Here is a 46879-nt window from a genome sequence, read left to right as displayed (position 1 = left end):
TGTACTTGTAGGCTTTTAACACTGTGCTTACCAAACTATATCTACTATGGTAAACTAAAGGCATACAAAAGTAAAGTCGCCCTAGAAGGGCGAGGTTTTAAACCCATTTTTCTGATAAAGTATAAAGGCTGAAAAATTCTATTCATCCTTCATTCACACTTCATTCTGAAAACGGCTTGTTTCAGGTTAACGTCTTGCGGGCGATAAATGCGATCGCATCTTCAAATTTGCCATACTAAAAGAAAAAGCGATCGCTCCAACAATGCTGGGTACTTTCCAAAAAAGTCAACTGCGAATAGAACTTGAAGCTTCAGCAACTGCAATTGGCGACAGTCTGCTGCGTCCTGCACAATTAGAAAAATGGCTACTTTCGGGTAGCCTTCCACCTGGAATGCCAGAACAGTTGCATCCAGGATTTCAATTTACTACCCGAACCGGGCCAGTCACTATTCATCATCAAGTAGATGTAGCAACTTCCAACAGCTTGCGCTTGATTCTCAGTCAAGGAATTGACGGCTTTCACGAATGGTACTGGGGAGAAGGTTGGGTACAGTCCCGTCTGGAAGGAGTGTCAATTTTGCCACTGGCTTTGGGGCAAAATTTGAATCTGCTAAGTTTGCGGCAATTTTTATTGAATAAGTCAGTGGTTAGTGGTTAGTGGATAGTGGTTAGTAGTTAGTGTTTAGTGTTTAGTGGTTAGTGTTTAGTGTTTAGTGGTTAATAGTAAACAACTACCTACTAACTACTAACTACTAACTACTAACTACTAACTACTACCTACTAACTACTACCTACTAACTACCTAGACGCATTTTGCAATTCAGCCGTGCGTACTGCTAGCTGCTGTGTCTGATTACCGCGCTGCACTTTTACTTGCAACGTCTGACCGATACGACTATCTTCGACGAGATTTTGCAACTGTTCGGCACTAGCGATCGGTTGACCATCAACTTGAGTAATTACATCTCCTCGACGAATACCCGCATTAGCCGCTGGTGAATTAGGTATAACTCGCATCACTAAAACCCCATTCACTTCTGGGATGAGAAACTGGGAATTGGGGTCGCTGTTGCTCTCTTTTGCTAGCTGGGGTGTTAAAGTTACCATCTGCACGCCTAAGTAAGGATGAGCGACTTTGCCACCACGTTGCAATTGGGCTGCTATTTGTTTGGCTTTATCAATAGGAATAGCAAACCCAATCCCCATCGCATCAGCACGAATAGCTGTGTTGATGCCAATCACTTCACCTCGTTCATTCAATAGCGGCCCGCCAGAGTTACCGGGGTTAATTGCAGCATCAGTTTGAATAAAGTCCAAGCGTTTATCGGGGATACCTACTTGGGCGCTGGAACGTCTGAGGGTACTGACAATACCTAAGGTGACAGTGCTATCGAATCCCAAGGGATTGCCTACTGCGATCGCCCAATCTCCCACCTGTACATTAGATGAAGTACCTAAGGGTGCAACGGGCAAATCGCCACCAGCGTTAATCTTGACGACAGCCAAGTCTGTTACCTCATCCACACCTTGAACTTTGCCCTCAAAAGAGCGGCCATCCTTGAGGCGGACTGTGACTTTATCAGCATTATCGACCACGTGGGCGTTAGTCAGAACTAAGCCACTTTTGTCAATAATGAAACCAGAGCCTAGACCGCGTAATTGCTCCGGAGGCAACTGTTGGGGAAAACTTTCACCAAAAAACCTCCGAAAGAACGGGTCATCATAGAATGGATCGGGGATACGACGGGTAACTGTACGTTCGGTATCAATCCGTACAACTGCCGCCCCCACGCGATTTACCGCTGCCGTCACAAAGCTGCTGCTACCAATAGCGGCTGCTGCTGGTGATTGCCGCTGGGCAATTAGTTGTGGTGTGTCTGTTGTGACAGGATCTGGTGCTGGTTCAGCTTGGGAAGGTGACACCTGTAGGGTGCCAACAGTTAGTACAACTCCTAAAATTACAGCTAATACGTGAGTAGTGAGTTGTCGAATAGACCGGGGTAGTTGGGAAAATAGCATAACCACAACCTAAATGTTTCAGTCTAGTAGTTAGGTAATTGCGACAATTATCTTTAAAGCTATTGTTGCAGATTTGATGAGAATCCCTGCGTATTGACGCTGGTTCTCATCTGCAAGTTTCGCGATTTCTCCTAATTTTTATACTTAGGGCGTTACGCGATTAGGTCTGTAATTAATAATTAAATTTATTTGAATTTAGAGGTGGAAAGCTATTCTAGACATTCACACTTGCAATGTTCGGGAATCAGGGTAGTTAGTCATTAGTCATTAGTCATTGGTCATTAGTCAAAAGTTAGTGGTTAGTAGTTAGTAGTTGGTGGTTAGTGGTTAGTAGTTAGTGGTTGTTAATTATGCCCAATGCCCAATGCCCACTTTCCCCATTGCCCCTTATCCCCACAAAGTGGGGGCCCCCCCTTCCCCATCTCCCCATCTCTCCCTCTCTCCCACTCCCCCACCTCGCACTCTTTCCACGCCTCTCTAGGCTAGGATCTTATGTACTACCAAAACTTCAACAGTAACCAATGAACGGATCGAAGCGATTAGCTAAATCATCCTTGCCCAATTTTGAGCAAGAGGAGGATATACTCCTGGAAGATACAGACCATGTACATGCAGATCAAACTCACAAGCATGGACAGTCGTCTCATCCTCACGTTCATAGTGAAGAGTCTTTGCGGCGATTGGTCAATCGGCTGTCGCGTATAGAAGGGCATATTCGTGGTATTAAGACTATGGTGCAGCAAAATAGCCCCTGTCCGGATGTGTTGTTGCAAATTGCCGCAGTGCGGGGTGCATTAGATCGGGTAGCACGAATTATTTTAGATGAACATTTAACAGAGTGTATTGCCAGAGCCGCAGAAGAAGGCAATATTGACGTAGAAATTGAACAACTCAAAGCTGCCTTAGACAGGTTTTTACAGTAAAGGGGATTGGGGATTGGGGATTGGGGAATGGGGAAAGTGGGCATTGGGCATTGGGCATAGTTAACAACCACTAACCACTAACTACTAACCACTAACCACTAACTACTAACCACTAACCACTAACAAACAACAACCAACCACCAACAAACAACTAACCACCAACCAATTACCCATCAATTTGCCGTACTACTGTTAGGGCTGAGTAACTCACACCAGCAGTACCTTCACCGGGATGGGTAGAGTCACCGACTAACCACAAATCTTTTATGGGTGTACGATTGGCGAAACCAAAAGGACCGAATGTAGGTATTCTTTGACCAATACCACCAACAATACCTCGATCGCGAACTGTAAAACGGGCAAAGGTACGCGGTGTGGCGGCTTCTATATGAAGAATAGTTTCTGGTTTTAAGTAAAAGTATTTTGCAAGGTGGGCGATCGCATCTTCTGTATACTTTTGCTTTAACCCTTCATAATTCTCTGTATCCCACCAAGGTTTTGGATCTACGAAGGAAGATGCAATAATCGTACCTTTTCCGACTGGGGCACGACCATCACCAGGATTACTAACAGATACAAATAGGGAATTATTCTCGCCAATCGGGCCATTTGCGTCGTACATAAACTGTAGGTGAGGCGGACATCCAGGCGGAATCGCACTTTCATCGACACCCAAATAGATTACAAACGCGCCCGATGCTGGCGGCAGTTTTTCTACACGCTTTTTATACCCACGCGGGGCTTTCTTACCAAGCAACTGTACTAGGTTTTGAACAGTAACATTAGCAACTACATGGTCGGCTGATTCAGTCCATACTTCCCCTGTTTTTTGGTTACGAATCACCACAGCCGTAGCTTTGCCATCCTTGACTTTGATGTTTTCAACAGTATGGCGCATTAATAATTTACCGCCATCTCTTTCCAAAGCTTGTACTAGGCGATCGCTAAGTACCTGCATGCTACCTTGAAGATGAAACAATCCTTGCGGTTCCTGCGAGACACTCAACGCCGTTGCTGCGTAAAGTAATGCTGTTTCTTCTGCATTCACCTGGGAATACAACTTCAGTTGCAAATCCAAAAAAGTCCGCAAACGATGATCATCTGCCAGTTTATAGGCACGCAAAGCATCCCCCACCGTAAACAAGGTATAAGGTACGGTAATTAATGTACCGGGACGCACTGCTTTTGTTAGCTGCAACAAATCCCAGATATCACGTGGCGGTAGTACGGGATCGCGTCCTTGAAATTCCCAACTCGCTTTGAATAGTGCTGCAATTAATTGCCAAAAGGGTTCGCTACCAGGGAACTGTCGCTGACGTTCTTCTTGCCATTTTTGGCGATCGCGCCAAACATTGATTGGTGTATCTTCCCCAGGTAAGTACACTGCACAAGCTGGATCGCATGGTGTCGCTGGTGGCAGATCTATTTCTAGTTCTGAAAAAATCCGGTGATGAATTCCTCCTGGTTCCAAACCTGCTACCTGGGTTGCACCTACATCAAAGGTGAAGCCTTTGCGTTTAAAGGTAGAAGCACAGCCTCCAGGAACTAGGGCTTGATCCAAGATTAAGACACTGTAACCTCTCTTGGCTAATAAAGCTCCAGCTGTGAGTCCGCCTATTCCCGCACCAATAACGATAACGCGGGGTTTGTTTTTGCCAACACGATGATTTGGTATTGACATTACTACATATTTTTTAACATTGTTAATTATATTTTACAAATATTTACTAGAAATTAATACTCTAAGTTGCAAGGAATAGCGGGCGGGCAAGATGCCCACCCCACAAGAGCTTCATTGAAATGATGGTGTACACACTAGAAGAAGTTCGCGCTCATTGTTTGCTAACGGTTGGACTGCAAAGCATCTAACACCATGTTTAGCTTCAAGACGTTGACTCCGGGTTCACCAAAAATACCCAAGAATCTGCCGGAGTTAATCCACCATTGCGCGATGCTCCAGAGGAGCCGCTACGCGATCGCACAAATCCTTGCCCTGTGGGATTTAGTGGTAGCCATCCTTGCGCCATCAAGATTAAGAAAACCAAAATCCCCATGATCAGATTGCTCTCAAAAATCTCATCTATAACCACAAATCCACTGACGCAACGAGAACAGGAAATTTTATCGCTAATAGCAAAAGGGAAAACTAATCAAGAGATAGCTGAAGTGCTATATATTACAACGGGCACAGTCAGAGTTCATGTGCATGCAATTTTACATAAGCTAGAAGTGCGCGATCGCTCTCAAGCCTTCATCGTCGCCATGCAGACAGGTTTGATTAAGTAGTTTGGTGCGAATAAACGTTGGTTGGTGGTTAGTGGTTAGTGGTTAGTTGTTGGTTGTCTCCCCACTCTCCCCATCTCCCCTTCGGGGAATTAAAAATGTAAAATTCAAAATTCAAAATTTTTAATTTTTAATTTTTAATTTTTAATTGACTACTCCCCACCTCCCCATTCCCTATAAGTATTATTTTCTTCACAAAAAGACATAATTCGATAAAATTAGGTAAAGCAATTTTGCAGTTGTGTCAAACAAAGGCGTCAGCGATCCCATGCAGCTGAAACTGAGTGCATCTCGGCTTTCCTTCACTCTCCTACTCTTAATCGCACCCTTTTTCCTGTGGGGTACGGCAATGGTGGCGATGAAAGGAGTGATATCTCACACCACCCCCTTATTTATGGCAGGAGTGCGTATAGTACCAGCTGGAATGCTGATTTTGATCGTAGCTGCTGCTATGGGTAGACCTCAGCCCAAGGGTTGGGCCGCATGGCTGTGGATTACTGTATTTGCCCTAGTAGATGGGGCTTTGTTTCAAGGCTTTTTGGCAGAGGGACTAGTCAGAACAGGTGCTGGCTTAGGATCGGTGATGATTGATTCTCAGCCCCTAGCTGTGGCTTTGATGTCTTGTTGGTTGTTTCAGGAAAGAATTGGCCTGTGGGGGTGGCTAGGACTTTTACTGGGAGTTACGGGCATTAGTTTAATTGGCTTACCTGACGAATTGATCGTAGATCTTGTGTCTAATCATATTCTCCCACTCTCAGACGCGCCATGGCGCGTCTCTACATCTGTTCCACTCTTCCACTCTTTGTTTGCTAGTGGCGAATGGTTAATGCTTTTGGCAGCACTCAGTATGGCAGTGGGAACGGTAACTATCCGGTTTGTTAGCCGTCATGCAGATCCTGTTACTGCCACTGGATGGCATATGATTTTAGGCGGTTTGCCTCTATGGGGTATTTCATCAGTTGTAGAATCCCAGCAATGGCAGAATTTAATACCATCTGACTGGATAGCTTTGGCATACGCTACGGTATTTGGTAGTGCGATCGCCTATGCATTGTTTTTCTATTTCGCCTCTAGTGGCAATCTCACCAGTCTTAGTGCTCTTACTTTCCTCACCCCCGTATTTGCCTTACTATTTGGCAATTTGCTGCTTCAGGAAGTCCTCAGTCCCTTGCAGTGGGGAGGAGTCGCTCTAACTTTAATCAGCATTTATTTAATTAACCAGCGCGATACTTTGGCTGGTGTAAACAAAGATGTGACTGTAACGGAACAAACAACTATTACACAGCAACAACCAGTTTTGGAAAGTTCCGGCAAGAAGATTAACCCCGTAACTGTACCCGTGAGAGAATCGGAACCTGAAATTTTACCTTAATAAACAATAGACAACCAACAAATGACTATTGACTACATTCGGGATGGCAACGAAATCTATCGCCAATCCTTCGCCATCATTCGTTCAGAGGCGAATTTATCTGTGCTAGCACCGGATGTGGCGAATGTTGCTGTGCGTCTTATTCATGCCTGTGGCATGATTGATATTGTTGATGACTTAGTAGCTTCACCGACGGTAGTTGTATCAGGACGGACAGCTTTAGCAGCGGGGGCAGCAATTTTGTGTGATGCTCGGATGGTCGCAGAAGGGATTATACGGCGGCGATTGCCTGCGGAAAATGCTGTGATTTGCACGCTGAATCATCCCAATGTGCCAGAAATTGCTCAGCGCCTTGGTACTACCCGCTCTGCTGCTGCCTTGGAATTATGGCGACCAAATTTAGAAGGAGCTGTGGTAGCAATTGGCAATGCACCTACAGCTTTGTTTCGGCTATTGGAAATGCTGGATGCTGGCGCACCAAAGCCAGCAGCGATCTTGGGTTTTCCAGTTGGGTTTGTGGGAGCAGCTGAGTCAAAAGCGACACTAGTAGCAGATAGTCGAGGTGTGCCATTTCTGACATTGCATGGCAGAAGGGGTGGGAGTGCGATCGCCGCTGCTGCTGTTAATGCCCTAGCAATGGAAGAAGAATAATGGCGACTTTCGTCATCAAAAAATTGTAAAGTTTACGTTCTGTGTGTCGGCTAATTCTGATAAATTAGTTAATTTGATATACTTGCAATCCTTTCCAAGCTTCTTTATCTGGCGCGGGCGTTGATAAAGCAAGCACGATTTATTTAGTTAAACTTATGGCGCTCATAGTTCAGAAATTCGGTGGTACATCTGTCGGTTCAGTCGAACGCATTCAAGCTGTTGCACAGCGCGTCTATAAAACTGCCAAAACAGGAAACTCTCTAGTGGTGGTGGTTTCCGCGATGGGCAAAACTACTGATGGACTCGTGAAACTAGCAACGGAAATCTCAAAAAATCCCTGCCGCCGGGAGATGGATATGTTGCTTTCCACCGGTGAACAAGTATCTATTGCCCTAGTGAGTATGGCATTGCAAGAACTAGGACAACCAGCAATTTCGCTGACTGGCGCTCAAGTAGGGATTGTAACTGAAGCCGAACATACCCGCGCTAGAATTTTACATATTGAAACAGAGCGGATATTCAAGCATCTCAAAGAAGGTAAAGTTGTTATTGTCGCTGGTTTCCAAGGAATTAGCCGCACTGAGGATTTAGAAATTACTACCTTGGGACGTGGTGGTTCAGATACTTCCGCCGTGGCGATCGCAGCGGCATTACGGGCAGATTTTTGTGAAATTTATACTGATGTGCCAGGGATTTTAACTACAGACCCGCGTCTAGTTCCCGAAGCACAGTTGATGAGTGAAATTACTTGTGATGAAATGCTGGAACTAGCCAGCTTGGGGGCGAAAGTGCTGCATCCCCGCGCTGTGGAAATTGCCCGTAACTACGGTGTACCCCTGGTTGTGCGCTCTAGCTGGACAGATGACCCCGGTACTTGGGTAACTTCACCCCAAGCAAAAGGGCGATCGCTCGTGAATTTGGAAATTGCTCGTTCGGTAGATGATATAGCATTTGATACTGAACAAGCAAGGGTAGCCTTGTTGCGCGTACCAGACAAACCAGGCGTTGCTGCAAGACTATTTGGAGAAATTGCCCGTCAGGATGTGGACGTAGATTTGATTATTCAGTCGATTCACGAAGGTAATACAAATGACATTGCCTTTACCGTGATGACACCGATTTTAAATAAAGCAGAAGCTGTGGCAGCTGCCATTGCTCCCGTTCTCCGCAGCCAAAAGAATCCCGAAGCAGGAGAAGCGGAGGTGATGGTACAGCACAATATCGCCAAAGTTAGTATCGCAGGTGCGGGCATGATTGGGCGTCCTGGTGTAGCAGCCAAGATGTTCGCCACCTTGGCAGAAGCAGGCGTGAACATCCAAATGATTTCCACCAGTGAAATTAAAGTTAGCTGCGTGATTGATGACCAAGAATGCGATCGCGCTGTCGCCGCCCTCCGCCAAGCATTTGAAATAGACACTCCCCAGACGCGCCATGGCGCGTCTCTACATCCCCATCCCCTCGTACGCGGTGTCGCCCTCGATATGAACCAGGCACGTCTTGCCATTCGCCAAGTACAAGATCGTCCGGGAACGGCGGCGAAACTGTTTGGACTGTTGGCGGATAAGAATATCAGTGTAGATATGATTATTCAGTCGCAGCGCTGTCATCTAGTTGGCGGTGTGCCGAAGCGGGATATTGCTTTTACTGTGGCGCGGATGGATGCAGAAGCAGCACAGGAAATGTTGCAACAAGCAGCAGTAGAATATGGTTGGGGTGAGGTGGTGTTAGATAAAGCGATCGCCAAGGTAAGTATCGTTGGTGCTGGCATGATCGGGCAACCAGGCGTAGCAGCAAAAATGTTTGAAGCGCTAGCGCAGCATCATATCAATATTCAAATGATTACCACCTCAGAAATCAAAATTAGCTGCGTAGTGTCACAAGAAGAAGGTGTGAAGGCGCTGCAAGCTATTCACACTGCATTTGGACTGGCAGGTAGTGAGACATTTGTAATACCAGCGTAAAACGTTGTCGGTATGTTTGATACAATTGACACTCTCCGGGCTAAAAGCCACGGAGATTCTAAGAAGTTGTTCCGAAGCGGGATAAATCCACGCTTCTCCACTTCTCCAGTTTAAGAAGATTAATCCTTCTTGGGGCGGTCAAAGACCCTCTAAACTCTCCGACTAAAAAGCCATTGAGCTTACTTTTCCTACCGATATTCAGCGAACCATTTAGATCCGCGTTTACCAAATGTCCATCTTTTGTCCTGTACAATCCGCGTTTTATTCGTTTACCAGAGAATTGGTATTCTTTCGGGTTGTCGGCATTGTAAACAGGTATCTTATCACCATCAATCGCACTTGCTTTAGAGGTGTAAGATTCTTCTTGTTCGATGTAGTTCAATCCGTACCTTACACACATTGCCTTCAGCTTAGAACGCAAACTGTGAAAAGGTATTTGGACAAAGTTTTGGTTATTACGCTTACCAATATTGATTTCTTGTTTGATGCCGGGATTGTACCCCACAATCAAATTAGCAATACTGTTTTGGATGCAGTGGTTCACAATAAATCGTGCTGTTTTGTTCAGGTAATCTCTGACTTGGTTATTGCGTTTTGCTGTAAGCTTCACTTGTTGGTTAGTGATACCTTTGATTCCTTGTTTATCTTTAATAGATTGCAGTTGGGCATTACGCGCGTTGAACCATTGGTTAATAGATTTAATTGGTTTACCATCCACGAGAAAGGATGCCCCATTGGTATCAACACAAGCTGCGAGATTATCTACCCCCAAATCAATACTAATGGCACTATCTTTTTTAACTTCTACTGGTTCTGGTTCAACTTCGCTAATAAATTCAACCTCAAAATATCTAGCGTTGTATTTTGGGTGAATCCTAACTTCCTTAACTTGATTGATGTTAAGTCTTTTTGGGAATGGAATCCAAATTTCTCCAAACTGCTTTCTAAAAGCATTGGACATTGGAACTCTAAATTTCCCATTCTTAACAACAATTCTCGGAATTATCAGCAAAAAATAACCATTTTTAGGCAGATAATTAGGAAGCTTCACTTTTTGTTGATAACTTCCATTCTTGATTGCACCAATCAATCCGTAGAAGCTTTTAAAAGTTCTGTCTACAACCTTCAATGTTTGCTGTGCAATATCTGTATTGAGAAATTTGTAGTTCTCATTGGTTTTGCACAGATGGTAGGCTCCCTCATAGCGCAAGTGCTTGCGTTCCTGAAAAAAGTATTGCCGCACAGTGTACAAACCTACGTTGTACAGGTTTTTACTCAGTCGGCACAACTCTCGCAGAGCAACAAACTCAGACTTATTCAGTTCTCTGATTTGGTTCTTTTGCGTCAGGTACATAAACAAGTTTTCGCTACAGTTGATATCGTACAGCGAAAATCTCATTTAATCAATACAGGGACACAGCAGACTAAAGTCTGCCGAGTCGCTTTTCCTCCCAGGGCTAAAGCCACTCTTGTTCCAAGCTCCCGTGAGGTTTTTTATGAAAGGCAGAAGGTCAAACTCTTGACGAATCTCCAACAGTGAACGGTCAAGTAAAGGTTCAAAATCAAGAAATGGGACAAAACGGTGACGATTGCGAGTTTTTAGCCACATGAAAATCAACTCTGGCAAGAGTCGCGGCAATTCAAAAAAGATTGAACTGTACAACCAAATCACACCATGACGTTTTAGCGGCATCATGCTTTATGCAATGGTATTCACACCTACTATTGAGCCAGTCCAAGCATACATCCGTCGTGCTATAGATTTTCTGCTTAAATAAAAATTAAATTATTGTACTTTTCAAGAATTACACAGTGCCATAAAGTGATAAGGTGAGAAAAATAGCATAATAATTATGAATTATGAATTATGAATTATGAATTATGGTTTTTAAATTATTTATCCGTGATGTAAGAATAATTTTAACTTTGAACCTCTTTTTTAACCTTAATTTAACCAATATATTCTATGTCTAGACGAACTTTATCTTCATCACCTGCCTTGGCGACGAAATCACTGGCTCTCTCATCTCTTCATCTCCGTCTAGAAGCGCTAGAAAAAGAACACCAATGGCTGCTAAAACAAATCAAGAAAAAACAAACTGAACTGAATAATTTTGTCGAGCAAATGCGCTCTTTAGCTACAGACATATTTCATAAAGGCACTCCTAGCTTTAAAAAACTGGCAGAACTTGATGAAGAAATTCATGCTCTATTCGATGAAATCTTGACCCAGAGAAAGTTTGGTAAACAAACTAAGAAAAATATTGAAGGAGTTTACCGCAATCTTCAGATGGCGGGAATCATCAGTCCAAAAGGCGATCGCGAAGAAGCAGATACAGAACTAGATGAACTATTTGAAACTGAAGAGCAAGAAAATGATGTCTCTGGTTCATCTCAAGAACGCCGCCATCAATATCAACAAGCACACCAAGAGTTAGAATTTGCTTCTGCGAACAAAGATGAATCGAGAAAGATTCGGCAGACTTTTCTGAGGTTAGCCGAAATATTTCACCCTGATAAGGTAAAAGATGACGAGACACAGATGCGCCACACAGAAATTATGAAGGAAATCAACAAAGCTTACCAAGAGGGCGATCTGGCTCGACTTTTGGAAATTGAGCGACGATATCAGGTAGGTGAAACTATCGATAGCAATAGCGAGGATGATTTAACTAGAAAATGCAATCGTCTAGAACAGGAAAAAGAATTCCTAAAAACCCAATATGAAACCTTAAAAAGAGAACTTCGCCTAGTGAAAAATACTCCTGAAGGAGTGATGGTTTCTGATTGTCGAAAAGCTTATCGGGAAGGAATTGATCCTATAGCTCAGATGTTAGAACAAGTGGAATCTGAGATTCAAGTCATTTCTGAGATTCGCGATTTTGTCAAAGACTTTCGAGAGCAGAAAATTACCATAAAAGAATTTCTCTCTGGGCCAATAATTTTACACCAGATGCACCAGGAAATTATGGAAGATTTGCTTGAGCAGATGTTAGGAGATTTTGGGGAAATAATTGTGTTTTAATACCAAGTTGCGTTCAGACATAGCAATAACAATTCGTGCCCTCTCCCCTTCCCCTGTTCCAAATTGGGAGAGGGGTGCCGACAGGCGGGGTGAGGGAAGTACTATCTTTGACTGCAACTTAGTATAAATTTATAAATCTGACTCTTCTGCTGAGAATGTATCATACCAAATTGGCATAGGGAATATTATTTGATGAGGTTTAGATTTTTGTAGAGACGTGCTATGGCAAATCTGGTACAGATTCAAAAAATACTAGCAATGGCAATTTGTATCAGGTGCGATCGCACAAATGACGGTATTCCTCTTTGACAGTGGCGCTATTTTGTAAATAGTCCTTGACCCAATCGCACCCTTGCATCAATAATTTCTCTGGGCTAGAATCAAAATCTAAATTCCACAGAATGACGTTACCAAGAGAGTCCGATGAAGCCAGCACCCGACCATCAGGACTGAAACTCAGACTTTTGACACTAGCACTATGACCACCAAGGGTTTGCAACACTTCTCCCTTACGGTTCCAAAGCTTGACTGTCATGTCTTCACTGGCCGTAATAATAGTCTGTCCGTTATGGCTAAAAACTACAGCATTTACCTCACCCTCATGTCCCCGGAGAGTCAACAATTCTTTACCCTGTGGGTTCCACAGCTTGACTGTTTTATCCTTACTAGCAGTAGCGATCGTCTGGCTATCAGAACTGAAACTGACTGAATTTACTCCTGCTTGATGCCCGTGCAAGGTCAATATTTCTTTACCCTCCCGGCTCCAAAGTTTAGCTGTACCGTCTTCGCTGGTGGTAGCAATAATTTGACCATCGGGGCTGAAACTCACACTCCTCACACCTGCTTGATGTCCCCGTAGAGTCAACAATTCTTTACCTTTGAGATTCCATAATTTGACGGTTGTATCCCAACTAGCACTGGCAATCATCTGACTATCAGGGCTAAAACTAACGCTTCTCACATCCCCCTGATGACCCCGCAATGTTACCAATTCCTGACCAGCTAGATTCCACAGTTTTATAGTTTTGTCTCGGCTGGTGGTAGCAATGAATTTGCCATTGGGACTGAATTTCAAACTTCTCAATGTATCGTCATGACCGCCGAGTTTCGTTAGTAGTTGTCCCTGTAAATTCCAGAGTTTAGCCATTGTGTAGCGACCAGCAGTACCAAGGATCTGACCATCGGGACTAAAACTAACACTAGCAGCCGCGGCTTCACCAAGATTGAGTATGGAGGGGTGAGATTTATTGTTCAATTTCCACAGTCTCACCATCCCATCTTCACCACTACTAGCAAGCAGCTTACCATCCTTGCTAAAGTTGACACCCCAAATCGCATCTGTATGACCTTGGAGAACTTGCAGTTGTTTGCCTTGGCGATTCCAGAGTCGCACACTTTTATCCCAACTAGTAGTAGCAATAGTCTGACCGTTACGCTTAAATACTGCACTACTAATTGTATCAGTATGTCCACGTAGAGTTGCTAGTTCCTTTCCTTCTAAATTCCAGAGTTTTGCAGTTTTGTCCCGACTGGCAGTAACAATTGTTTTGCCATCTAAACTGAAATTAACATACATCACCCAATTGCGATGTCCCTTGAGTGTCAGTAGTTCTTGACCATTCAGGTTCCAAACTTTGGCAGTACCATCCCGACTGGCGGTAGCAATCATTCCTCCTTTGGGACTGAAACTAATCGCCACAGCAGGTGCATTATGGGTATGGAACGATCGCAACTCTTTACCTTCCAAATTCCATAGCCGCATTGTGCCACCCCACTCCATCCCTGCTATCATCTTGCTATCGGGGCTGAAGCCTACGCACGCTACCCAATCCTTGTGAGGTAAAGTGAGAAGTTCTCGACCATCCTCAACACGCCAAACCTTCACGGTTTTATCCCGACTGGCACTAACCAACATCTTGCCATCGGGACTAAAATTGACACTCCACACCCCATCATTATGTCCCCGGAGGGTGTGAAGTAGCTTACCATCACGCCGCCAAATTTTCACCGTCTTGTCCCAACTAGCGGAAGCAAGCTTCTGCCCATCCGGACTAAATTTTACCCGCGTCACTACATCTGTATGCCCTGCTAGGCGGTTACTTTCGCGCACCCAGTAGATAGACTGTCGCAGTGCCTTTTCGACCTGCACTTTTAAATCTGTACCCGCGTTATTCCATCCCAATTGGTTTAATTTAACACTTGCTTGTATGCTTTTTAGTAAGGCATCTAAGTTATGATCGGACTCAAAAGCCGCTTCTGATGAAAGAGTGAGCGCTTTAATCTCACCAATAGTCACTTGTCGTTTTTGTTGCGCCGTTTGCCATGTCAGCAATCCAGACAGTCCCACTAGAGTCACAGCTACCACCGAAAGCACAGATAACCCTATCAGTCCGCGTCGAATGGTTTTCTTCGCTTGCTGTTGGGCGTTCAGCAGAATTTGATTTGCTTGTTCGGATGTGCTGAGGGCATTCTGCACCTCTCGTTTATCCAGTTCCTCACTAGCGGCTAAAAATCGATAATCTTGGTTACTCAAACTCTTTCCTTTTGCCCAAGCTTGAGCTTGTTTGAGTGCTTGTCCCCGGAGGAGAGATGTCTCATCCTGATAATCAGATGCTACCCAAGCATTTAATAAATCTGCGTAACTTCGTAACTTCTTTAATTGCTTTTCCACCCATTCGGAGTTAAAAACCTCCTCATATATGCGGTTGTAAACCTTTAATACACCCTGCTGTTTAACAACTAATCCCGACAAAAGTAACTCAATTTTTTCTGGAGAATCATCAGCAGGGACACTACCATCTTGGAGAATTTGCTGATACAGTCCCAGCAGCCTGCTAGCGCGTTGTTCGTTGCTAAGAAGGCGATCGCGTATTGTTCTTAAATGCGGTGGTTCATCTTGGGCTGCCCAATTTTCAATGATACGCGATCGCACAATTGCAGATACTTGATCGGCAATCTCCTCATGCTGCGTTAATATCTCTCCCATCAACTTTTGCAGGAATGGGTATTGGGGACTAGGAAATTCTTTCCCTCTCTCCCTATTTTCCTCCTGTGCTACCAACTGACATAGTTTCTGAGTCAGAAATGGCTGTCCTCCCGTCCATGCAAGTATCTCTTTGAGTACAGACTTGGGATTGTCTACCGAATGAGCCAATCCTCCCTCTAATGGTTTGACTTCATGCAGATGAAACCCATTCAACTCAATCGCCCGACCAATATTAAAAGGCGTCCGGGTTTTATCTGCAATTAAATCTGAAGGGGTTGCAACTCCCAATAGAGCAAAGGTAAGGCGTTTGTATTCGTGGCAAGAGCGAATCAGAGCAAAAAAATCATCTGTATTAAATGGTAAGCTGAGGGTACTGTCGATTTCATCGAAAAAAATCACAATTGGTTGGGCGATTAATTCTGGCAGTACGTTTTGCAGCAACTCACCCAAACGACCTACAGGCGATAAATCTTGTCGTTCTGCTAACCAATTGCGGACATTAATCTGGCTAGATAACCGGAAACTCCGCACCAGACGCATAATAATGTCAGCATACCACTGGTCTGGGGTAATATTCTTGTTCCCAATACCGGACAAGTCAACCGTTGCACAGGCAAAGCCATCTTCTTGCAGTTGCTTCGCCACCTGTACCCGCAGGCTAGACTTCCCCATCTGGCGACAGTTGAGAACGTAACAAAAGGCACCTGCCTTCAAAGCTTGATAGAGTTCTATATCCGCCTGTCGCATGACATAGCTAGGTGCATCTACTGGGAGGCGACCGCCAACTTGATACTCGTAAGGTGACAACAGTTCGTGCATTCTGGTTGCCTGCGTCATTCATCAAAGGTTGACTGACCTTATTTTTAGGGTTTAACAGGTCAATTGTCGATGTAGAAAAGTTAAGGATTTTGAAAACAGAGGCAACTTAACTTTAAACTAAATGGCGATCGCATTGATAAAGTTGTGCGATCGCCATTGCGTCATCAAATAATTCTTGACTTGAGAACAAGCTTCACCGCCAGTTGATGTAAGTAATACCGCGATACTTCAACAGTCGTGGGGACTGGTGCTGTCTTACAACTTTGGGCAAGTGAAATCTCGTCTTTACACCCCGATAGATGCCAGTCCTATTTCCTTCAGTTATGCAGGTATTGTAAGGATTATATTCATAATTGGCAGCCCGATAAGTTAATTGCATAATGCTATCCTGCTAGGGAATGTGTAACGCTTACATTCCTACTTATAGGTTTTGGAGAAATAATAGTCGATACAGAAAAGTTAAGGATTTTTATTACTTAACTTATGATGCTAAGCCGATTTTGAAGAAATCAAAGTACTTAATTTTTATAAATCAACATACCAATAGCATCCGAATTATAAAAACATTACTTGAGTTGCGATGTAGCGTGAATATTTTTCCAAATCGTCAGCACTCGTTTTAATGACATTACCATTTTAGCTGTGCGCCGAAAACCTTGATATTTGCGGTATTACACAATTGTGAACATTTTCCACCTTGCCATAATCTAGCTTCACTATTCGGTCTGATAAATAAAAATATTGGTCGTCATGAGTAACAACTATCACAGTTTTGCCTTTATTCTTCAATTCAGGTAATATCTGCTTATAAAAAATCTTTTTAAATACAGGATCTTGATCGGAAGCCCATTCATCAAATACATAAATAGGTCGGTCTTCTAAATAAGCAGTCAATAAAGCTAAACGTTTTCGCTGTCCTTGAGATAATGAGGTAGTAGAAAGTATACCATTTTTGACTTTAACTCTTTTATCTAGTTGTAATTTAACTAGATAATCATATATTTGCTCGTCAGCAATAGTTTTACCTAAATTCAAGAAATTATCGAATAGATAAAAATCGGAAAATACAACTGAAAAATGTTGGCGAAACCACTCTTGATTTTCTGTAGTAGCTAATTTGCCATTGAGATAGATTTTTCCACTTTCAGGAACGTATAAACCAGTGATTAGCTTAACAAGAGTAGACTTACCGCTACCATTACCACCGACAATAAAAATAATTTCACCACCCGAAACAGTCAAATCAATTGGGCCAAGAGTAAAAGCTGTATCTTCTGAGTCTTGATGATAAGTATAAGTGATACCCACAAATTCTAAACGGTGACAAAAATTATCTGATTCATCCCAATCCATTAAATTACTTTCATAACAGTGATTTGACAATGATATTTTGAGAGAGTTAACCTTCTTTAAAGCAACAGTTGCTTTGCTGAAAGTAGGAATAGCACTCATAATGTAGTCTAAAGGTGAAAGCAGGTAGAGAATAGTCAGCGCATATCCAGATAAAATATGAGTGGGGATAGTTTGGAGAATAGGCAGAGCAAAAATTACCAGTCCAACAACCACAAAAAACAAGCTATTCCCCCAACTAGCAGCAACTGCAAATATAGTCATCCCAACTACATTTTTACGCCGATATAATTGTGCAGTTTCTCTCAGTTCTTTCTTTAAAAATGTTTGTCGTCGCTGATAGTGAAGCTTCAGTTCTTTGGTTCCTTCAGTGATGCTCTGAAAATGATTAAACAATTTATCTTCTTGCTGACGAGCTAAGGTAAAAAATAGTATTGCTTTGTCTGCTACCTGTTGATAGCTAAATATTCCTACTAATAAAGAAATGACCACCAGAAAAAATATCGTTGGAGATAACCAAAACAAATAAAAAAGGCTACTCACTACAATAGTAATGTCAATACACAATGTAGGAATAACGTAAACCGTGTTAGAAATTGCTAAAACATCATCAGTTAGTGTAGCTAAAATGCGATGCTTTCCTAAACTCTCTAAATCATGTAGTAGTGCAGCTAAAATTCTCTCACTCAAGATGAGTCGTAATTCTAAAATTGCTTTTTCTGACAAATTTATTAATAAATATTTAGAAATGATATTAGTAATAAATTTTATAAAACAAAGACTGACAAAACTCCAAATTAATGCTGTCATCTGTGATGAATGATTAACTTGAGTGTTGATTGTAACAAGCAATCCAGCGGTGCTAACCCCACTTAATAAACCCATGAAGGCAGCAAGAGTCAGGATTCTCCAAGAAGAACGTAACAGTAAAGTTATTAAGTTCATGCCAACTCTTTTGTTATAGATAGTCTTGCTGTTTATATATAGAAGTTGACGATTGCAGTGTCGATACAGAAAAGTTAAGGAAATAGGGAGGAAAATGACTTAACTTACAAACTTAACAATTGAATAGAGGAGGTAGAAACGAGATTTAAGTAGGTTGGTAACGGCTCAAATTCCTTAACTAATCTACATCGACTATTGCAGTCCCAAATTTTATAAAGAAAGAGAACAGTTAAGATTTGCCATCAAAGTCAATTTTATGAACGCTCAACTAGACGCGATCGTCATTGGGGCTGGTTTTTGCGGTATTACCGTCGCTGCAAGTTTAAAAAAATTTGGGATTGATAATTTTGTTGTGATAGAGAAGGGTGAAACTGTCGCAACTATCTGGAAAAACGCCTACGAACGATTAGTTACTCAAAATCCCTATTTTACTTTACCTTTTTTTGAGGGCAAGGGAAAATATTCCGCGTTTAAGACCAAAGATGAAATGGTGCAGTATTTAACAGAATATACACATCATTTCCAGGTTTATTCGCATATTCATTTTGGCGAGGAGGTGCAAAGTATTACTAAGATTTATAATCAAAATCAAACAGATTATAATTGGCAGATACAAACAACTAAAGACATTCTATACAGCAAGATTCTTGTTATCTGTACTGGACTAACTAATGAACCTGTGATACCAAACTTTTTTGGGCAAGAATATTTTGCAGGGGAGATTATTCATAGTAGTGCCTATCAAAACGGTATTCCTTATCGAAATAAGAAAGTTTTAGTCGTTGGTTCGGGAAATTCAGCAGCAGAAATAGCACTAGATTTATATGAGCATGGTGCTGCTGATGTTCAGATGTTAATTCGTGGTCAACGCTGGGTATTTCCTCTTTATCCGAGACTGCGATCGCTACAATATTTGTTATGGCGAAGCAGGTCATACTTTAAACAGTTGTTTAATCAAAATACAACAGATACTAGAATAGAAGCTATGGAGAGAGACATAGACTTCTCTCCAGAAGAATTGCAAGCAGACATCAAGGAAACTGATAAATTTATTCAGCGTTTTGCTTTAGATTTGAGTGCATACTCTATCTATCCAGAAGATAAAGGGCCAATGGATATGGAAGTTAATCATGGTCGTGTCGCATGGGTAGATAGAGGTACTGTCAAACAAATCAAAAAAGGAAATATTCAAGTAATCTCTAGTAGTATTCAGCAACTCACAAAAACAGGCGTAATTTTTGCCAATGGTAGATCGCAAGATTACGATGCAATTATTTTAGGTACTGGCTTTCGTCCTGGCATCAATAAAATATTGAGGCAGCCTGAATTGTATCTAAATGTGAATGATAGGTTATTACCAAAAACAGATGGTAAATGCCAATCTATTGTTGACCCTACACTTTACTTTGTAGGCTTTGAGAAAATTGTGGGTGCATCCGCAACTTATGGATATTATGGCTGGTGTACAGGTAAAAGAATTGCTCTTCAATTGCTGGAAAGCCAATTTTCATTGCGTCAGGAATTTAATGTTTTACTCTAGTGGTCTCAATACGGTTCGGTTAGAGGTTGTTTGTGAGAATTTCAGACGTGTAGAGACGCGAAATTTCGCGTCTCTACTACAAACCTATCAACATTTTTTGATGTTATAAAAGTTAAGTTTCTAGTTAAGCCAGTTTCCACCTTGAATTCCTTAACTTTTCTGTATCGACTTTTATATTTACAAATTCTATAAAGATAACATAACACCTGAAATCAAGGAGTTGAACTGATGAATCGTGTAATGAATTCTATGAACAATATGCGCTGGAACAGAATTTTCACCATTGCTTTACCAATCAGCATATTGCTATTTACACAAGCTTGTGCGCCACGAAGAATTTTGAGCGATAAAGACAATCCTTCTAATCCTACATCTTCTTTTGCCCAGAATCCTGTTAAATCTCCACTCAATCATAGTGGTAATTAAATTCTTCTTCTGGCATCAGCAAGATTAATCTGTCATCAAAAGTTTCCGAAGATTTGAATCTCCCGATTAATTTGTCAAAATTCATATAACTTACACATATAAACTTTGTGTAAGTTCTTTCCTTCATTCTATTTTACTAAGCGACAAAACGAAAAGTTTTACACCACATGAACTAGTAACTAGGAAAAAAATATGCAGCCACAATGGGACAACTATTTACAGACATATACTAACAAATCTTATCAGTATACAACTCTGGTCGAGCATACAGGGGTATTGATATCCTTTGCAATGGATAGCGATCGCCGCATTTATTACACTGTTCTTGACCAACAAAATAACCCTAATCCTATTGATGCCAGAAATTGGTCGCCTACACCAGAATTATTGACTTTTCCAAATGAAATCGCTGAAGTTGGCTTTGGAATTATTCCCAACAAAGTATTACCATCGGTAAAAACAAATGGTCAACCTGCTGTCAACCCTTCTGAAGTTGATGTATTCCGTTCATCTACAGCTAGATTAACCGCAGATGAACCTTTTCAAGTACTCAGTGATGGACAATATGTATATTTATTTCGTCAATCTGTGGCTGAAAAAGATGTGAATAATATTACCGTCAAAGGTGCAGATGGTCAGGATATCCCGATTGTTAACAATACCCTGTTAGTCGATAGATTTATCCTTGCTGGTAATAAACTCAAAACCTCGCGAGAAGTGCGTTATCGTCGTAGTCGAAATAAAATTCTCAAAAGTAGTGCCAAAGATACTCTCGGTGCTACCGATATGAATAATCAGCCATTTTATGAACCGACATTAGAGTTAAATTTCATCCGCAATTTAAATAATGGACGGTTTGCTGTTGTTCAAGTACCGACGGGTATTCCTGATATCAAACGCTGGCAAATATTTGTTCATAATCAAAAGACAAATCGCCTAGATTCATATAATATCGAACGTTCTAGCGATGGATTATTTAGCACTAAAGGCACAGAAAGTCCGGCTGCTTTTGAAAAAATGGGTTTTGCAGAAACTGCTTTGCAGCTAGATGGTAATACTTACATTGAAGCTGCAAGCCAAGTCATCAACAAAGATGAATTTAATATTTCTGCTTGGATTAAACCAGAAACTACAGGTGTAATTTACTCTGAAGGGATGCCCAATGCTATCTTTACTGTTAGTTTGGTGTCAACAGAACTGTTAATTGATGGACAAAAAATTTCTGGTTATGGGTTAGAAATTACTGCTTACAACAACAACGCTAAAACATCCCAAACCTTGCGTTCTCTGCCCAATGTAATTAACATGGGGCAATGGAATCATATCAGTATTTCTTTAGTACGTCCGACAGAACCAAATTCACCTGCAAATTCAGGTTTGGTAAGAATTCAAGTTGGTGATAAAGTTGTCAATGCTGGAGGAATAGAAAATCAATATTTACTCTTGCCTAAATATGCCAACACTGCGACACAAAAAACCTACATGGTTGTAGGACGAAATGTTGGTTCTTTGTATGGTGGAACACAACCTGCTTCTTCCCTGACTGCAACTATTGATGAGTTATCTATTTGGGGACGAGAACGTTCAGAAATTGAAGTCAGAGAAACCCAGAATATCCGGAAAGCTGGAAATGAACCAGGATTGATTACCTACTGGCAATTTGATGAAGGTAACGGTAAAACTGTTTATGACCAAACTGATAGTTTGAATAATGGCAAAATTATTGGTAATTTGCAGTGGGTACAATCAGATGCACCTGTAGGCGATAATCCAGGAATTCGTCGTTGTAGTTTTAGCTTCGGTGATAGTCGTACTGTCGCGGGGAAAGGGATATCGGCGTTATTGTACTATCAACAGGAAGAATTAGCAGCCGGTTATGACAACAACCCTGCACCGACAAAACAAAGTGCGCGAGTGATGGTGGCGGTAGCTACAGGAATAGCTAACGATGATAAAAAGAAAGTTGCAGTTTTGGATTTTGCGGTAACTAAACGGGGTCGATTGTCTCAAATTCCGGATGTGATTAATTTACCTCTGATTGATACGACCGCGAAAGACCCGAATATATATATAGAACGCATCAATCAGCTAGAACAAACAGAAATCCCGAATACTAAAAATGCGATCGCTTCTCTAGAAAATGAAATTGCCAATCAAACCAGAAGAATTGCTACTCTTAAGCAAGAGTTATCTCAGAAACAACAACTTAAAGCAAATCTAGAGAATAATGGCGTAACAGTTTATTCTTTACCTGACTTTGATGGTCAGAGTCAAAGATTAGAGGTAGGTGAGTATCCCAGGTTATCGATACCAATCTTTTCAGTAGATTTAGATGCAGGAGCATATATCATTCTCTACGATGAACCTAACTTTGGTGGTTCTTCCCGCGTAGAGTACCAGGATGGACGCAGATATGGTGGTTCTTACTCTGTATCCAGTTTCCTAAGTGCTAAGGTACGTCTGACTGATAGTACCCAAAATCAAATTAACCTCTACAATTCCCAAATTGAGCAAATTACGAAGGACATCAACAAAATTGAAACGGAAATCATCCCTGATTTAGAAAAGGAGTTAGAAGTAGCCAGAGAAAGACTGCTAGCTTTACAAGCGGAACTACTCGATAAACGCAAACAACTGCAAGGAAAATTTGCTTTCCCCATGCGGTTAATTCACATTGATCCCAGTGGGTTTAATGTCGTGGGAGGATTGTTAGATTTTGCTTGGACAAACGATGCACCGCAGTTGTTTGAAAGTGCCAATGGCATGATAAATTTGTACTTCCGAGGCAATACTGACCAGTTCTTTACTGTGACTTACGATAGTAATGTTTCGCGCTCTAATATTTTGCTTTCTAACAGCGTCAAATTGCAAGAGCGATCGCCTGGTTTGGGACGCAGTGAAATGAAGGTGATTGTAGCTGATGAGACTAATCCTGATGGAACAACGGTCAATATTGCCGATAGTATAGATGCCAATGTCTGCAAAGTGACTTTAGCTAACAGCTTGCTACAAATTACCGAGATTTGGGATCGAGTTCCGCGTAATAGTGGTAGTTTTGCAAAGGTGTTGAGTGGACAAGCAAGGGAAAGCTTTTACCTCGGTCGTTTAGTGGAATCGGTAGCGGGTACGGTGGATATCATTACCCTGGCTGAACCTGCGACACAACGCTACGAAGTGGGTGCAGTTTTGGTAGTTGGTGCGGGGACTATTCCTCTACGCAAAGCGATCGCTCCTGGTGATAAAACTATTGCTATTGACTCCACTAACCTGGATGCAACTATACCTGCGGGAACTACGGTCAATATCATAGAGTACGATTACGACCGTTACAGCAGTTTCAGTAATCAAGGAACTGCTCTCAATTCTCCCTACAATCTCAAATATGGTTCACTTCTGGTAGAAGTTGCAGGTGTCATCAACGGTAACAATGTCGAGAATATCGCCACTCGTCCTCTAACTGGAGTATCCCAACCCAATGCTTGGGTAACAGCATCTCCCGGAAATGCGTTGAAAATTGAGAGTGGTTATCTCACTGGGGATGCTGAGAAAATGGCAAATCAGGGAGATATTAGCCTAGAAGCTTGGATTCGTCCCGACAGGAAAGACATCAAGCCTGCTTGGATTGTCTCAGAAAATTCTCCTACATCGAAGTATTGCTTGGGCATTCAAGGGCAAACTGTTAATTCTGGTTTGCAATTTAATGGTAATAATGACTACATTGAAGCAGGTAATATCAACCTTACCAATCAGTCCTTTACTATCGAAGTTTGGGCTAGACGGAATGCTGATAGTGTCAGTGCAAATCCATTCTTCTCAGCGATTCTCGCCCAAGGAGTAGCCAGAACTAATGAACAATTACACATCGGTTTCCGACAAAACCATCGTTTCAGCTTTGGTTTTTACAACAATGATTTAAACACGGCGGAAAACCTGACTAATGATGATCAATGGCATCATTACGCTTGTAGTTTCGATATCCAGACTCGTCAAAGAGTAATTTACCGTGATGGCGTTAAGGTTGCAGAAGATATTGCTACTACAACTTATCAAGGTACGGGTAGATTATTAATTGGGGTGATGAATAACCCTGAGAAAACTTTCTTCTTCTCTGGGGGAATAGATGAAATCCGCATTTGGAGAGGGGTACGCAGTTCCGGGGACATTAATATCTATAAAGATTGTCGCTTAACTGGGAACGAAGCGGGGTTACTTGCATACTACTACTTTGACAATCGCAACGTGAGCGATCGCACTGGTAATAATGCTAATAATGGCACAATTAACGGCAATCCCCAACAAGTAGAATCTCCTCTCAAAGCCTACAATATAATTGCTGGAGTGCGAAACCGCTACCTCACCACTACCCAAATCCTCTGGGCTAATTCTTGGGAACATATCGCCGCCAGCTACTTGGAAGCTTACGCCTTAAATTTCAATGGTGTTAATAATTACCTCGATTGTGGTAATCAAGTAGCTTTGGGAGTAGAAAATGAATTTTCTATTGAACTCACCTTGACTTTAACGAGTATCGGCAGAGATATTTATCCCATATTGCAAAAAGGCAGATTGGGGAGAAATCAGCCAGAATTGACCGCATGGATGGCTTTGAAGCGAGATTCCGGCAGTAACTACAGTCTCTATTTTGCCTATGAAAATAGTAATGCTATTCCACAGGTAGTTTCTAACTCTGTAGGTGCAATTACTGCCAATACCCCCATCAAAATCGCCGTCACTGGCACAAAAACCGATAATGGTTACATCATCAGATTGTATTGGAATGATATTTTACTCAATCCCAATCCGCCAGTTTTGTCTGGTGTACCCGTTACCAATCTCCAATCCCTAGAAGTAGGTAAGTGTTTTGGCATACCTCAAAGTTCAAGGATTGTCGGTAGTTCCCCTAACTACTTACTGGGTACAATTAGTCAATTGCGGGTGTGGAATCGGACTTTAACTCGCAATGAAATTCAACAAGGGACGAGCGTTAGCGAAGCTCGTCCTACGGACGCTCGCTCTAAACTAGCAGGTGAATGGTTAATTAACGAAGGTGTCGGTAACACCACCACCAACACCATCGATAACAGCGAAGCGCGGATTCTCGGTGCTACCTGGGTTGTTGACCCCAACCCCACAGCCTCCAAACTAGAAGTTTACCTCAACGGTATCCCTGCCCAAACTAATGCTATTACCCAACCCAACCTCACACCCAACCAATTCAACTTGGGTAAAGACTTCTTGGGAGAAGTTGACGAAATCCGCATTTGGAAACAGTCGCGCACCCCAGAACAAATCCTCGACAACCTCTTTGGTCAAATCAAAGGAGAACGGGAAAACCTCATCGCTTACTATGAATTTGAGTCCGATCCCGTTAATTCCACAGCCAAAGAACCAGAAATTACCCGCGTTAATGACAGCAGTTTGCGTGGTAATCACCTCACACCAGTTACCAATAGCACCCTCAAACAAATCTTTTCTCAAGCACCCATAGGTGATGAAATTGCCCTCGTGCGTAACGCTTTGGGTAGTATTGCCAACCGTTTCCACGGTAAAATAACTAGTCGTTCTAGTATTGCAGAATACGCAGACATCCAAACAGCCAATAATGGCGAAATTACCGGAGTTCACAAACGCTGTTACAGTTTCATCGACAATGGGCAATGGTATTTGCTCACAGGCTACAAAGTCGGTAACTTAATTACAGAATGGGTGAGCCAAGTACAATTTGCCCCGCAAATCAAAGGTTACATCGAAGGTGCGCCCCCCGTTCCTTCTGAGAATCTTACCGCTGGGCCAATCGATGATTCCCTACGCGACTATGTAGACAGCACTACTGTGGAATTTACTGAAGCGAATAGCGTTTCTTACACCCTAGCCGCCAGTAGAGAAAGTAGTTTCAACTCCTCCTTTGAGGGTTCTTTATCTCTAGAAATAGAGCAAAGTATTGAAACAGTTATTGCACCTTTAGGCGGCGGGATTACCATCAATCTAGCTGAGGCTGGTACTAAAATTGGTCAGTCAGTTAAATTAGATACACAGTTGAAATGGTCTAGCAATCAGCAACAAACTAACAAAACTAATGTCAGCAAAATGACATCTGTTGGTTTGGGAGGTGCTTGGGAAGACCCAGATATCAGCAAACGGCTCAATAAAGCTATGCCTCGCCGTTACCAACCATCGAATTTAGGATTTGCCTTGGTAGAATCGGAAACGGCTGATATGTATGCTATTCGTTTAGCACACAACCGCGCCCTAGTTGCCTTCCGCATGATTCCTAATCCCAATATTCCCAAGGATACCAACATCATTCCTTTCCCCATCAAATCTAGTTACACCAAACAAGGCACACTTGATGGTGCTGTAGGTTACGACCAAAACGGTAAGGTATTAGATCCAGATTATGCCGGTTTTACGGGCTACCGCGAACAAAGTTACTTCAAACCCAGCGAAGCTTACGCCCTGCGTCAGCGTATCCAAGCCGAGGAAACTCGCCTACGTACCTACTACGAAGACTTCCGCACCACACCCCCAGGTGCAACTGGTGTTTTAGCTGGTGGTGTGACTGGAGCGATCGCTGGATTAGCTGGTGGTGGGCCGATTGTGGCGGCGGCTGGGTTAGCGATCGGTGGTTTAGTCGATGCTTTGACTACCAACAACGATCTACCAGAGCAATACAGTAAACGTAACTTGGTCAACAGCTACATCTGGACAGCCGATGGTGGACTCTATGCCGAATCTACAGAAACCACAGATGTACAGCAAGAAAGTACCAGTGGAGCTTACAGTTTTACAGGTAGCACAACTAGCAGTGCATCCGGTTCTTTTGAATTAGGCGTAGATTTTGATTTTGAGGTCAAAGGGTCATTTGGTGGTAGCCTCAACCTCACCAAATCCAAAACCAAAGAAACAAGCCAATCCTTCAAAATTGAAGTCCAAAATAATACCCAAGCCGATTTACAGAGATTTCAAATGGATGACAGAGGTAACTTAGTGCGAGACGAAGCCGGTCGTCCCATCCGGGTGTATGATGCCAACGGTACTCCTTTAGATGCTCCTGGTAAAGTCAACGCTTACCGCTTCTTGAGTTTTTACCTCACCCCAACTACAGAAAACTACGACACCTTCTTTAACACTGTTGTTGACCGCAAGTGGTTAGAAGAGAGCAATTCCCCCAACGCGATCGCACTGCGTCAAGCCCGACAACCCCAAGGAGGCCCCGCTTGCTGGCGCATCTTCCACCGCGTCACCTTTGTCAGCCGCATCCTCCCAGAGTTCCCCGACCCCACAGCCCCACCCCTAGATCGGGCGATTCAGAATACTGACTTAAGCAGCAGTTACGAATTAATCCGTTTAATTGAGCCATTTGTCCGTAATACTACGACTAACGCGGGAGAATTTGATGCTGCTGTGAGAAATGCGATTCGTGTGTATTTGCCGGAGTTATCTGAGGGTTTGACTCAGGAGGTTGTATTGGCGTTGGCTAATTACTTCGATGTGGAGGGAGTGAATTAACACATTCTAAATAAAATGTAAAATTTAGTATGCGTGAGACAAAAAGCCTCACGCATTTTTATATCCTGTTGAACAGGCAGCGTTGATTTATTTGATTCGTGATGGTTCTTATAACAACAGATGGAATTTTATAAGGAGCTTTGGCTTGAGCGATTATCTCAAGTCAATGAGATGACGAGTTCGGCTGCTTAGTGATCTATAGATCTTGAGCGAAATAAGCAGTTGGGTGAGTATGAAGTGGTCAACGTTGAATTATTCTTCCCTGTGAGCGATCGCGAGCGTAAAAATACAACAGATTTCTCAATTAATCAGGGGTGTACAGCCTCATAACAAAGGCGATCGCGAATTACATAGCTTGTGAGTTAGTGGGCGAGCAATGAGCTACCCTAAAAATATGATCGGTGAGGCCATCCTGCTATGAGTGTTATAATCTCAGACGAAATTCTGCAAGCATCTGGGCTTACCCCTAGTGAGTTTCGCCAAGAGATTGCATTATACCTTTTCCAGACAGGTCGCTTAACCTTGGGCTATGCCAGTCAACTAGCGGATATGCAACCAAATAACTTTCGCCAACTCCTTAAGCAGCGCAATATCCCGCTCTATTCCTACGACGTTGAAGACTTTGAACTTGACTTGAAGAACCTGCGGGAGTTGGGACGACTTTGATTGTCATCAGCGATACATCGGTTATTACGAATTTAGCAGCAATTCAGCACTTGCACCTTTTGCCCCAACTCTACAAACGAGTCACCATTCCTGAAGCGGTATATCGTGAACTCGCAGACATTGATCCTCCCGTTCCAGGAAGCCTCGAAGTTCAAGCCGCTTCCTGGCTTGAAGTTAGACAAGTTGTGAATCGTAACGCTGTTAAACGGCTTCAGCACGAAGTAAAGCTAGATCCTGGAGAATCTGAAGCGATCGCCCTTGCCCTAGAACTCAATGCCGATTTACTGTTGATTGATGAGCGTCGCGGTAGAGCAGAAGCCAATCGCTTGGGGTTAAGGATTACTGGGTTGCTGGGTATTTTGGTTGAGGCTAAACACCAAAATCTCATTGTTGCTATCAAGCCGTTAATGGATACTCTGATTGCTACGTCCGAGTTTAGAGTATCTTCAGCTCTATACAATCAGATTTTAGAGATGGTGGATGAAGCATGATGTCCAAGGGGGTTGAGGGCAACTGCGTTGGCACGGCACAATAACTAGTTATGCCGCTTAAGTCTTCGGAGCGTTCAGGATTAAGTTACGTGAGGTTGCAGCGATCAAGACCGAGTTGTTCTTTGCAGTGAGCGATCGCGAGCGTAAAAATACAACAGATTTCTCAATTAATCAGGGGTGTACAGTCTCATAACAAAGGCGATCGCTTCTGATGTTTGTTCATCTGGGCAGAGGTACTTCATCATCACACTGGTATCGATACACAGTGCCTCAGTCACGTCTACCTTCTCCTTCGCGCAGTTGACGAATCAGCGGTACTGGATCGGGATGAACCCCGGTGCGCTGTTTGACCTGCTCTCGAATGGTTTGAATTTGTTTGTGGGCTGCCCAAGAACTACGCCACTTCATTTCTTTTTCCAGCGCTTGAACGACTAGATCGTTGAGAGATTCATCGTCTCGCTTCAATGCCCGGATTTTCTGAAGCAATTCCGCTGGGAAGCGAATCGTTAAGGCTTCACGTTCCATGATTACACCTCATGCAACCAAATAATGATACCATATTATATAACCATTTGAAATTGGGTAAACAATTCGCAGAAGTAATACACGCTCAGGTTGAAATGAGCGGCGATCGCTTCCGTGGTCAAGGTTGAGTTATTCTTTGCAGTGAGCGATCGCTCCTACGTTATCTCCTTGAACCAATAATCTCCGTGGCTTTTAGACCGGAGAGTGTCAAAAAGACAACTCTCTATCGCTATTCCACCACTGCACCCAGCGCCTGCAAAGTCAAAATCGTCGCCTCTGTTAACCCTTTCACACCAGTAATATTCATTCCCTCATAAAGTCTTTTCGTTCTCAACATTCTTATACACTCCCCCGTCTTCACATCCCAAACCCTCACCGTTTGGTCTTGTGAACCACTGGCAACAAATTGCCCATCTGGACTAAAAGCCACAGCAGACACTAAATGAGTATGTCCAACGCAGATATGGCGACATTCTCCAGTTTTTACATCCCAAATTCTCACTGTCTGGTCATGGGAAGCACTGGCAAGAGTCTGCCCATCAGGACTGTAAGCTATGGAAAAAACCCAGTTTGTATGTCCTGTGAGACTTTTCAGACATTTTCCTGTCTGCCAATGCCAAAGTTTAATTGTTTGGTCTGTGCTGCAAGTCGCTAAGGTCTGACGATCTGGGCTAAAGATCGCAGCGTAAATCCTGGCATCATGAGCTGCTAAAGTTTGCAGATGACCAGTTTCACAATTCCACAATCTCACAGTTTGGTCAGCACTGGCACTGGCGAAAATTTTTCCGTCTGGACTAAAGGCGATCGCAAAAATTTTATCTCGATGACCAGTAAAAGTTTGCAGACATTGCCCGGTGTGCCAGTTCCACAGTTTAATCGTACAATCAGCGCTACCACTAGCAACCATCTCACCTTGGGGGTGAAAAGCCACAGTATAAGCCCAGTCTGTGTGTCCTTGTAAAATTTGCAAACATCGCCCTGTGTTCACATTCCACAATCGCACTGTGGCATCGGTGCTAGCACTAGCTAATATATCTCCATTGGGATGAAAAGCCAGCCCGTAAATAAAATCTGTATGTCCTTGTAGAGTTCCCAGACATTTGTGGGTTTGCCAGTCCCATAGTTTCACAGTTTTATCATTGCTACCACTGGCAATAATTTGCCCATTGGGACTGAATATAACAGGCAGCGCCCAATCGGTGTTGCCGTACCAAGTTTTTAAACATTGTCCATTGCGATAATCCCATAACCGCATAGTTTGGTCTAAGCTGACACAAGCGATGGTTTGATTATCTGGACTGAAAGCGACACAACAAACTTCATTGGTTTGTCTGTGTAGTGTTTTGATACAGGTGTGGGTATGACAATCCCAAAGTTTCACAGTATGGTCGCCACTACCACTAACTAGTATTTCTCCTTGGGGGCTAAAAGCAACTGCATAGACGCTGTTGGTATGTCCGGTGTAAGTTTTAATGCATTTACCTGTGTGATAATTCCAAAGTTTAATTGTGCGATCGCCACTCCCACTGGCTAAAGTTTGCCCATCTGGACTAAATGCTACTGAACGCACCCAACCTTGATGTTCTGTGAGTGTTTTTAAGCACTTGCCTGTAGCAACATCCCATAACTTAATTGTGCGATCGGCACTACTACTTGCCAAAGTTTTGCCATCCGGACTAAAAGCAACACAACGCACCCAATCTGTATGTCCGGTCAGCGTTTTCAGGCAAATACCATCACGGATATCCCAGAGTTTGACTGTGCGATCGCCACTAGCACTGGCTAAGGTTTGACCATCGGGACTAAATGCTACGGAAAATGTCTCATGATTATGTCCAATCAACGTTTTTATACAAACACCATCAGCGACATTCCAAAGCTTAACTGTGTGGTCTGCACCACAACTTGCTAAAATTTCTCCATCTGGGCTAAACGTTACAAAGCGTACCCAGTTGGTGTGACCCTGACAAATCAACAATAATTTTCCTGTTTTCACCTCCCACAGACGGACATGACAGTCGGTGTCGCACGTTGCTAAAAGCTGACCGTCTGAGCTAAAAGCAGCAGACAAAATATTACCTAGTGTTTCAGTAAAAACACATGATGATAAATCTGAGCCTGCAAAATTAACATCATGCAAGTTTACATCCTGAAGATAAGCTTGCCAAACAGTTAGATAGGAAAAGTCATAGCCGCTTAAATCAACCTGTGCTTGATGCAGAAGATTAAGTGCATTTCCCCCTGCATATCCCATTTCTTGGGGTGATTTTCCTCGGAGGTGGGAGAGAATTTGACTCAGACAACTAGCAATATTTTCAGGACTATTAAGTTGTGCGATCAATTCATTCACAATCGGTTGAAGGATCAGACCAGTTTGAGTTTCTCGCACATAATCCTTGGTTTGCGCTTTCATTAAAGCATGACTTCTAAAAATGGCTATTTTATGGCTGACTATCTCTTGACTAACTTGCTCAATTAATTGGTTAGTTACATATTCCATCACCACAGGTTGTTGAGTAAAGCTACTGGCACTTTTTTCAATTAGCGATCGCCTTTGCAAAGAATTGAGCGATTCCAACATTTCACGGGATAGGACATTAGTAACAAAATCTGCTTGTAGATCCCGCAATGAAACTGGTTCGCGATTGATGGCTAACCAGTACATAATCTCCCGTTCTAAATTTGTGAGACGATCAAACTGTTGATTGAGTAAGTCGCGGATATCGTCGAAGACAAACGCACTTTGCTGAGAAATATCTAAAAACTGCGAAATATTACCATCAAAAAAATCTCCGATCGCAGACGCTACAATTTTGAGAGCCAGAGGATTACCACCATAGCGGGAAATCAAGATTTGCCATTGGGCATCTGTAGCCGTAAACTTTCCTTTGACATTAAATAATGAGCGTCCTTCATTCTCTGGTAAACCTGTAAGTTGCAGAGAACGTACAGGCAAAAGTTCACCCTCGAATTGAGATAGTCCTTTCGGTTTTTCCCGTGAAGTCAACAGCAGACAACTTTGGTGTGAAGTTTCAGCGATACAGCGAAAAAGTTGACCGTAACCTTCGTATCCAGGACGATAACTACCAGTGCGATCGCCCGCCTGTAAAATTGATTCAGCATTATCCAGAATCAACAGACAACGCAACGAACGTAAATATTTTAGTAACAGCGAAATTCTGCCTTCTAAGTTAGCTGGTAAATTTGTTTCCTGCTGTCCGGATAAAAACTGAATCAACTCAGCCAAAATATCTTCAACTGGGGGAGCATTGCGAAGACTCCGCCAAATTACATAATGTAGAGAAGCAACATGTCGCGTCTCTACAACAATTTGTTGCGCCAGCTTGACAGCCAAAGTGGTTTTACCAATTCCACCCATCCCCAGCAGCATCACCAAGCGGCAATTTTCTTGCACAATCCACCGTTGAACTGTGTTTAATTCTTCTGCACGTCCATAAAAAATTGAGACATCAGGCGCTTCGCCCCAGTCTGTGTGAGGAGTGGAGGACGCGGGGACATAGGGACGCGGGGACGCGGAGAATAACTGTTGACTCTGTACAGACGTGCCATGGCACGTCTGTACAACTTTTGACTCCTTCTCTGAAACTTCTTCCCAACTCAGTCCCAAAACTTGGCAGTAGGCTTTAAACGCCTCAGCATTAATTGGGTATTTTCCTGCTAAGAAGCGCTTCCAAGTTCCTTCTGAGATGCCTAAAGCCAGAACTCCTTGTTCTTGCCAACAGACTCCTAAAATTTCACTAGCTGACTGAATCCATCTAAAATCATCGACAGACCACCCTTTTGCAATTCTGGCTTGCTTAATTTTTGCTAGTCCCTGTTGAGAAGCTTTGAGAGTAGCCACTATATTTTCTAAGCGTCCTATTTTATACGTATTTTTTATAGGTATAAATATCGCAGAACTCAAACATGATTTGCAATAACATATTAATAAATTTTTGCCTAGATCAGTTTTATTTGTCTTGGCGATCGCAAAACTGATCTGGAGCAAATAAGGTTACATCATCAAAAATTGAAAATTGAAAATAGTATTCATATTCATGCAGTGGCTGAATATACTGGGTATATTTTACTAGCATTAGAAGTAAGCCAGTTCTTCAGATCATGAACGAACACTTGCAAAATAGAACATGGTTGGAACTTGAACATCCAACAATTGCTGATATTGCTTGCTTTGCCTATATCGGATTAGCACCAGAAGGCAAAGTTGATTTAGAACCTTATCCCAGTGTAATTGCTTGGATTGATCGGATAAAACAACTACCAAGATATGTAAATATGCCCGGATTGTAAGCAATCCAAAATCCAAAATCTAAAATCTAAAATCCAAAATCCCAATGTCTTTTCATTCTGGAGAAATTGCAGTCCAAACCCAAGCGGGAGTGCGAGAAGAAGCACAACGTTTGTGTAGTCTGATCGGTAATGTCATTAAACCAGCTGCTCAAGAATTTCTCCACACCCAGCAGTTGGTTATTGCTAGTACAGTAGACACGGAAGGTAGAGTTTGGGCATCCTTGCTCACAGGAAAACCTGGTTTTGTGCAAGTGTTAAACCAGCAGGTTTTACAGATTGATGCATTTTTCTTATCAGATGATTTACTGTATCATAACCTGCACAATAATCCACAAATCGGTCTACTTGTAATTGATTTAGTAAACCGTCGGCGTTTACGTCTCAACGGCAAAGCAGAGATTCAGCCAGGAGGTAAGATCAAGGTCAATATTGAGCAAGCTTTTTTTAATTGTCCCAAGTATATTCAAGTGCGTCACTTAGAAACAGGGATGACAGAATCTCTAGAAAACCCTGTAATCTTCACCAGAGAAGCTTTGAATCAGACAGATAAATACTGGATTACCCAAGCCGATACTTTTTTCATTGCTAGTTCCCATCCAGAAGTTGGCGCAGACGCATCTCACAGAGGCGGATATCCAGGGTTTGTGCAAGTTGTGCATAGTAACAAGCTAGTGTTTCCCGATTACGCTGGTAACAATATGTTTCAGACCTTCGGTAACTTGGCTGTGAATGCAGGTGCAGGTTTATTGTTTATTGATTTTGAAGAGGGACATACTCTGCAATTAGTTGGTAAGGCAGAGGTGATTTGGGATGCAGAGCGATTAAGTGATTTTGCTGGAGCGCAGCGTTTAGTTGAGTTTGAGGTAGAGCAAATTTTGGAAACCCGAAATGCTACTCCTTTACGCTGGCGGTTTAGTGATATCCAGACACAGTTCAGAAACACAGACTGAAATTATCTAGTCTTAGGCATTTTAGTCAGCTTATACCATATATTTATTCTTTTGTCAAGACCAGTTTTTCAGCCCTGATCTACTCCAAACTGATCTTTCGCCAAGTCAGCTGATAGAGCGATCCTAGAAAAGATGGAAGGATGAAAAGATAAATTCCTTCGGTCAGCACGCTCCTACACTGGCTTTAATGACAATGGAGTGGATCATGTCCGAAAATCCTGTTTACATTGGCATCGAAACTACTGCTCACTCGACGATACAGGCAAACGCTAATGCAATTGCCTGTATTCTCGCGTTCAATGGTTTCATGGATGTGGCGAATAATCTGCTTATACCTTTACCCTCTAAGCAACTCCAAAAAAAAATCAGGAGACATAGGGTAAAACAAAAGGCTCAGTCTCAGTCACAAGAGACGAAAAATAGATTACAAGCAGAAATTGCCACACTGAAGCAAGAATTGGCTGCTTTAAAGCAGGAAAAGGCTGAATTGTCAAGCTTGCTCGCTATTACGACTAAGCACAAATCACCAGAGGCACTGTGGCAGAGTGAAGAATTGTTGAGACGCCAAATGCAGGAGATGCAGATTGAGATCGATTTAAATCAAGTAGCACGCCAGGTAGCTGAGATTACTAAGACTGATTATTTTCAGCAGTTACAAATAGAAGTTGAACACCTCCGGAATTCAGAAGTTGCTGACGATAGTTGTTAGAGGTGTCTTATGTCTAAAATTATTGCTATTCATTCTTTTCGGGGCGGGACTGGTAAATCTAACTTCACAGCAAATTTAGCAGTGGCGATCGCTCAAAAGGGAAACCGAGTTGCTGTAGTGGATACTGATCTTAAGTCTCCTGGTATTCATGCCCTATTTAGTACTGATGAAAGTATCACAAGCAATACCTTAAATGACTATTTATGGAATCGCAGTTCAATTAGTGACACAGCCTGCGATGTCAGTTCTCATTTAGGAATAGAGGGTAAGGGCAGAGTTTTCCTGACTCCTTCTAGTATAAATGCTGATGAAATCGCCAGGATTGAGTACGAAGGATACAACGTTAGTCTACTTAATAGTGGATTTCGGCGCTTGATCGAAGAATTGGAGATAGACTACTTATTCATCGATACTCACCCTGGTCTTAGTCGAGAAACTTTATTATCTATCGCTATTTCTGACCAGTTAATTGTGATTTTGCGCCCAGATCGCCAAGACTTTCAGGGAACGGCAGTTACAGTTGATGTTGCCCGTCAGCTCAAAGTCCGCAACATGATGCTGGTCATCAACAAGACACCAATCAAGATGGACTTTTCAGCATTACAAAAAAAAGTAGAGAAAACTTATAAAATTCCAGTAGCAGGTATCTTGCCATTGTCGGAAGATATGGTGCAGCTGGGCAGCTGTGGACTGTTTTGCTTGCAATATCCAGACCATCCTTTGTCTGAGATGCTCAAACAGGTCGCGGAAAAAGCAATTATGGAAACTTGCCTAGTAATTAAGTAAGAAAAATGACAGATAGTAGTGGAGAACAAATTATACCTTTTGAACTAGCCTTGAAACTGGCGGATACGGCCGTTTTCGCCAAGACCTCTAGACATTTAAGAAATATTGAAGTTGCTGTTTTGCGGGGAGCTTGGTTAGGTCAGAAATATGACCAAATTGCGTTAGAAAGTGGTTACACTCCTGAATACATCAAGCATGATGTCGGGCCAAAACTGTGGCAGACCCTTTCATTTAGTCTGGGAGAAAAAGTCAGTAAAACTAATTTAATGGCAGTTTTAGCGCAGCGAGCAAGTCAGGAGGAAGACACGGGGAGACGGGGACACGGGGACGCGGGGAACTTCTGTGCGTCTTCTTTAGAATTAGAGCCACCAGTTGGACTAGTACCACTAGACTCTACTTTTTATGTAGAACGCCCTCCCGCAGAGTCACGCTGTTATGAAGAGATTATTAGACCAGGGGCGCTAATTCGCATCAAAGCGCCCAGTCAAATGGGTAAGACTTCTCTGATGGTCAGAATTCTAACCCATGCCAAAAAACAGAATTTTGATGTAGGGGATGATCTGGAAGTACACACCGTTGCACTCAGTTTACAGCAAGCAGATCGAGCAGTTTTCACTGACTTGGACAAGTTCTTGCGCTGGTTCTGTGCATCCATTACTCGCAAGCTGCACCTGTCACACCGAGTAGAGGATTATTGGAGTGAAACCTTTGGCAGCAAGAGCAACTGTACCGCTTACTTTGAAGATTGTTTGCTACCAGATATTAATGGTGTTTTAGTTTTAGCTTTGGATCAAGTTGATGAGGTGTTTTTACACCCAGAAATTGCTGATGATTTCTTTACGTTGTTGCGATCGTGGTACGAAGAAGCAGCTTATGGAGATAGCGGCAATCCTCTCTGGCAAAATCTGCGCCTGATTATCGTCCATTCTACAGAAGTCTATATTCCTTTGGATATTAATAAGTCTCCTTTTAATGTAGGACTGGCAATTGAATTACAGGCATTTACAACCAAACAGGTGCTTGATTTGCAACAGCGTTATGGATTGCACCTATTGGAGAGTGAAATATCTGAGTTAATGCAACTTGTTGCAGGACATCCTTATTTAGTGCAACAAGCTCTCTATCACCTAGCACAGCACGATCTAACTTTCAATCAGTTAGTACAAATGGCTGCAACAGATGCGGGCATTTATAGCAATCATCTGCATCGGCATTTACGTAATCTCCAAGAACACCCTCAATTAGCAGCAGCATACGAGCAGGTACTGAAGTCATCAAAACCTGTAGAGTTAGAACAACTTTTAGCATTTAAGTTACACAGTATGGGACTTGTTACTCTGCAAGGAAATCAGGTCATGCTCAGTTGTGAGTTATATAGACGGTACTTTAGTGACATCTTGCGGCAAGACACTACGCGTTTACAGCTAGATGTATAGGACAATACAGTTCAGTTAGCAGAACTTGATTATTGAAGATCCCCCCTAGCTCCTTAAAAAGGGGCTAGGGGGGATCGCAACGTTAACTGAATCGTATTGGGATCTAAGAGTTTGAAAATAGACCTTAGGAACTCTGCCTAAGAACATTAGACTTCTTGCAAAAGTAAATTTCATGCTGTTAGGGAATTTGATTAGTGGTTAATAAAAAAATGTTGATTACTAACAACTAACTACCCAAATTCAAGATGGTTTACTTTCGCAAGCGGTCTATTTAGTCTATTTAGTAATAACCCTTATTAATAACCCTTGCCGTAGTCGTTGCGATTATCGTTGTTGTTAACGTTGTTGTTAACGTTGACGTTGTAGTTTTCGTTGCGGTTGTAGTTGTCGTTGCGGTTGTAGTTGTCGTTGAAGTTGTAGTTGTCGTTGTAGCCAAGGTAGTAGCCAGGATATAAATGCATACCACCTGCCACAACGTCTAATTCCTGCTCAGACAACTCGATCGCTTCGTTGATGTTAATGTTTTCTGACATAATTTTGTCCTTTCTTTGTGAGATTTTTGAGTTTGATCAAGCGGAGGTTTATTACCCGTTGAATTTATTTTTTAGGGCGACCTCTGCTTTGTTCCATTTGGAACTGTATTCATCGTAGGTTTCCCACAAAGAATCGACCTCTGAAAAAGGTCTTAAATGTAGCATCAACGAATTATATACGTCGCATCAACGAATTATATACACTGCCTCTGACTTTCGTTGACTCATAAGCATCAATACCAGGGTCGCTGAAAATGTGCGATCGCAACTTCCCAGTATGTAGCTCCATGCTTCGTCAACGCTACGGAATCATCGCCACTTTAATTACCTTACGCGATCGCATGTCACAAAACACTGCCTCCAAATCTTTTAACGGGCGGTGTTCGCTGATTAATAGTTCAAACGGAATCTTGCGACTAGCAATCAGTGCTAGGGCTGCTCTCACAAACTCAGGAGTGTTGTGAAATACTCCTTTGAGGGTAAGTTCGCTATAGTGGAGTTGTTCTGTGTTGACGGTAATTGTTGTATCTCGCGGACAACCACCGAATAAGTTGACAGTAGCACCGGGACGGGCGCAAGCAATAGCAGTTTCCCAGACGCTAGGTAAGCCAGTGGCTTCAATCACCACATCTGCACCCCACCCATCTGTAAATTCTTTAACTACAGTGGGTATATCTGGTAATTGACGGTAATTAAATGTCTGTGCTGCACCGAGTTTTTTACCAATTGTTAGCCTGTCGTCATTACCACCAAACAGCAATACTTCTGCCCCCAGATCAAAAGCCAACTTGGCCACAAACATCAGTCCGATTGCTCCATCTCCCAAGACTATTACCCTATCTCCAGCTTTGACATTGGCACGGGCTACCCCATGCAGCACACAAGCCAAAGGTTCTGTGATTGCTGCTAATTCATAGGGTAAATCTTCTGGAATTGGCAATAAATTATGCTGGACAATCGGCGCGGGGATTTTTAAATATTCGGCAAAAGTACCATTATTCCAAGTCAAATTTGGACAGAGCGAGTATTCTTGGCGTTGACAAAAAAAGCAATTCATGCATGGCGCGGAATTATTAGCAACCACGCGATCGCCAACTTGCCAACCCGTAACACCTTCACCTACAGCTACTATGCATCCAGCGGCTTCATGACCAAAAAGAGTTGGAGGTTTGAGCATCTTGGCATGACCACCGCGACGCCACACTTTCAAATCTGTACCACACGTTGTTGCTACTCCCACCTGGAGCACTACTTCTCCTTTTCTAGGAGTGGGGTCAGCAACTTTTTCTAGACGTAAATTTTCTTTCCCGTAAAGTAAGGCTGCCAGCACAGCTTATAACCCATTAATTAGCGCCACCTGATTGTATCAAAGAATTACTAAGTGAACTAAACACCCTAGTCTTTAGAATGATTGCTCGGAAACAGGTAGGCGATCGCAGCCCAACCAGAAAATGTTAATAGACTTACTAAAAATGCGGTCAAGAAAATAACAGACATATCTGAGAGCAGAATTCAGTTTAATTTCTTGAGGTGTCAGAAAAATATGAGCAAGGACACTTTCAAGCTATCAACTGAATATGACGTAGTTATGAATGTGTTATGTCAATTGCTTGTATTTCATTAGCCAGATACCTGCAAACACACTCACCTGTGTTGGGGACGTGGAAGCCTGGTTTTTAAAAGATAATGGAGGAAACGGCACGTCACCCGGTAATGGGTAATTGTCAATGGGTAATCGGTAATAGTGAGTCAGCGCGCTGCGTGCGTCTACACCAGTCGCTCATGGGGCAGAACCTCGCCGTCGAGCAAGACTTGGGGCTTGTTTAGCAGGGAAAGCAACACACGATACAAGTAAATGAATCACCTGGTTTTTTGTTTAGCTTTTTAACAAAATTCTAAAAAAACTTATGTGAAAAACTAGTTTTACAGAAATCATTCAGTATTTTAAAAAATGATGAAGTAATGGTGCATTTAGTTTGCAAATATTAAGCAACCTGAAGTAGGCCGATTTTGGGTTTTACTATTTTGAAACTGGAAGATTGAATTGCTTCATTAACATGAATGAAAGCTCTACCTATTAATCAGGAAAGTGCAAGACTAACAGCCCTCCGTCATTATCAAATTCTTGATACTGAACCCGAAGAAGCTTTTGATAATCTTGCCCAGTTAGCAGCCCTTATTTGTGGAACGCCAATTGCCTGTATCAATTTCATCGATGAAAACCGTCAGTGGTTGAAGGCAAAAGTTGGTTGGGATGTCACAGAATTACCGCGTGATGTCGGGATGTGTCCCGCTTGCCTTCAGCAAGATGATGTTTTAATTATTAGCGATACTTTAGCAGATGAGGTATGGGCGAAAAACCCGGTAATCGCAGACCCTTACTATGTGCGATTTTATGCAGGCATACCCCTATTTACACCCGAGGGATACGCGATCGCCACTCTTTGTGTGATGGATAGTCAACCCCGACAACTAAATTCACAACAGGTAGCGGCCTTGCAGAAACTAGGTCGGCAAGTAACGATCCAACTGCAAATTAGGCAAGCAGAACAATACCAATCTAGCGGTAGAGCATTACCTATGACTGGGACACTCAGGGACACTACCCACTGTCAACGAGCAGAAGAACAACAGGCGATCGCCGAAGCAAGACTGCGTCACTTACTGACCGTTAGCCCAGTTGTGATGTATTCTTGCCAGCCAGACGGAGATTTTGCCACTACTTTTATCAGTGACAATATTACTTCTTTGCTGGGCTATGAAAGCCGTGAATTTCTCGAAGATTCTCAATTTTGGACTAACCATATCCATCCAGATGATGCTCCCCGTGTCTTAGCTGAACTCGCTACCTTATTTGAGCAGGAACACCTTACCTGTGAATATCGCTTTCAGCACCAAGATGGTAGTTATCGCTGGGTTCGAGATGAATTAACGTTAGTCCGAGATGCATCGGGTCAGCCTTTAGAAATAGTCGGTTCTTGGATTGATATTAGCGATCGCAAGCACGCAGAGGAAAAACTAGCTCAAAGCGAAAATCTGCGGCGCACCATAGTTGAGTCAGAACCAGAGTGTGTGAAATTGCTTGCCGCAGACGGTACGATACTGGAGATAAATCCTGCGGGACTGGCGATGATTGAAGCTGATTCTCCAGACCAAGTTCTTGGCAACTCAGTTTATCCGATTATAGCCCAGGAGCATCATCAGGCTTTTCAAGAACTTACGGAGAGTGTTTTTCAAGGTAAATCGGGAAGGCTGGAGTTTGAAATCGTTGGTCTCAAAGGCACTCGCCGCTGGCTAGAAACTCACTCTGTTCCCCTTCGCAGTGCTAAGCAAGAAATTATTGCCCTGCTTTCAGTTACTCGTGACATTAGCGATCGCAAGCTTGCAGAAGCAGCATTGCGCGAGAACGAACAACGGCTGAAACTAGCATTGCAGGCTTCTAAACTTGGTTCTTGGCAGTTCGATTTGCAAACAGGGGAGTTGTCTGCATCCAACCAGTGTAAAGCGAATTTTGGTCGAAACCCCGAAACAGAGTTTTCCTATGAACTGCTGTTTGAATGTATTCATCCTGACGATCGCGCCTACGTACGAGAGTCTGTCAGGCAAGCTTTGGAGCAAAAAATTGATTATGAGGCAGAGTACCGCAATATCTGGTCCGATCGCAGCGTGCATTGGGTGTTGGCACGGGGTAGCGCCATCTATGATACTGATGGTACGCCAGCTCGCATGATTGGTGTGACTCTGGACATAACTGAACGCAAACGAGCTGAAGAAGCCTTAAGAGCGAGTGAGGAAAGATTAAAGTTAGTAATAGATGCAACTAATGATGCTATTTGGGATTGGGATCTTGTTCAGAATAAATGCTTTTGGTCAAAACGGTTTTACCAATTCTTGGGTTTGTCACCCACAGAAGAAAAAAATTACTTTTATGAATCCCTTTATCCACTGGTACATCCCGAAGACCGAGAGCAATTTACGGAGTTACTCTACCAACATTTAGAACTCAACCAACCATATAAAATGGAACTGCGATTGCGCCGAGCCGATCGCACCTACAATTGGTTTTTCATTCGGGGCAAAGCAGTTCGAGATCCCAATGGTCGTCCGCTACGGATAGTGGGAGCGCTGAGTGATATCTCCGAACGCAAGCAAGCAGAAGAAGAATTAAGACAGCAAAACCAGCGATCGCAACTTTTGGCTGAAGTTGCTCTGAAAATTCGCCAGTCCTTGCAAACTGAAGAAATTCTCCAAACCACAGTTACGGAAATTCAAAAACTGCTGCAAACTGACCGAGTTATCATCTTTCGATTTGGGAGTGATGGTTTGGGAACAGTGGTACAAGAGGCAGTGGTACCTGGTTGTAGCTCGATTCTAGGACAAAAACTGTTTGACCCCTGCTTTCACCAAAATTATCAAGAAGCTTATCGTCAGGGGAGAATGAATATAATTCCTGATATTAGGTCAGAAAACGTTCATTCTTGCCATCGAGAATTTCTAGAAAATCTTGGTGTCAAAGCTCATATACTAGCACCGATTATCTTTAGAGATACACTTTGGGGCTTGCTCATCACCCATCAGTGTGTTCATCCCAGAACTTGGAGTAGCTGGGAAATCGAGTTAGTGCAACAATTGGCAAACCAAATTGGTATTGCCCTATCCAAAGCTCAATTATTAGAACAAGAAACCCGGCAAAGAGAAGAACTTGCTCGTTCCAACGCCGAATTAGAACAGTTTGCCTATGTTGCTTCTCACGATTTGCAAGAACCATTGCGGATGGTAACTAGTTATTTGCAACTGCTGGAGAGAAAATACAAAAGCCAACTGGATGCCAAAGCCGATGATTTCATTGCCTATGCTGTAGATGGTGCTCGCCGGATGCAAGTCTTGATCAATGACTTGTTAAGCTTTTCTCGCGTCAGCACCCGCGGTCAACCCTTTAAGCTTGTAAACTGCAATACTGTTTTGCAACAGGCGATCGCCAATCTCAAAATTGCGATCGCCGAAAGTGGTGCAGTTATCACCCACGATCAACCTCTACCCGAAATCATGGCTGACGCTACCCAGTTAGTGCAGGTGTTCCAGAACCTAATTAGTAACGCCATCAAATTCCGCAGCGAACTGACACCGCAAATTCATATTGGGGTAGCGAAGGCATCGGACAAGGGGCATTGGGCAATGGGCAATGGGCAATGGGCATCGGACAAAGGAAAAATCAGTACTTCAATCCCCAATCCCCAATCCCCATTGCCCCTAATCCCCACTTCCTGCGGTCGTGGTGGCCCCGAGTTCCCCAATCCCCCTACAGAAAACGAATGGCTCTTCTGGGTGCGCGATAATGGCATTGGCATTGAGCCGCAGTATCGCGATCGCATTTTCATCATCTTTCAGCGTTTACACGCCCGCGGCAAATATCCCGGTACTGGTATTGGCTTAGCAATTTGTAAGAAAATTGTCGAACGCCACGGCGGACGCATCTGGGTGGAGTCGGAAATCGGTAAAGGAACAACCTTCTACTTCACAATTCCGGATAGGATAGATACGCCATCATGAATATTTCAGCAGATTTTATGCCTATTGAGGTTTTGTTAGTAGAAGACAACCCCGGCGATGTAGAGTTAACCAAAATAGCTCTGGAAGATAGCAAAATTTCTGTTAACTTGAACGTAGTTGAGGATGGCGTAGAGGCGATTGCATTCTTGCGTAGAGAGGGAAAATATGCTAATATAATGCACCCTGATATTGTGCTGCTAGATTTGAATCTGCCCAAAAAAGACGGGAGGGAAGTACTGGCAGAAATCAAAGCAGATGAAAAACTCAGGCGAATTCCTGTGGTTGTGCTGACGACTTCTCAAGCTGAAGAAGATGTTCTTAGAGCCTATAATCTCTCTGCTAACTGCTATATTAACAAGCCCGTTGACTTCGATCAGTTCGTTAAAATAGTACAATCCATAGAAAGTTTTTGGTTTACGATTGTCAAGCTGCCACCGGAGTGAAGAGGGAAAGGGGGAATTGGGCATTGGGAATTGGGAATTGGGCATTGGGAATTGGTTTTATTACCTATGCTCCATGCCTCATCCCTCACGCCCCTGCCCTATGCCTTCTTCCTCCTACCTTCTTCCTTCTTCCTTCTTTGTTTTAACTAAAATGGCAGAACAACCTATCAAAGTTTTGTTGATAGAAGATAACCCTGGTGATATCTGTCTGTTGCAGGAATTTTTATCGGATGTCACCTCCGCACAGTTTCAATTAATTACCGTTGAGTGTCTGGATCAAGCGTTTGAATTTCTCAAGCAAGACAGCTTTGATGTGATTTTATTAGACCTCTCTTTGCCAGACAGTCAGGGGTTGGAAACTTTTATTAACATGCATCACCAAGCACAAGCTATTCCCATCATCGTGCTGACAGGCTTGGACGATGAAAATTTGGCTATTCGAGCCATGCAGGAGGGAGCACAGGATTACTTGGTTAAAGGGCAAGTAAATGGTGACTTGCTAGTGCGTTGCATGCGCTACGCAATTGAGCGACAACGGGTAGAAGAAGCATTACGCCAAAGCGAGGAGAGATTTCGAGTAGCACTCAAAAACTCTCCCATTGTTGTTTTTAACCAAGACAAAGAGTTACGGTATACCTGGGTTTATAACTCCTCTCCAGGCTTTATTAGTGAAGAAATTTTGGGTAAACGGGACTCAGATTTCATTGCCGCTAGCCATGCCCAACTGCTTTTGGATATCAAACAACGCGTCATCGCCACTGGAATAGGAACACGAGAAGAAGTATCGATTCATACTGCCCAAGGTACGCGATATTATGATTTGACAGTGGAGCCATTGCGGAATGAAGCACAAGAGGTAGTGGGCATCACCTGCGCCAGTATTGATATTAGCGATCGCAAACTTGCCGAAGAAAAAATCCGCGAACAAGCTGCATTATTGGATGTAACTACAGACGCAATTCTTGTGCAAGATTTAGATAATCGCATTATATTCTGGAACAAAGGCGCAGAAAATCTCTACGGTTGGCGTCCCCAAGAAGCTTACGGCAAAAAAGTAATCGAACTTTTATATATTGATGAACCTCCGCCGGAGGTAGAAACGGCACTTTTGACAGTTATTAGTAAAGGTCAATGGCAGGGCGAGTTAACAAGAGTAACTAAAAGTGGCAGAGAAGTTTTGGTTGCCAGCCGTTGGGCTTTAGTCTGCAAAGAAGACGGTACGCCGACATCTATTCTTACTGTTGATACCGACATTACCGAGAAAAAACAGCTAGAAACGCAATTATTTCGCGCTCAACGCCTAGAAAGTATTGGCACTTTAGCAAGCGGTATTGCCCACGACCTTAACAATATCCTGACTCCGATTCTAGCTGTAGCGCAACTGCTGCCACTCAAATTCCCCGATATTTACTCGTCGGAACATCAACATCTACTGGAAATACTCGAAGACAGCGCCAAACGGGGAGCAGATCTCGTCAAGCAGGTTTTGTCATTCGCACGGGGAGTGGAAGGCAAGCGCATAACTTTACAAGTCAGGCACTTGATCCGAGAAGTTGTCAAGATTGTCAGAGAGACTTTCCCCAAATCCATTGAAGTCTCTATGGATGTACCGAAAAACTTATGGACAGTTTATGGAGATAGTACGCAACTGCACCAGGTGCTGATGAATCTTTGCGTTAATGCCCGTGATGCCATGCCTGATGGCGGCACTTTGACTATTTCTGCCGAAAATCTGTTGATTGATCAAAATTATGCTCGCATGAACTTGGAAGCCAAAGTCGGGCCGTACACAGTCATTACGATCGCAGATACTGGAGTTGGTATACCCCCAGAAATTTTAGAGAGAATTTTTGAGCCATTCTTCACCACAAAAGAAGCAGGCAAAGGCACGGGGCTGGGGCTTTCTACAGTGATTGGCATTGTCAAAAGCCACGGTGGTTTTATCAATGTGTACAGTGAGATAGAACGCGGCACTAGCTTTAAAGTATACTTGCCAGCAGTGCAGGGAACAGAAACAGAACCCACACAACAATTAGAACCGCTGGCAGGCAAGGGAGAATTGATTTTGGTTGTGGATGATGAACCTGCCATTCAAGAAATTACCAGGGCATCATTAGAGACTCATAACTACAACACACTGATTGCTAGTGATGGCATTGAAGCGATCGCCCTATACGCCCAAAACCGAAATAAAATCAGTGCTGTACTGATGGATATGATGCTCCCGTCGCTAGATGGTTTAACTGCTATCCGTACCTTGCAAAAAATCAACCCAGAAGTCAAAATTATTGCCACTAGCGGACTCATGTCTAGCAGTAAACTCACAGAAGCATCCGCTGTTGGCATCAAAACATTTTTGTCAAAACCTTACACCGTCAAAGAATTATTGCTGACTTTACAGAAAGTTCTTAGTAGTTAGTGGTTGGTGGTTGGTGGTTAGTAGGGGCGGGTTTGAATAGATATCTCGTCTTTGGAAGCTCAAAAGTTTGATAGCTAAACCCGCCCGTACAGTGGTTGGTGGTTGGTTATTTCCAATGCCCAATGACCAATGATATCGATTCCGGCTGCATCGGAATGATATGCTAGCTTTAAGAGTCTCAAGGGTGCGAAGTAAGAAGTTATGCCTAAACGCCTAAATTTAGAGCCTCATCAAAGCGTGGAAGAATTGTT

The 46879-nt window shown here is 42.9% G+C and carries 30 protein-coding genes and 3 pseudogenes; 21 read left to right on the top strand and 12 right to left on the bottom strand.

Annotated elements, in window-relative coordinates; all coding sequences use genetic code 11:
* Positions 1 to 262 precede the first annotated feature (262 nt).
* On the top strand, positions 263 to 658 hold the full coding sequence (locus HXY43_RS06150; RefSeq protein WP_290881208.1) for a hypothetical protein: 396 nt from the start codon (positions 263 to 265) through the stop codon (positions 656 to 658).
* Positions 659 to 798: 140 nt separating this feature from the next.
* Here HXY43_RS06150 and HXY43_RS06145 read toward each other — a convergent pair whose 3' ends face one another.
* A complete protein-coding gene (locus tag HXY43_RS06145) occupies positions 799 to 2019 on the bottom strand; it encodes an HhoA/HhoB/HtrA family serine endopeptidase (protein ID WP_290881205.1) in 1221 nt (406 codons plus the stop codon).
* A gap of 521 nt (positions 2020 to 2540) precedes the next feature.
* Between HXY43_RS06145 and HXY43_RS06140 the strand changes: the two genes are divergently transcribed.
* Positions 2541 to 2942 carry a metal-sensitive transcriptional regulator gene (locus HXY43_RS06140; protein ID WP_290881202.1) on the top strand — a complete coding sequence of 134 codons (402 nt, stop codon included), beginning with the start codon at positions 2541 to 2543 and terminating at the stop codon, positions 2940 to 2942.
* A 166-nt stretch (positions 2943 to 3108) separates the two neighbouring features.
* On the opposite strand, the gene crtD is transcribed toward HXY43_RS06140, so the two are convergent.
* Together crtD and HXY43_RS06130 are read right to left on the bottom strand one after the other, a co-directional pair.
* A complete protein-coding gene (gene crtD / locus HXY43_RS06135) occupies positions 3109 to 4617 on the bottom strand; it encodes a C-3',4' desaturase CrtD (RefSeq protein WP_290881219.1) in 1509 nt (502 codons plus the stop codon).
* 167 nt (positions 4618 to 4784) lie between these two features.
* Positions 4785 to 4871 (bottom strand): annotated as a pseudogene (locus HXY43_RS06130) (potassium-transporting ATPase subunit C); the annotation flags it as partial.
* 153 nt (positions 4872 to 5024) lie between these two features.
* On the opposite strand from HXY43_RS06130, the pseudogene HXY43_RS06125 reads away from it, so the two are divergent.
* From HXY43_RS06125 to HXY43_RS06110, 4 genes and pseudogenes are all read left to right on the top strand, one after another.
* Positions 5025 to 5228: pseudogene (locus HXY43_RS06125) on the top strand (response regulator transcription factor); the annotation flags it as partial.
* A 265-nt stretch (positions 5229 to 5493) separates the two neighbouring features.
* Positions 5494 to 6597, top strand: coding sequence for a DMT family transporter (locus HXY43_RS06120; protein WP_290881217.1), 1104 nt, complete (start codon positions 5494 to 5496; stop codon positions 6595 to 6597).
* Between the two features lie 21 nt (positions 6598 to 6618).
* A complete protein-coding gene (locus tag HXY43_RS06115; RefSeq protein WP_290881199.1) occupies positions 6619 to 7248 on the top strand; it encodes a precorrin-8X methylmutase in 630 nt (209 codons plus the stop codon).
* A gap of 155 nt (positions 7249 to 7403) precedes the next feature.
* A complete protein-coding gene (locus tag HXY43_RS06110; RefSeq protein WP_290881194.1) occupies positions 7404 to 9209 on the top strand; it encodes an aspartate kinase in 1806 nt (601 codons plus the stop codon).
* Between the two features lie 58 nt (positions 9210 to 9267).
* Here HXY43_RS06110 and HXY43_RS06105 read toward each other — a convergent pair whose 3' ends face one another.
* Entirely contained in the window at positions 9268 to 10563 is a 1296-nt protein-coding gene (locus tag HXY43_RS06105) for a transposase (protein ID WP_290881191.1), read from the bottom strand.
* A gap of 45 nt (positions 10564 to 10608) precedes the next feature.
* Positions 10609 to 10905 carry a hypothetical protein gene (locus HXY43_RS06100; protein ID WP_290881189.1) on the bottom strand — a complete coding sequence of 99 codons (297 nt, stop codon included), beginning with the start codon at positions 10903 to 10905 and terminating at the stop codon, positions 10609 to 10611.
* Positions 10906 to 11175: 270 nt separating this feature from the next.
* Here HXY43_RS06100 and HXY43_RS06095 point away from each other — a divergent pair, with 270 nt between their 5' ends.
* Complete coding sequence (locus tag HXY43_RS06095) at positions 11176 to 12234, top strand: molecular chaperone DnaJ (protein ID WP_290881187.1); 1059 nt, start codon at positions 11176 to 11178, stop codon at positions 12232 to 12234.
* Positions 12235 to 12505: 271 nt separating this feature from the next.
* On the opposite strand, the gene HXY43_RS06090 is transcribed toward HXY43_RS06095, so the two are convergent.
* From HXY43_RS06090 to HXY43_RS06080, 3 genes are all read right to left on the bottom strand, one after another.
* Positions 12506 to 16039 carry an AAA-like domain-containing protein gene (locus HXY43_RS06090; protein ID WP_290881215.1) on the bottom strand — a complete coding sequence of 1178 codons (3534 nt, stop codon included), beginning with the start codon at positions 16037 to 16039 and terminating at the stop codon, positions 12506 to 12508.
* A gap of 193 nt (positions 16040 to 16232) precedes the next feature.
* Complete coding sequence (locus HXY43_RS06085) at positions 16233 to 16418, bottom strand: DUF4278 domain-containing protein (RefSeq protein WP_290881185.1); 186 nt, start codon at positions 16416 to 16418, stop codon at positions 16233 to 16235.
* A gap of 257 nt (positions 16419 to 16675) precedes the next feature.
* A complete protein-coding gene (locus HXY43_RS06080) occupies positions 16676 to 18334 on the bottom strand; it encodes a cyclic peptide export ABC transporter (protein ID WP_290881182.1) in 1659 nt (552 codons plus the stop codon).
* 256 nt (positions 18335 to 18590) lie between these two features.
* Here HXY43_RS06080 and HXY43_RS06075 point away from each other — a divergent pair, with 256 nt between their 5' ends.
* The 5 genes from HXY43_RS06075 to HXY43_RS06055 all read left to right on the top strand — a co-directional run bounded on the left by HXY43_RS06075 (position 18591) and on the right by HXY43_RS06055 (position 28966).
* Positions 18591 to 19874 carry an NAD(P)/FAD-dependent oxidoreductase gene (locus HXY43_RS06075; RefSeq protein ID WP_290881180.1) on the top strand — a complete coding sequence of 428 codons (1284 nt, stop codon included), beginning with the start codon at positions 18591 to 18593 and terminating at the stop codon, positions 19872 to 19874.
* 228 nt (positions 19875 to 20102) lie between these two features.
* A complete protein-coding gene (locus HXY43_RS06070) occupies positions 20103 to 20300 on the top strand; it encodes a hypothetical protein (RefSeq protein ID WP_290881178.1) in 198 nt (65 codons plus the stop codon).
* A gap of 192 nt (positions 20301 to 20492) precedes the next feature.
* Entirely contained in the window at positions 20493 to 27809 is a 7317-nt protein-coding gene (locus HXY43_RS06065) for a LamG-like jellyroll fold domain-containing protein (RefSeq protein ID WP_290881176.1), read from the top strand.
* A 417-nt stretch (positions 27810 to 28226) separates the two neighbouring features.
* Complete coding sequence (locus HXY43_RS06060) at positions 28227 to 28475, top strand: UPF0175 family protein (protein WP_290881174.1); 249 nt, start codon at positions 28227 to 28229, stop codon at positions 28473 to 28475.
* Entirely contained in the window at positions 28472 to 28966 is a 495-nt protein-coding gene (locus HXY43_RS06055; RefSeq protein ID WP_290881171.1) for a DUF3368 domain-containing protein, read from the top strand. Before HXY43_RS06060 ends, HXY43_RS06055 begins: the two co-directional genes overlap by 4 nt.
* A 270-nt stretch (positions 28967 to 29236) precedes the next feature.
* On the opposite strand, the gene HXY43_RS06050 is transcribed toward HXY43_RS06055, so the two are convergent.
* Together HXY43_RS06050 and HXY43_RS06045 are read right to left on the bottom strand one after the other, a co-directional pair.
* Positions 29237 to 29491, bottom strand: coding sequence for a YlcI/YnfO family protein (locus HXY43_RS06050; RefSeq protein WP_290881169.1), 255 nt, complete (start codon positions 29489 to 29491; stop codon positions 29237 to 29239).
* A 229-nt stretch (positions 29492 to 29720) separates the two neighbouring features.
* The gene (locus HXY43_RS06045; RefSeq protein WP_290881166.1) at positions 29721 to 33353 is read right to left on the bottom strand and encodes an NACHT domain-containing protein; all 3633 of its coding nucleotides are present in this window, start codon (positions 33351 to 33353) and stop codon (positions 29721 to 29723) included.
* A 209-nt stretch (positions 33354 to 33562) separates the two neighbouring features.
* Here HXY43_RS06045 and HXY43_RS06040 point away from each other — a divergent pair, with 209 nt between their 5' ends.
* From HXY43_RS06040 to HXY43_RS06020, 5 genes are all read left to right on the top strand, one after another.
* Positions 33563 to 33802, top strand: coding sequence for a glutathione binding-like protein (locus tag HXY43_RS06040; RefSeq protein WP_367161464.1), 240 nt, complete (start codon positions 33563 to 33565; stop codon positions 33800 to 33802).
* 44 nt (positions 33803 to 33846) lie between these two features.
* Positions 33847 to 34752 (top strand): pyridoxamine 5'-phosphate oxidase family protein, encoded by a 906-nt coding sequence (locus HXY43_RS06035; RefSeq protein WP_290881164.1) that lies wholly within the window; start codon positions 33847 to 33849, stop codon positions 34750 to 34752.
* A gap of 205 nt (positions 34753 to 34957) precedes the next feature.
* The gene (locus HXY43_RS06030; protein ID WP_290881162.1) at positions 34958 to 35461 is read left to right on the top strand and encodes a hypothetical protein; all 504 of its coding nucleotides are present in this window, start codon (positions 34958 to 34960) and stop codon (positions 35459 to 35461) included.
* Between the two features lie 9 nt (positions 35462 to 35470).
* Entirely contained in the window at positions 35471 to 36247 is a 777-nt protein-coding gene (locus HXY43_RS06025; RefSeq protein ID WP_290881160.1) for a MinD/ParA family protein, read from the top strand.
* 5 nt (positions 36248 to 36252) lie between these two features.
* Positions 36253 to 37683 carry an AAA-like domain-containing protein gene (locus tag HXY43_RS06020; RefSeq protein WP_290881157.1) on the top strand — a complete coding sequence of 477 codons (1431 nt, stop codon included), beginning with the start codon at positions 36253 to 36255 and terminating at the stop codon, positions 37681 to 37683.
* A gap of 296 nt (positions 37684 to 37979) precedes the next feature.
* On the opposite strand, the gene HXY43_RS06015 is transcribed toward HXY43_RS06020, so the two are convergent.
* Complete coding sequence (locus tag HXY43_RS06015) at positions 37980 to 38216, bottom strand: CTB family bacteriocin (RefSeq protein ID WP_026732692.1); 237 nt, start codon at positions 38214 to 38216, stop codon at positions 37980 to 37982.
* A gap of 301 nt (positions 38217 to 38517) precedes the next feature.
* Positions 38518 to 39546 (bottom strand): alcohol dehydrogenase catalytic domain-containing protein, encoded by a 1029-nt coding sequence (locus HXY43_RS06010; RefSeq protein WP_290881154.1) that lies wholly within the window; start codon positions 39544 to 39546, stop codon positions 38518 to 38520.
* Between the two features lie 731 nt (positions 39547 to 40277).
* Here HXY43_RS06010 and HXY43_RS06005 point away from each other — a divergent pair.
* From HXY43_RS06005 to HXY43_RS05990, 4 genes and pseudogenes are all read left to right on the top strand, one after another.
* Positions 40278 to 41225: pseudogene (locus HXY43_RS06005) on the top strand (PAS domain-containing protein); the annotation flags it as partial.
* Complete coding sequence (locus HXY43_RS06000; protein WP_290881210.1) at positions 41199 to 43766, top strand: PAS domain-containing protein; 2568 nt, start codon at positions 41199 to 41201, stop codon at positions 43764 to 43766. The pseudogene HXY43_RS06005 and the gene HXY43_RS06000, both read left to right, overlap by 27 nt.
* Positions 43763 to 44209 (top strand): response regulator, encoded by a 447-nt coding sequence (locus HXY43_RS05995; protein ID WP_026732695.1) that lies wholly within the window; start codon positions 43763 to 43765, stop codon positions 44207 to 44209. Before HXY43_RS06000 ends, HXY43_RS05995 begins: the two co-directional genes overlap by 4 nt.
* 151 nt (positions 44210 to 44360) lie before the next feature.
* Complete coding sequence (locus HXY43_RS05990) at positions 44361 to 46628, top strand: response regulator (RefSeq protein ID WP_290881150.1); 2268 nt, start codon at positions 44361 to 44363, stop codon at positions 46626 to 46628.
* Positions 46629 to 46879: the final 251 nt, after the last annotated feature.

Source organism: Fischerella sp. (assembly GCF_013388695.1).
Lineage (GTDB): Bacteria > Cyanobacteriota > Cyanobacteriia > Cyanobacteriales > Nostocaceae > PCC9605.
This window is presented reverse-complemented; position numbering and strand designations above follow the sequence as displayed.

Bases quoted from the DNA above. Each gene is read 5' to 3' on its own strand.
- HXY43_RS06035 (WP_290881164.1), top strand. From the start codon at position 33,847: ATGTCTTTTCATTCTGGAGAAATTGCAGTCCAAACCCAAGCGGGAGTG.
- HXY43_RS06060 (WP_290881174.1), top strand. From the start codon at position 28,227: ATGAGTGTTATAATCTCAGACGAAATTCTGCAAGCATCTGGGCTTACC.
- HXY43_RS06150 (WP_290881208.1), top strand. From the start codon at position 263: ATGCTGGGTACTTTCCAAAAAAGTCAACTGCGAATAGAACTTGAAGCT.
- HXY43_RS06095 (WP_290881187.1), top strand. From the start codon at position 11,176: ATGTCTAGACGAACTTTATCTTCATCACCTGCCTTGGCGACGAAATCA.
- HXY43_RS06065 (WP_290881176.1), top strand. From the start codon at position 20,493: ATGCAGCCACAATGGGACAACTATTTACAGACATATACTAACAAATCT.
- HXY43_RS06080 (WP_290881182.1), bottom strand. From the start codon at position 18,334: ATGAACTTAATAACTTTACTGTTACGTTCTTCTTGGAGAATCCTGACT.
- HXY43_RS06025 (WP_290881160.1), top strand. From the start codon at position 35,471: ATGTCTAAAATTATTGCTATTCATTCTTTTCGGGGCGGGACTGGTAAA.
- HXY43_RS06105 (WP_290881191.1), bottom strand. From the start codon at position 10,563: ATGTACCTGACGCAAAAGAACCAAATCAGAGAACTGAATAAGTCTGAG.
- HXY43_RS06075 (WP_290881180.1), top strand. From the start codon at position 18,591: ATGAACGCTCAACTAGACGCGATCGTCATTGGGGCTGGTTTTTGCGGT.
- HXY43_RS05995 (WP_026732695.1), top strand. From the start codon at position 43,763: ATGAATATTTCAGCAGATTTTATGCCTATTGAGGTTTTGTTAGTAGAA.
- HXY43_RS06090 (WP_290881215.1), bottom strand. From the start codon at position 16,039: ATGCACGAACTGTTGTCACCTTACGAGTATCAAGTTGGCGGTCGCCTC.
- HXY43_RS06085 (WP_290881185.1), bottom strand. From the start codon at position 16,418: ATGCAATTAACTTATCGGGCTGCCAATTATGAATATAATCCTTACAAT.
- HXY43_RS06015 (WP_026732692.1), bottom strand. From the start codon at position 38,216: ATGTCAGAAAACATTAACATCAACGAAGCGATCGAGTTGTCTGAGCAG.
- HXY43_RS06140 (WP_290881202.1), top strand. From the start codon at position 2,541: ATGAACGGATCGAAGCGATTAGCTAAATCATCCTTGCCCAATTTTGAG.
- HXY43_RS06050 (WP_290881169.1), bottom strand. From the start codon at position 29,491: ATGGAACGTGAAGCCTTAACGATTCGCTTCCCAGCGGAATTGCTTCAG.
- HXY43_RS06020 (WP_290881157.1), top strand. From the start codon at position 36,253: ATGACAGATAGTAGTGGAGAACAAATTATACCTTTTGAACTAGCCTTG.
- HXY43_RS06145 (WP_290881205.1), bottom strand. From the start codon at position 2,019: ATGCTATTTTCCCAACTACCCCGGTCTATTCGACAACTCACTACTCAC.
- HXY43_RS06115 (WP_290881199.1), top strand. From the start codon at position 6,619: ATGACTATTGACTACATTCGGGATGGCAACGAAATCTATCGCCAATCC.
- HXY43_RS06100 (WP_290881189.1), bottom strand. From the start codon at position 10,905: ATGATGCCGCTAAAACGTCATGGTGTGATTTGGTTGTACAGTTCAATC.
- HXY43_RS06120 (WP_290881217.1), top strand. From the start codon at position 5,494: ATGCAGCTGAAACTGAGTGCATCTCGGCTTTCCTTCACTCTCCTACTC.
- HXY43_RS05990 (WP_290881150.1), top strand. From the start codon at position 44,361: ATGGCAGAACAACCTATCAAAGTTTTGTTGATAGAAGATAACCCTGGT.
- HXY43_RS06110 (WP_290881194.1), top strand. From the start codon at position 7,404: ATGGCGCTCATAGTTCAGAAATTCGGTGGTACATCTGTCGGTTCAGTC.
- HXY43_RS06030 (WP_290881162.1), top strand. From the start codon at position 34,958: ATGTCCGAAAATCCTGTTTACATTGGCATCGAAACTACTGCTCACTCG.
- HXY43_RS06070 (WP_290881178.1), top strand. From the start codon at position 20,103: ATGAATCGTGTAATGAATTCTATGAACAATATGCGCTGGAACAGAATT.